This is a genomic window from Rhodococcus sp. 06-1474-1B, assembly GCF_002258885.1.
Lineage (GTDB): Bacteria > Actinomycetota > Actinomycetes > Mycobacteriales > Mycobacteriaceae > Rhodococcoides > Rhodococcoides fascians.
In genome coordinates, this window is record NZ_NOYR01000023.1 from 57,672 (window position 1) to 115,342 (window position 57,671).

Annotated in this window: 54 protein-coding genes, 1 tRNA gene and 1 other RNA gene (2 of these 56 cut by a window edge); 35 read left to right on the plus strand and 21 right to left on the minus strand. The window is 65.5% G+C overall.

What is annotated here, in order from left to right; genetic code table 11:
- Positions 1 to 619 carry the 3' portion of a ferritin-like fold-containing protein gene (locus CH266_RS10485; RefSeq protein ID WP_255175883.1) on the plus strand. Its footprint begins 116 nt before the window's first position, so only the last 619 of its 735 coding nucleotides appear in the window; its start codon lies beyond the left edge, outside the window; it ends in the stop codon at positions 617 to 619.
- Positions 620 to 756: 137 nt separating this feature from the next.
- Positions 757 to 984, plus strand: a complete 228-nt coding sequence (locus CH266_RS10490) for a DUF3107 domain-containing protein (protein ID WP_027496533.1) — start codon at positions 757 to 759, stop codon at positions 982 to 984.
- Between the two features lie 83 nt (positions 985 to 1,067).
- Here CH266_RS10490 and CH266_RS10495 read toward each other — a convergent pair whose 3' ends face one another.
- A complete protein-coding gene (locus CH266_RS10495; protein ID WP_027496534.1) occupies positions 1,068 to 1,721 on the minus strand; it encodes a TetR/AcrR family transcriptional regulator in 654 nt (217 codons plus the stop codon).
- A gap of 336 nt (positions 1,722 to 2,057) precedes the next feature.
- Here CH266_RS10495 and CH266_RS10500 point away from each other — a divergent pair, with 336 nt between their 5' ends.
- From CH266_RS10500 to CH266_RS10510, 3 genes are all read left to right on the plus strand, one after another.
- Positions 2,058 to 3,086, plus strand: coding sequence for a DUF3152 domain-containing protein (locus CH266_RS10500; protein ID WP_370878773.1), 1,029 nt, complete (start codon positions 2,058 to 2,060; stop codon positions 3,084 to 3,086).
- Between the two features lie 76 nt (positions 3,087 to 3,162).
- The gene (gene moeZ / locus CH266_RS10505) at positions 3,163 to 4,329 is read left to right on the plus strand and encodes an adenylyltransferase/sulfurtransferase MoeZ (RefSeq protein WP_027496536.1); all 1,167 of its coding nucleotides are present in this window, start codon (positions 3,163 to 3,165) and stop codon (positions 4,327 to 4,329) included.
- Between the two features lie 68 nt (positions 4,330 to 4,397).
- Entirely contained in the window at positions 4,398 to 5,252 is an 855-nt protein-coding gene (locus CH266_RS10510; protein WP_027496537.1) for a TIGR02569 family protein, read from the plus strand.
- Here CH266_RS10510 and CH266_RS10515 read toward each other — a convergent pair.
- The gene (locus tag CH266_RS10515) at positions 5,242 to 5,934 is read right to left on the minus strand and encodes a FadR/GntR family transcriptional regulator (RefSeq protein WP_032372686.1); all 693 of its coding nucleotides are present in this window, start codon (positions 5,932 to 5,934) and stop codon (positions 5,242 to 5,244) included. The genes CH266_RS10510 and CH266_RS10515 overlap by 11 nt on opposite strands.
- A 98-nt stretch (positions 5,935 to 6,032) precedes the next feature.
- Between CH266_RS10515 and CH266_RS10520 the strand changes: the two genes are divergently transcribed.
- The 6 genes from CH266_RS10520 (at position 6,033) to CH266_RS10545 (ending at position 13,896) form a co-directional block, all read left to right on the plus strand.
- On the plus strand, positions 6,033 to 7,274 hold the full coding sequence (locus tag CH266_RS10520) for an MFS transporter (RefSeq protein ID WP_027496539.1): 1,242 nt from the start codon (positions 6,033 to 6,035) through the stop codon (positions 7,272 to 7,274).
- Positions 7,275 to 7,498: 224 nt separating this feature from the next.
- Positions 7,499 to 8,902, plus strand: a complete 1,404-nt coding sequence (locus CH266_RS10525; protein ID WP_094715492.1) for a nitrate/nitrite transporter — start codon at positions 7,499 to 7,501, stop codon at positions 8,900 to 8,902.
- 59 nt (positions 8,903 to 8,961) lie between these two features.
- Complete coding sequence (nirB, locus tag CH266_RS10530) at positions 8,962 to 11,457, plus strand: nitrite reductase large subunit NirB (RefSeq protein ID WP_094715267.1); 2,496 nt, start codon at positions 8,962 to 8,964, stop codon at positions 11,455 to 11,457.
- A 128-nt stretch (positions 11,458 to 11,585) separates the two neighbouring features.
- Positions 11,586 to 11,963, plus strand: a complete 378-nt coding sequence (gene nirD, locus CH266_RS10535; protein ID WP_027496542.1) for a nitrite reductase small subunit NirD — start codon at positions 11,586 to 11,588, stop codon at positions 11,961 to 11,963.
- Positions 11,964 to 11,983: 20 nt separating this feature from the next.
- On the plus strand, positions 11,984 to 13,165 hold the full coding sequence (locus tag CH266_RS10540) for a uroporphyrinogen-III synthase (protein WP_052073814.1): 1,182 nt from the start codon (positions 11,984 to 11,986) through the stop codon (positions 13,163 to 13,165).
- A complete protein-coding gene (locus CH266_RS10545; RefSeq protein ID WP_052067022.1) occupies positions 13,162 to 13,896 on the plus strand; it encodes a sirohydrochlorin chelatase in 735 nt (244 codons plus the stop codon). The genes CH266_RS10540 and CH266_RS10545 overlap by 4 nt, the downstream gene beginning before the upstream one ends.
- On the opposite strand, the gene CH266_RS10550 is transcribed toward CH266_RS10545, so the two are convergent.
- Genes CH266_RS10550 through CH266_RS10565 form a run of 4 tightly spaced genes read right to left on the minus strand, consistent with a single transcriptional unit; the run spans position 13,853 to position 17,209 of the window.
- Positions 13,853 to 15,634: an NTP transferase domain-containing protein gene (locus CH266_RS10550; protein WP_255175884.1), complete on the minus strand. Its 1,782-nt coding sequence runs from the start codon at positions 15,632 to 15,634 to the stop codon at positions 13,853 to 13,855. The two genes, CH266_RS10545 and CH266_RS10550, sit on opposite strands and share 44 nt — an antisense overlap.
- A 13-nt stretch (positions 15,635 to 15,647) precedes the next feature.
- A complete protein-coding gene (locus CH266_RS10555) occupies positions 15,648 to 16,094 on the minus strand; it encodes a PaaI family thioesterase (protein ID WP_228139195.1) in 447 nt (148 codons plus the stop codon).
- Entirely contained in the window at positions 16,091 to 16,432 is a 342-nt protein-coding gene (locus tag CH266_RS10560) for an MGMT family protein (protein WP_027496546.1), read from the minus strand. The genes CH266_RS10555 and CH266_RS10560 overlap by 4 nt, the downstream gene beginning before the upstream one ends.
- Positions 16,433 to 17,209 (minus strand): alpha/beta hydrolase, encoded by a 777-nt coding sequence (locus CH266_RS10565; RefSeq protein WP_032372875.1) that lies wholly within the window; start codon positions 17,207 to 17,209, stop codon positions 16,433 to 16,435. It lies immediately after the preceding gene.
- Positions 17,210 to 17,330: 121 nt separating this feature from the next.
- Between CH266_RS10565 and CH266_RS10570 the strand changes: the two genes are divergently transcribed.
- Positions 17,331 to 20,648 carry an ATP-dependent helicase gene (locus CH266_RS10570; protein ID WP_255175885.1) on the plus strand — a complete coding sequence of 1,106 codons (3,318 nt, stop codon included), beginning with the start codon at positions 17,331 to 17,333 and terminating at the stop codon, positions 20,646 to 20,648.
- Positions 20,645 to 24,046, plus strand: coding sequence for an ATP-dependent helicase (locus tag CH266_RS10575; protein WP_094715269.1), 3,402 nt, complete (start codon positions 20,645 to 20,647; stop codon positions 24,044 to 24,046). The genes CH266_RS10570 and CH266_RS10575 overlap by 4 nt, the downstream gene beginning before the upstream one ends.
- On the opposite strand, the gene CH266_RS10580 is transcribed toward CH266_RS10575, so the two are convergent.
- Positions 24,009 to 24,395, minus strand: a complete 387-nt coding sequence (locus CH266_RS10580) for a DoxX family protein (RefSeq protein ID WP_032370928.1) — start codon at positions 24,393 to 24,395, stop codon at positions 24,009 to 24,011. The two genes, CH266_RS10575 and CH266_RS10580, sit on opposite strands and share 38 nt — an antisense overlap.
- A 139-nt stretch (positions 24,396 to 24,534) precedes the next feature.
- Here CH266_RS10580 and CH266_RS10585 point away from each other — a divergent pair, with 139 nt between their 5' ends.
- Entirely contained in the window at positions 24,535 to 25,602 is a 1,068-nt protein-coding gene (locus CH266_RS10585; protein WP_027496550.1) for a potassium channel family protein, read from the plus strand.
- A 23-nt stretch (positions 25,603 to 25,625) separates the two neighbouring features.
- The gene (gene nudC / locus CH266_RS10590) at positions 25,626 to 26,528 is read left to right on the plus strand and encodes an NAD(+) diphosphatase (protein ID WP_094715494.1); all 903 of its coding nucleotides are present in this window, start codon (positions 25,626 to 25,628) and stop codon (positions 26,526 to 26,528) included.
- Between the two features lie 7 nt (positions 26,529 to 26,535).
- Here the strand turns inward: nudC and CH266_RS10595 are convergent, their stop codons facing one another.
- Positions 26,536 to 26,805 (minus strand): mycoredoxin, encoded by a 270-nt coding sequence (locus CH266_RS10595; RefSeq protein ID WP_032372681.1) that lies wholly within the window; start codon positions 26,803 to 26,805, stop codon positions 26,536 to 26,538.
- Between the two features lie 122 nt (positions 26,806 to 26,927).
- Here CH266_RS10595 and CH266_RS10600 point away from each other — a divergent pair, with 122 nt between their 5' ends.
- The 3 genes from CH266_RS10600 (at position 26,928) to CH266_RS25370 (ending at position 29,971) form a co-directional block, all read left to right on the plus strand.
- Positions 26,928 to 29,042, plus strand: a complete 2,115-nt coding sequence (locus CH266_RS10600) for an ATP-dependent DNA helicase UvrD2 (protein ID WP_032366325.1) — start codon at positions 26,928 to 26,930, stop codon at positions 29,040 to 29,042.
- A gap of 143 nt (positions 29,043 to 29,185) precedes the next feature.
- A complete protein-coding gene (locus CH266_RS10605) occupies positions 29,186 to 29,497 on the plus strand; it encodes a hypothetical protein (protein ID WP_032366326.1) in 312 nt (103 codons plus the stop codon).
- 153 nt (positions 29,498 to 29,650) lie between these two features.
- Entirely contained in the window at positions 29,651 to 29,971 is a 321-nt protein-coding gene (locus tag CH266_RS25370) for a WhiB family transcriptional regulator (protein ID WP_027496555.1), read from the plus strand.
- A 34-nt stretch (positions 29,972 to 30,005) separates the two neighbouring features.
- On the opposite strand, the gene CH266_RS10615 is transcribed toward CH266_RS25370, so the two are convergent.
- The 3 genes from CH266_RS10615 to CH266_RS10625 form a co-directional block, all read right to left on the minus strand.
- Positions 30,006 to 31,316 carry an ABC1 kinase family protein gene (locus CH266_RS10615; RefSeq protein WP_027496556.1) on the minus strand — a complete coding sequence of 437 codons (1,311 nt, stop codon included), beginning with the start codon at positions 31,314 to 31,316 and terminating at the stop codon, positions 30,006 to 30,008.
- A gap of 95 nt (positions 31,317 to 31,411) precedes the next feature.
- Positions 31,412 to 32,299 (minus strand): hypothetical protein, encoded by an 888-nt coding sequence (locus CH266_RS10620; RefSeq protein ID WP_094663232.1) that lies wholly within the window; start codon positions 32,297 to 32,299, stop codon positions 31,412 to 31,414.
- 123 nt (positions 32,300 to 32,422) lie between these two features.
- Positions 32,423 to 33,826 carry a zinc-dependent metalloprotease gene (locus CH266_RS10625; RefSeq protein WP_094715270.1) on the minus strand — a complete coding sequence of 468 codons (1,404 nt, stop codon included), beginning with the start codon at positions 33,824 to 33,826 and terminating at the stop codon, positions 32,423 to 32,425.
- 144 nt (positions 33,827 to 33,970) lie between these two features.
- Here CH266_RS10625 and CH266_RS10630 point away from each other — a divergent pair, with 144 nt between their 5' ends.
- Entirely contained in the window at positions 33,971 to 34,996 is a 1,026-nt protein-coding gene (locus CH266_RS10630; RefSeq protein ID WP_032387460.1) for a YlbL family protein, read from the plus strand.
- Between the two features lie 15 nt (positions 34,997 to 35,011).
- On the opposite strand, the gene CH266_RS10635 is transcribed toward CH266_RS10630, so the two are convergent.
- Positions 35,012 to 35,578 carry a PPA1309 family protein gene (locus tag CH266_RS10635; protein ID WP_094622505.1) on the minus strand — a complete coding sequence of 189 codons (567 nt, stop codon included), beginning with the start codon at positions 35,576 to 35,578 and terminating at the stop codon, positions 35,012 to 35,014.
- Between the two features lie 288 nt (positions 35,579 to 35,866).
- Between CH266_RS10635 and CH266_RS10640 the strand changes: the two genes are divergently transcribed.
- Complete coding sequence (locus CH266_RS10640) at positions 35,867 to 38,827, plus strand: UPF0182 family protein (RefSeq protein WP_027496560.1); 2,961 nt, start codon at positions 35,867 to 35,869, stop codon at positions 38,825 to 38,827.
- A 143-nt stretch (positions 38,828 to 38,970) separates the two neighbouring features.
- Here the strand turns inward: CH266_RS10640 and CH266_RS10645 are convergent, their stop codons facing one another.
- Positions 38,971 to 39,534 carry a transglycosylase family protein gene (locus CH266_RS10645; protein ID WP_094715271.1) on the minus strand — a complete coding sequence of 188 codons (564 nt, stop codon included), beginning with the start codon at positions 39,532 to 39,534 and terminating at the stop codon, positions 38,971 to 38,973.
- Between the two features lie 501 nt (positions 39,535 to 40,035).
- Here CH266_RS10645 and CH266_RS10650 point away from each other — a divergent pair.
- A tRNA-Met gene (locus tag CH266_RS10650) sits at positions 40,036 to 40,112 on the plus strand.
- Positions 40,113 to 40,217: 105 nt separating this feature from the next.
- Complete coding sequence (locus CH266_RS10655) at positions 40,218 to 40,730, plus strand: putative immunity protein (RefSeq protein ID WP_032391566.1); 513 nt, start codon at positions 40,218 to 40,220, stop codon at positions 40,728 to 40,730.
- A 2-nt stretch (positions 40,731 to 40,732) separates the two neighbouring features.
- Here the strand turns inward: CH266_RS10655 and CH266_RS10660 are convergent, their stop codons facing one another.
- Together CH266_RS10660 and CH266_RS10665 are read right to left on the minus strand one after the other, a co-directional pair.
- Positions 40,733 to 41,293, minus strand: a complete 561-nt coding sequence (locus CH266_RS10660) for a hypothetical protein (protein ID WP_094735034.1) — start codon at positions 41,291 to 41,293, stop codon at positions 40,733 to 40,735.
- Between the two features lie 65 nt (positions 41,294 to 41,358).
- Entirely contained in the window at positions 41,359 to 41,547 is a 189-nt protein-coding gene (locus CH266_RS10665; protein ID WP_032366331.1) for a hypothetical protein, read from the minus strand.
- A gap of 192 nt (positions 41,548 to 41,739) precedes the next feature.
- Between CH266_RS10665 and CH266_RS25375 the strand changes: the two genes are divergently transcribed.
- Positions 41,740 to 41,913: a hypothetical protein gene (locus tag CH266_RS25375; RefSeq protein ID WP_155288460.1), complete on the plus strand. Its 174-nt coding sequence runs from the start codon at positions 41,740 to 41,742 to the stop codon at positions 41,911 to 41,913.
- On the opposite strand, the gene CH266_RS10675 is transcribed toward CH266_RS25375, so the two are convergent.
- The 4 genes from CH266_RS10675 to CH266_RS10690 form a co-directional block, all read right to left on the minus strand.
- The gene (locus CH266_RS10675; protein ID WP_255175886.1) at positions 41,886 to 43,166 is read right to left on the minus strand and encodes an RNA polymerase sigma factor; all 1,281 of its coding nucleotides are present in this window, start codon (positions 43,164 to 43,166) and stop codon (positions 41,886 to 41,888) included. The genes CH266_RS25375 and CH266_RS10675 overlap by 28 nt on opposite strands.
- A 16-nt stretch (positions 43,167 to 43,182) precedes the next feature.
- Positions 43,183 to 43,527, minus strand: coding sequence for a YciI family protein (locus CH266_RS10680; RefSeq protein ID WP_094715495.1), 345 nt, complete (start codon positions 43,525 to 43,527; stop codon positions 43,183 to 43,185).
- Between the two features lie 184 nt (positions 43,528 to 43,711).
- Positions 43,712 to 44,932, minus strand: a complete 1,221-nt coding sequence (locus CH266_RS10685) for an acyl-CoA dehydrogenase family protein (protein WP_032366333.1) — start codon at positions 44,930 to 44,932, stop codon at positions 43,712 to 43,714.
- A gap of 44 nt (positions 44,933 to 44,976) precedes the next feature.
- Complete coding sequence (locus CH266_RS10690; protein ID WP_032366564.1) at positions 44,977 to 46,386, minus strand: acyl-CoA dehydrogenase family protein; 1,410 nt, start codon at positions 46,384 to 46,386, stop codon at positions 44,977 to 44,979.
- 144 nt (positions 46,387 to 46,530) lie between these two features.
- Here CH266_RS10690 and CH266_RS10695 point away from each other — a divergent pair, with 144 nt between their 5' ends.
- Positions 46,531 to 46,899: a DUF1304 domain-containing protein gene (locus tag CH266_RS10695; protein WP_094695466.1), complete on the plus strand. Its 369-nt coding sequence runs from the start codon at positions 46,531 to 46,533 to the stop codon at positions 46,897 to 46,899.
- 45 nt (positions 46,900 to 46,944) lie between these two features.
- Here CH266_RS10695 and CH266_RS10700 read toward each other — a convergent pair whose 3' ends face one another.
- Together CH266_RS10700 and CH266_RS10705 are read right to left on the minus strand one after the other, a co-directional pair.
- Positions 46,945 to 47,736: an inositol monophosphatase family protein gene (locus tag CH266_RS10700; RefSeq protein WP_094715274.1), complete on the minus strand. Its 792-nt coding sequence runs from the start codon at positions 47,734 to 47,736 to the stop codon at positions 46,945 to 46,947.
- Positions 47,737 to 47,795: 59 nt separating this feature from the next.
- On the minus strand, positions 47,796 to 48,287 hold the full coding sequence (locus CH266_RS10705; RefSeq protein WP_094715496.1) for a beta-class carbonic anhydrase: 492 nt from the start codon (positions 48,285 to 48,287) through the stop codon (positions 47,796 to 47,798).
- A 202-nt stretch (positions 48,288 to 48,489) separates the two neighbouring features.
- On the opposite strand from CH266_RS10705, the gene prfB reads away from it, so the two are divergent.
- The 11 genes from prfB to CH266_RS10760 form a co-directional block, all read left to right on the plus strand.
- The gene (gene prfB / locus CH266_RS10710; protein WP_027496571.1) at positions 48,490 to 49,602 is read left to right on the plus strand and encodes a peptide chain release factor 2; all 1,113 of its coding nucleotides are present in this window, start codon (positions 48,490 to 48,492) and stop codon (positions 49,600 to 49,602) included.
- A 3-nt stretch (positions 49,603 to 49,605) separates the two neighbouring features.
- Positions 49,606 to 50,505 carry a mechanosensitive ion channel family protein gene (locus CH266_RS10715; RefSeq protein WP_027496572.1) on the plus strand — a complete coding sequence of 300 codons (900 nt, stop codon included), beginning with the start codon at positions 49,606 to 49,608 and terminating at the stop codon, positions 50,503 to 50,505.
- A complete protein-coding gene (locus CH266_RS10720) occupies positions 50,502 to 50,951 on the plus strand; it encodes a hypothetical protein (RefSeq protein WP_094715275.1) in 450 nt (149 codons plus the stop codon). The genes CH266_RS10715 and CH266_RS10720 overlap by 4 nt, the downstream gene beginning before the upstream one ends.
- An 86-nt stretch (positions 50,952 to 51,037) precedes the next feature.
- A complete protein-coding gene (gene ftsE / locus CH266_RS10725) occupies positions 51,038 to 51,727 on the plus strand; it encodes a cell division ATP-binding protein FtsE (protein WP_027496574.1) in 690 nt (229 codons plus the stop codon).
- Between the two features lie 66 nt (positions 51,728 to 51,793).
- Complete coding sequence (gene ftsX, locus CH266_RS10730) at positions 51,794 to 52,699, plus strand: permease-like cell division protein FtsX (RefSeq protein WP_057474129.1); 906 nt, start codon at positions 51,794 to 51,796, stop codon at positions 52,697 to 52,699.
- A gap of 83 nt (positions 52,700 to 52,782) precedes the next feature.
- On the plus strand, positions 52,783 to 53,256 hold the full coding sequence (gene smpB / locus CH266_RS10735; protein WP_027496576.1) for an SsrA-binding protein SmpB: 474 nt from the start codon (positions 52,783 to 52,785) through the stop codon (positions 53,254 to 53,256).
- Between the two features lie 8 nt (positions 53,257 to 53,264).
- Positions 53,265 to 54,119: a DMT family transporter gene (locus CH266_RS10740; RefSeq protein ID WP_072692108.1), complete on the plus strand. Its 855-nt coding sequence runs from the start codon at positions 53,265 to 53,267 to the stop codon at positions 54,117 to 54,119.
- A 31-nt stretch (positions 54,120 to 54,150) separates the two neighbouring features.
- Positions 54,151 to 55,611 carry an SDR family NAD(P)-dependent oxidoreductase gene (locus CH266_RS10745; RefSeq protein ID WP_255175887.1) on the plus strand — a complete coding sequence of 487 codons (1,461 nt, stop codon included), beginning with the start codon at positions 54,151 to 54,153 and terminating at the stop codon, positions 55,609 to 55,611.
- A 65-nt stretch (positions 55,612 to 55,676) separates the two neighbouring features.
- Positions 55,677 to 56,047, plus strand: a transfer-messenger RNA (tmRNA) gene (ssrA, locus tag CH266_RS10750).
- Positions 56,048 to 56,163: 116 nt separating this feature from the next.
- Positions 56,164 to 56,856, plus strand: a complete 693-nt coding sequence (locus CH266_RS10755) for an alpha/beta fold hydrolase (protein WP_094715277.1) — start codon at positions 56,164 to 56,166, stop codon at positions 56,854 to 56,856.
- On the plus strand, positions 56,835 to 57,671 hold the 5' portion of the coding sequence (locus CH266_RS10760; protein ID WP_201010647.1) for an NAD(P)/FAD-dependent oxidoreductase. It continues 450 nt past the right edge of the window; the window shows 837 of its 1,287 coding nt (coding positions 1-837); it begins with the start codon at positions 56,835 to 56,837; its stop codon lies beyond the right edge, outside the window. Before CH266_RS10755 ends, CH266_RS10760 begins: the two co-directional genes overlap by 22 nt.

The window sequence follows — 57,671 nt, forward strand, 5'->3', positions numbered from 1 at the left end:
CGACTTGTTCGCCGTGCTCGCCTACGGCGAGATCTCTGCGTTCTACCGGTTGGCGGAGGACGCTCGAATGGCTCCGTCCATGGAAGGCCGGGTGGCGCTGGCGAGTATGGCCGCCGCCGAGATGAGTCACTTCGAGACTTTGGAACAGGCTTTGTTGAACCGTGGCCTCGACGTGTATTCGTCGATGGATCCGTTCGTGCGGGCTCTGGACGAGTACCACGCCTCCACCACGCCGTCGACCTGGTTGGAGTCGTTGGTCAAGGCATACGTGGGTGACGGAATCGCCGCTGATTTCTACCGGCAGATCGCGCACAGCCTCGCCCCCGACGTCGCGGAGATCGTCCGCGACGTGTTGGCCGAGACCGGGCATTCGGAGTTCGTCGTCCACGAGGTGTCCGAACGGGTCCGGGCGAGCTCCCAGGACAAGGCACGCCTGATGTTGTGGGGGCGTCGACTGCTCGGCGAGGCGATCACGCAGGCCCAGTTCGTGCTCGCGCAGCGCGAGTCGCTGACCGATCTCGTCATCACCGCGTCGGGCGACCTCAACGGGGTCGTCGCTCTGTTCGATCGCATGCAGGAGCAGCATGCCGAACGGATGTCCTCGCTCGGGTTGGACTGATCGGCTCGATCGAGCACCGGGCGGGGCCGGTCCCCGCCGGTGTTCGCTGACAGCACAGGCCTGGAAGCGGCTGCGGCACGCGGGCTGCACTAGCCTGGCGAGAACAGCGTCAGTTGTCGAGAGTTCGGAGGTTGACCGTGGAGGTCAAGATCGGTGTGTCGGAGAGTTCCCGTGAGCTCGTCGTGAACAGTGCGCAGTCCCCGGCCGAGGTCGAAGCGCTCGTATCGACCGCCTTCGCAGGTAAGGACGGAGTGCTGTCGTTGGAGGACGAGAAGGGACGCAAGTTCTTGATCCAGACCGCCAAGGTGTCGTACGTCGAGATCGGCCCGTCCGATCCTCGCAAGGTCGGGTTCGCAACCACCTGACACGGCCGGTAACACCACACGCCCCTCGTTCTACTCGAACGAGGGGCGTGTGGCGTATGTGGGCGGGATCCCCGACCGGCTGGTTACGGAGACTGCAGCGGAACGTGCGACAGGCCGCCCCAGGCCAGTGAAACCGTGGTGTCGACGGCGTCTTCCTTGGAGATCGGCCGATCTGCTTCGAGCCAGTAGCGTGCGGTGAACTGGCTGGCACCGACGAGGCCGACGGCCAGCACTCGTGCCCGGTACGGATCGAGTCCGGAATCGTGGGCAACCAGGTCGAAGACGGCGTCGACGCATGCTTCGGTCGCCTGCTCCACGCGGGCGTTGACCTGAGGGTCACCCATCAGATCCGACTCGAAGACCAGACGGAAGCCCTGGGTGTCGGTGTCGACGAAATCGTAGAACGCCAGAACCGCGGCGCGGACGCGTTGCTTGTTGTCCGTCGTCGAACGCAGAGCCTGACGAACCCCGGCGATGAGGGTGTCGACGTAGCTCTGCAGTACCGCCAGGTACAGCTCGAGTTTGCCGGGGAAGTGCTGGTAGAGAACCGGTTTGCTGACTCCGGCGCATTCGGCGATCTCGTCCATTCCCGACGCGTGATAGCCGCGGGTCACGAAGATTTCGCTCGCAGCAGCCAGCAGTTGCGCCCGACGGGCATCACGCGGCAGCCTGGCGCTGCGGCGGTTGCCGGTGGTGGCCGGACGGTCGGAGGACCTCCGGTCGTCGAGATCTGTCATCAAATATGTTCCCATCGCGTCGACAGCTGCGCTCGTCTTGGTTCGACAACGTGCGGTCCGGCGTGAACTTCCGGCGGGTGGCCTTCGGTTCGGACCGCTCGTAGCGCAGATCACGGGCAACGATACTCGTGGCCGTCGGCACCGCTGGGATCCTGGGGGATCCTTGTCGGAAACGGGCGATCTCGAATCACATCGGATGGTTTGTTTGTACGATGTTTGTCGTACCGAGAGCCCGATAGATCCGTCCCCGGTATCGGCGTGCCGAGCGGCGAGCGAGCAGGATTGTGAGATCGTGAGCGAGTGACTGACCGAGGCGAGCCGCGAATTCGCGGCGGTGTGCAGTCCGGCGGGTTCGACGAGCGGTCGGACGATCTTCCACGAGGCGTGGGTGGTCGTGGGTCGCATCAGCCCTTGCGCGCGCAGTGGGACCCGACGCAGCGCGAGGTCAAGGACCGCAGTCGCCGCCCCGAGCGTGACGTGCGTAAACAGACCAAGTTGGGAAAGTTCGCCGCCACCTACGGCTGGCGGGCGTACGCGGTACCGATTCTGATCGCCGTCACCGCGCTCGTGGTCGTCGATGCCGTTCGGGCCGGTGACCCGGTTGTCGGCACCGCCTCTCAGGGCACCTCGCAGGACCCAGGGTTCGGCACGCTGAGTTCCGATACGTCCGGAACCGGAATCATCGGGGTCCCGCCGCAGGCCGACGGCAATTTCGCGGAAACGATCTCGTCCGGTGAGCTGCCCGACGGTGGACCGTTCGCGGTGCAGGGGGCAGGCACCTGGCACACCGTCGCCGGGAGCACCGAGCAGGTCGGCCAGGGAACCGAGCGGGTGTTCACCTATACCGTCGAGGTCGAGGACGGTGTGGACACCGTCGGTTTCGGCGGCGACGAGTCGTTCGGCCGTCTGGTGGATCAGACGTTGGCCAACCCCAAGAGCTGGACCAACGACCCGCGTTTCGCGTTCCGGCGTATCGATCAGGGTGACCCGGATTTTCGGATTTCCCTGACGTCGCAGATGTCCATTCGGCAGGCGTGTGGATACGACATCCAACTCGAGGTGTCCTGCTACAACCCCGGCATCGAACGGGTCGTGCTCAACGAACCCAGATGGGTGCGCGGAGCGATCTCCTTCCAGGGAGACATCGGTTCGTACCGTCAGTATCAGATCAACCACGAGGTCGGACACGCCATCGGCTACCAGCAGCATCAGCCGTGCGAAACCGACGGCGGGCTGGCACCGGTGATGATGCAGCAGACGTTCGGAACGGCCAACGACGACATCGCGCGGCTCGACCCCGAGGGCGTCGTGCCCATGGACGGCAAGACCTGCCGGTTCAACCCGTGGCCCTATCCGCGCGGGTGAGCGATCGCGGATTAGATTCGAAGGCGGCGGACGCAATTGTGCGGTCGCCCCGTCGAGTCGAGGAGAGTCGCTGAGCGTGGTCCACCTACCGCCACTGGTCGAAGCCACCGGTGAACTGACCTCCGAGGAGGTTGCCAGGTACAGCCGTCACCTGATCATTCCGGACGTCGGAACGGACGGCCAGAAGCGGTTGCGGAACGCCCGCGTGCTCGTGGTCGGAGCCGGCGGACTGGGTTCGCCTGCGCTGCTGTACCTCGCGGCCGCCGGCATCGGAACGCTGGGCATCGTGGAATTCGACGACGTCGAGCTGTCCAACCTCCAGCGACAAGTCATCCATGGGCGGTCCGACGTCGGACGACCGAAGGCCGACAGCGCACGGGACTCGATCCTCGAACTCAACGACGGCGTCTCGGTGGTGCTGCACAGGGTCCGCCTCGACTCGTCCAACGCGATCGACCTCTTCGGCAATTACGATCTCGTTCTCGACGGCACCGACAACTTCGCCACCCGATACCTCGTCAACGACGCGGCCGCACTGGTCGGTATCCCGTACGTGTGGGGTTCGATCTACCGGTTCGAGGGGCAGGTCTCGGTGTTCTGGGATGCAGCTCCGGGCGGCGTCGGGATCAACTATCGAGATCTGTACCCCGAGGCTCCGCCGCCGGGAATGGTGCCCTCCTGCGCCGAGGGTGGCGTCCTGGGCGTGCTCTGCGCCTCGATCGGGTCGGTCATGGTGACCGAAGCCATCAAGTTGATCACCGGAATAGGCGAGACGCTGCTGGGACGGCTGATGATCTACGACGCGTTGGCCATGAGCTACCGAACCGTCGGACTGGCCCGTGATCCGCACCGAACCCCGATCACGGAACTGATCGACTACGACGCCTTCTGCGGGGTGGTGCCGGCCGTCGAATCCGACGACGCCTCGATCAGCCCCGAGCAGCTACGGGCGATGTTGGATTCCGGACGCGAGGTCGCCTTGATCGACGTGCGTGAGCCGGTGGAGTGGGACATCGTGCGGATCGAGGGCGCTCGGCTGATACCGCGCGGGCGAATTCTGTCCGGGGCGGCGTTGGCCGAACTGCCACAGCAGGTACCGATCGTTCTGTACTGCAAAACCGGCATCAGGTCCGCGGAGGTTCTCGACGCTCTCGTCGGTGCCGGTTTCACCGACGCAACCCATCTCGACGGCGGAATCGTGGAGTGGGCCAAGCAGATCGAGCCCGGCCTGCCCATCTACTGACGTGGCGGCTGGGCCGCATGCGCGCGTCGTCCGCAGAGCTCTGCCCGATCGGCGGTACCGTGGCGTTCGTGAGCTCTGTCGAACCTCCTCAGCACGTGATCTCTACGTTCGGGCTGCGCGATGTCGAGCCTGCGCCACTGGGTGCGGACTGGGACGGAGGGTGGCGTCTGGGTGACGTCGTGCTCTCGCCCGTCGCCGATCACGCTCGCGCAGCCTGGTCTGCGAAGGTGCGAGAAACACTGACTGTGGACGGTGTGCGCCTCGCTCGACCGGTGCGCTCGACCGATGGTCGATACGTCGTGTCCGGTTGGCGTGCAGATACGTTCGTCGCAGGCGAACCCGAGCCTCGCCACGACGAAGTGGTCTCGTTGTCCATGCGGTTGCACGCAGCGACCGCGCAGTTGGAACGTCCCCGCTTCTTGGTGCAGCCACCCGTCGCCCCGTGGGCCGACGTCGACGTGTTCGTCGCGGCCGACCGGGCCGCCTGGGAGGCCGTTCCGCTACGGACCGCTCGCGGTGCGGGTGCGCCGGAGCCGTCGTCGAGTGACGGCAAGAGCAGCCTCGAATTGGTCAAACAGCTTGCGACACTGCGTAAGCCCGTCGAATCGCCGGACCAATTGGTACACGGCGACCTGTTCGGGACGGTGTTGTTCTCCGGCAGCGATGCTCCGGGGATCAGCGATATCACCCCGTACTGGCGTCCGGCGTCGTGGGCCGCCGGCGTCGCCGTGGTGGACGCGCTCTCGTGGGGAGACGCCGACGACGGTCTGGTGGGCCGGTGGGACGATCTACCGGAATGGCCGCAGATGCTGTTGCGCGCGTTGATGTTTCGTCTGGCTGTGCACGCACTTCATCCGCGGTCGACGTCGGAGGCATTTCCCGGCCTCGCGCGTACGGCAGATCTGGTGCGTCTCATTCTGTAGGTTCGGGCGCGTGGCCCGGAGCGGCGGAGAGTTCGCGGAACAGCGACCGGGCGGAGGCGATTGCCCGGGCCGAATCACCGTCCACGATCGCGTCGACGAGGGCTGTGTGCTCGGCGACGTAGTCGTCGTCGTGAGCAGTGGCGTGTTCTCTGATCGTCTCGTGGATCACCGGTAGCAACGAGTCGTAGAACTCCAGGTAGATCGCGTTGTGGCTGGCGGCGACGATGCTCCGATGCAGGCGCGCGTCGATTCGTACGGCGTCGGCCAACGGCACGTCGCCGCTCGACCAGGCGACATTGCGGTTCTCGAGGGCGTCGTTCATCTCTCGGATGTCGTGCTCGTCGCGTCGATCCGCAGCCAATGCTGCTGCGGTCACCTCGAGAGTTTCCCGGAGCTCGGTGACGTCGCGATAACGGGCGTCCGAGAAGTACTTGCCCAGGGTGCCGCCGAGGTCCGAGCAGGTCATGACGAACGTTCCCGACCCCTGCCGTCGCTCGACCATGCCGGCGTGGACGAGTGCCTGAACGGCCTCACGAACCGTGTTTCGCCCGGTGCCGGTCATCTCGCACAGCTCCGGTTCGGTGGGAATTCTGCTGCCGACCGGCCATCGTTTCGACGTGATCTCGTCGCGCAGGGCTGCAGTGACCTGGGTGATCAGGCTCGATCGGTGGACCTGGCGCACGGAGGCTCCTCGTTCTGGGGGCGGTGCAGTGCTCGGGGTGCTGCGCCGACGATGATACTGCGTTGCACCCGATGATCCGGTCATCCTATGATTACGCGGTGAGTGCGCCTACCGTTTCCGAGACCACCCAGACCGGTACATCACTCGTTCGCGGCCGACTGCTGGTGTTCGCCGCCATCGTTCTTTCTGCGCTGACGCTGCGCGCCGCCGTGACGTCCATCAGCCCTCTGTTCGGCAGGATCGCAACGGATCTGCAGTTCGGGGATGCCGTCATCGGCGTCGTCGGGATGCTGCCACCGGCGATGTTCGCCGTGTTCGGGTTGGCGACACCGCTTCTCGCCAAGCGCACCGGTCTCGAGCGCGCCGCCCTGCTCGCCATGGCGTTGACCACGATCGGGATGGCCACCCGGGCATTCGCGCCGAACACGGCGTCGTTGCTGGCGCTGTCCGCGATCGCCCTCGCCGGCATGGGTATCGGAAACGTCGTCATCCCACCTCTGGTCAAGCGGTACTTCTCGGATCGACTCGCAGTGGTCAGCACCATCTACATCTGTGCACTCCAGATCAGCACCATGATTCCGCCCCTGCTCGCGGTTCCGGTCGCCGATGCCCACGGGTGGCGGCTCTCCATCGGGGTCTGGGCGATCGTCGGTGTTGCCGCAGCATTGCCGTGGCTCGGTGTCGTGATCGCCCGACGCGGTCGCGACGAGAAGGACGTCTCTGCCGAGGCCGGTTCGGCGGCCGTGCACACCCGATCCGGCGGCCGCATCCATCGATCCTCGCTCGCGTGGGGAATGGTGATGATGTTCGCGATGACGTCGCTGATCACGTATTCGATGTTGACGTGGCTGCCGACGCTGTTGATCGACTCGGGTATCGGCGAGGGGTTGGCCGGAGCCTCGGTCGCCGCGTTCGGAGCGATGGGCCTGGTCACGTCGCTGGCCACGCCGACCCTCTGCGCAAAATTGCGTAATCCGTTCGGGCTCGTCCTGGTCGCCGCGGTGTGTTACCTCTGTGGGTTCTCCGGCTTGCACTTCTCGCCTGCCGCCGGAACGGTGATCTGGGTGTGCCTGATCGGTCTCGGCACGATGACGTTCCCGATGTCGCTGACGCTGATCAATCTCAGGACCCGCACCGCGGTGGGCTCATCCTCGCTCTCGGGGTTCACCCAGGGGTTGGGCTATGTGGTGTCGGCCACCGGCCCGATTCTGTTCGGCTTCCTGCACACCGTGTCCGGCGGTTGGGGACTGCCGCTGACACTGCTCACCGGATGCGTTGTGATTCTGCTGGTCGGCGGCTATCTGTGCTGTCGACCTCGGATGCTCGAAGACTCCTGGTGACCCGGCTCGTCGACGCGTTCGATCTCACGTACGCATCGACGAGCGGGTGAGAACGAGTTAATCAGCGGGTCACCGCACGCAGCGCCGCTGCAACATGGCTTTCCTATCTTGGTGTCACTCACCGAACCAGGAGGCCATACGTGACCAGCCTTTCTCGCAGCGCTTCAGCCGAAACCGGCTCTGCTGCCACCGCACCCGTTCCGCCCGGAACCGTTCCCGTCTCGGTGAATCATCGGATCGCGCATTGGAATTCCGAGGACGTGCAGGCGTGGGAAGGCGGCGGTAAGCAGATCGCCAAACGAAACCTGATCTGGTCGGTCGTCGCCGAACACGTCGGCTTCTCGATCTGGTCGATCTGGTCGGTGATGGTGCTGTTCATGCCGTTGTCGGTTTACGGCATCGATGCCGCGGGCAAATTCTTCCTGGTGGCAGTCCCCACTCTCGTCGGTGCTGTCCTGCGCATTCCGTACACGTTCGCCACGGCGAAATTCGGCGGGCGCAACTGGACCATCTTCAGCGCTCTGGTGTTGTTGATTCCCACGCTGTTGACGATGTACTTCATGTTGAACCCGGCCTCGTACACCACGTACATCATCGTGGCGGCGTTCGCCGGAGTCGGCGGCGGTAACTTCGCCTCGTCGATGACGAACATCAACGCCTTCTATCCGCAGCGCGAAAAGGGTTGGGCCCTCGGACTGAACGCCGGCGGAGGCAACATCGGCGTACCCGTCATCCAGCTCATCGGTCTGCTGGTCATCGCTACCATCGGCAACACCGCACCCGAGATCGTCTGCGCCGTGTACCTGGTGTTCATCGCGATCGCCGCCGTCGGTGCCGCGCTGTACATGGACAACCTCGACAACCAGAAGACCAACGGCCGCTCCATGATCGACGTGTTGAAGTTCTCCGACGCATGGTGGATCGCCTTCCTCTACATCGGCACGTTCGGATCGTTCATCGGCTTCAGCTTCGCATTCGGGCAGGTACTCCAGATCAACTTCCTGGCCGGATTGACCGACGGGGCACCCGCCACGGCGGCTCAGCAGGCCCAGGCCTCGCTGCACGCTGCACAGATCGCGTTCCTCGGGCCACTGCTGGGGTCGCTGTCGCGTCCGTTCGGCGGCAAGCTCGCCGACAAGATCGGCGGCGGAAAGATCACCCTGTACACGTTCGTGGCCATGACCTTCTCCACCGGAATTCTGGTAGCGGCCAGCACCTGGGACGACTCGACGCCCGGGGCGGCCAGCGGCACAGTGATGGTCCTCTTCGTCATCGGATTCATCGCACTCTTCTTGCTCTCGGGCCTCGGCAACGGGTCGGTGTACAAGATGATTCCCGCGATCTTCGCTGCGAAATCTGCTGCACTGCACGGCATGACGGTCGAGGAACAGCAGCACTGGTCCCGCAAGATGTCCGGCGCACTGATCGGGATCGCCGGTGCCATCGGCGCACTCGGCGGTGTCGCCATCAACTTGGTGCTGCGGGCGTCGTACTCCGGTAGTGCGAAGTCGGCAACCACAGCGTTCTGGGTGTTTCTCGGCTTCTACGTGGTCTGCGCGATCGTCACGTGGGCGATCTATTTGCGCAGGACCGACTCCGCCGATGCCGACGCTCCGGTAGCCGTCTGACGCTCGGTGCAGGCGCGCTCGAAACATTCTGCACGGCAACGAAATCGGAAGGACCCGCAATGAAGAACGCGGTAGTGGTAGGGCACGGAATGGTAGGGCACAGGTTCGTCGAGGCGCTGCGGGCGCGCGACGAGGGTGCCGAGTGGAAGATCACGATCCTGTGCGAGGAAGCTCTGCCGGCGTACGACCGGGTAGGTCTGTCGTCCTACGTCGGTGCCTGGGACCACAAGGAACTTGCGTTGGCGGGCAACGACTATCCGGGCGACTCCCTCGTCGAGATGCGTACCGGGGTACGGGCCGAACGCGTCGACCGTGACCACCGAACCGTCGTCACCTCGGCCGGCGACACCGTGGACTACGACGCGCTGGTCCTCGCCACCGGCTCCTACCCGTTCGTCCCGCCGATCGCCGGACACGACCTGCCCGCGTGCTTCGTCTACCGCACCCTCGACGACCTGGACAGGATCCGTGCACGCGCCGACGCCGCTGGACCGGGAGCCGTGGGCGTGGTCGTCGGTGGCGGCCTGCTCGGCCTCGAAGCGGCGAACGCGTTGAAGAAGATGGGCATGACGCCGCACGTCATCGAGTTCGCGCCGCGATTGATGCCGCTTCAGGTGGACGAAGGCGGCGGTGCGCTACTGGCCCGCCTCGTCACCGATCTGGGGTTGAACGTGCATGTGGGAGTGGGCACGTCGTCGATCACCGAGAACGACAGCGCCGGATTGACGGTCGAGCTGAGCAACGGCGATACGATCGACGCGGCGCTGCTGGTGTTCTCCGCGGGGGTACGACCGCAGGACCGGCTGGCTCGCGAAAGCGGCCTCGACGTCGGCGAGCGCGGCGGTATTCTGGTCGACATCGGCTGCACCACATCCGATCCCGACGTCTACGCCATCGGCGAATGTGCTGCGGTCGAAGGCCGATGCTACGGACTCGTCGCGCCCGGATATTCGACGGCCGAGGTGGTGGCCGACCGATTGCTCGGCGGCGCAGCGGAATTCCCCGGAGCGGACATGTCGACCAAGCTCAAGCTCATGGGCGTCGATGTGGCGAGCTTCGGTGACGCGATGGCCGCAACTCCGGGTGCGCTCGAGGTGGTCTTCAGTGACGCACCCAAGGGCACCTACGCCAAGCTCGTCGTCACCGACGACGCCAAGACGTTGCTCGGCGGCATCCTCGTCGGCGACGCATCGGCGTACTCGTTGCTCCGGCCGCTCGTCGGACGCGAATTGCCGGGCGATCCGGGTTCGCTGATCTCTCCGGCGGCCGAGCAGGTCGGCATCGGAGCGCTTCCCGACGACGCCGAGATCTGCTCGTGCAACGGTGTGACGAAGGGTGCGATCTGCTCGGCCATCTCCGACGGTGCGTGCGATCTGGCCGCGGTGAAGAGCTGCACCACGGCAGGCACCACCTGTGGAGGATGCTTGCCGTCGATCAAATCGCTGCTGGCGGCATCGGGAGTGGTGCTGTCGAAGTCGTTGTGCGAGCACTTCTCTCAGTCGAGGGCCGAGTTGTTCGAGATCGTGCGGGCGACGAACACCCGAACTTTCTCGTCGTTGATCGCCAAGTACGGATCGGGTGCCGGCTGCGACATCTGCAAGCCCGTCGTGGCCTCGATTCTCGCGTCCACCTCGTCGGATCACATTCTCGACGGTGAACTGGCGTCGTTGCAGGACACCAACGATCACTTCCTGGCCAACATCCAGAAGAACGGCACCTATTCGGTGGTGCCTCGGATGCCAGGAGGGGAGTGCACGCCCGAGCAGTTGATCGTCATCGGTGAGGTCGCCCGGGACTTCGGGCTGTACACCAAGGTGACCGGCGGGCAACGCATCGACATGTTCGGTGCCCGCGTCGAACAGCTTCCCGAAATCTGGAAGCGGCTCGTCGACGCAGGCATGGAATCGGGTCAGGCGTACGGAAAGTCGCTGCGTACGGTCAAGAGCTGCGTCGGGTCCAGCTGGTGCCGCTACGGTGTTCAGGACTCGGTGGGAATGGCCGTCGACCTCGAGAACCGGTACCGCGGACTGCGCTCGCCGCACAAGATCAAGTTCGGAGTGTCGGGCTGCGCACGTGAGTGCGCCGAAGCCCGCGGCAAGGACGTCGGCATCATCGCCACCGAAGGTGGCTGGAATCTCTACGTGGGCGGCAACGGTGGCCAGTCGCCCAAGCACGCCCAGTTGCTCGCGTCCAACCTCGACGACGCCACACTCGTCAGCTACATCGACCGCTATCTGATGTTCTACGTCCGCACCGCGGACCGCCTGCAACGCACCGCACCGTGGCTGGAATCGCTCGATGGGGGATTGGACCACCTCAAAGCCGTCGTCTGCGAGGACAGCCTGGGCATCGGCGCAGAACTCGAGGCAGACATGGCACGCCACGTCGCCGGCTACAAGGACGAATGGGCAGGGGTGCTCGAAGACGAGGAGAAGCTCGGCCGGTTCGTGTCCTTCGTCAACGCTCCGGCCGAGGCCGATCCGACCATCGCGTTCGACGAGTCCGGCGCACGCAAGGTGCCCGTGCTGATGGGGATGCCGCGCATCGGAGCGTGACGTGCTCGAGTGACGGGTTCCTGACAACCGACAGGTCACGAACCTGAGCGCATGTGCACAGGTGGGTAATCGCCGCTTAACGGCCAAGAAACACGGGCAGCGTCAAATAGCTGACCAGGAGGTACGCCATGACTGTCATCGATTCACATACTTCGGTACCGAACGATCTTTCGCGAGACTGGACCCCGGCCTGCACCCTCGACGCTCTCATCCCGGGTCGCGGGGTGGCGGTGTTGCTGCGCGGCGGCACCCAAGCGGCACTGTTCCTGCTCGACGACGGACGACTGTTCGCCGTGGGCAACATAGATCCCTACGGCCGGGCCGCAGTGATGTCGCGTGGTCTGGTCGGCGACCGCGGCGGCGAGCCCACGGTCGCGTCTCCGCTGCTCAAGCAGGTCTTCTCTCTCGTCGACGGACGGTGCCTCGACGATGCGGAGGTCTCGCTCGGCTCGTTCGAGGTCGCCACGGTCGAGGGTGTCGTGCTCGTCCGCGGCGGATCTACGTGACCGAAAATGTCGGGGCGGACATGCCTCTGGCCGGGTTCACCGTCGGGGTGACGGCGTCGCGTCGCGCCGAGGAGTTCGCGACTTTGCTCGAGCGGCGTGGGGCCAGTGTGATGCACGCGCCTGCGATCAGGATCATCCCGCTCGCCGACGACGCAGAGTTGGAACGCGTCACCGCGGCGATCATCGCTGCACCACCCGAGATCACCGTCGCCACCACCGGAATCGGTTTTCGCGGCTGGATCGAGGCCGCCGACGGCTGGGGGCGAGCCGAGGAACTCGGTCGTGCCCTGGGTGCGTCGCGACTGTTGGCGCGTGGTCCCAAGGCCACCGGTGCCATTCGAGCGGCGGATCTACGTGAAGAATGGTCGCCTGCCTCCGAGTCGTCCGCCGAAGTGCTCGAACATCTGCTCGCCGAGGGTGTCGAGGGCAAGCGCATAGCGGTCCAACTGCACGGCGCGACCACCGAATGGGAGCCGGTTCCGGATTTCTGCGAGGTATTGCGCTGCGCCGGAGCCGAAGTGGTGCCGGTGCCCGTGTATCGCTGGACGGCGCCCGACGATCAGAGTCCGATGGATCGCATGATCGAATCGGTCGTCGTCGGTGATCTCGACGCCATCAGCTTCACCTCGGCACCGGCGGTCGCGTCGATGCTGATGCGTGCCGACGAGAACGGCGTACTCGAGCCTCTGCTGCAGTCGATGCGTACGCGGGTGCTTCCGGTGTGCGTGGGGCCGGTCACCGCAGCCCCGCTCGAACAGCTGTCGGTTGCCACCACTGCGCCTGCGCGTGCGCGCCTCGGCGCGCTCGCCCGTCACATCGCCGAGGAGCTGCCCAGGAGAACCGGTCGCCTGCACGCAGGGGGGCATGTGGTCAGTGTTCGGGGACGGTGTGTGGTGGTCGACGGGGAGGTGCGGCCCGTGTCCCCGGCCGGGATGGCGCTGATGAAGACGTTGAGTCGCAATCCGGGGCGCGTGGTCTCCCGTGAAGACCTGTTGGCCTCGTTGCCCGGAGGGGGTGGCGATACCCACGCGGTGGAGACCGCCATGACCCGACTCCGTTCCTCACTGGGGGCACCCAAGGCGATCCAGACCGTGGTCAAACGCGGCTACCGTATCGCGTTGGACTATATAGAGACCGAATCCGACTGCGATACACACGAACCCACGGGGGCTGTTGCCGTGAGCGAGGGGAGTAAGTACTGATGGAACCCACCTTGGTGTTGGTCGCACACGGCACTCGAAACCCGCGCGGTGTGGAGATGGTCGCCGCGCTCGCCGACGCCGTCTCGAAGCAGATCGGTACCACGCGTGTCGCCTTCGTCGACGTGCTGGGACCGTCCCCGTCCGAGGTACTGCGCGACACTCCGGAATCGGCGGTCGTCGTTCCGGCATTTCTGGCATCGGGGTATCACGTCCACACCGACGTGCCGCGCGAGATCACGGACAGTGCGCACTCGTCGGTCGCCGTCACCCGTGCCCTCGGGCCGGACCCGGTGCTCGCGCGAGTGATGGTCGATCGGCTCCGGGACGCCGGCTGGCGAGCCGGCCAGAGCATCGTGCTCGCGGCCGCAGGATCGTCCGATCCTCGTGCGTTGCAGGAACATCGGATCGCGGCAGCCATGCTCGCGGACGCGGCTCGGACACCGGTGAAGATCGGATACGTGGCCACCAGTACGCCGACCGTCGCGCAGGCGGTGTCCGGGCTGCGGCAAGCCGGGCACGATCGTGTGTTCGTGGCGAGTTATCTGCTGGCTCGTGGGCTCTTCCACAATCGGTTGGCCGACGTGGGAGCCGACGGCGTCGGTGCGCCGCTCGGGGTGCATCCGGCCATCGTCGATCTCGTCGTCGAGCGGTACCACGAGGGTGTTCGGCTGCTGGCCGGTTCGGAATTCAGTACGGCAACGGAAGAATTGTCACCGGCTCGTCGTCGCTGACGTCGGCGGGTATCACGGCGAGCGCATCACGGCCGACGAGGTGCGCCAGATGAGCTGTCCGGACCTTGACGTCGGCTCGCCAGCGGGTACCGTCGGCCACCACGGGAACGATTCGAGGGATCGGGGCTCGAACCTCGGATGCATTGGACAACAACCCCGTTCGCGGTGAACGCGGAATGCGAGCGGTGAGCGCGTCGACGATCGCCGGTGCGGTCAGCAGCGCCGTGCTCACTGCCGCGAGCGGATTGCCGGGGAGGCCGAGGACAACCGTACCGTCGGGCAGGGTCGCGGTGATCTGGGATCCGCCCGGACGCACGCGCACTCGCCCGACCACGGTTTCGGCACCGAGGGCGGCGAGCGTGGAGCGTAGCTGATCGGCGGCGCCTCCTCCGGTGGCTCCGACCACGACCACGAGGTCGATGTTCTCGGTACTTCCCAAAAGGTCGGCGAACGCGGTCGCCGTGTCGTCGAGCAGCAGTGCGTCCACGACGGCGATTCCACAGTGCGCCAGATACTCCGGCAGCGCCGATCCGAGTACATCCCTGGTCTCCCCGGGTGCCAGCGGACCCGATACCCGAATCTCGTTTCCGCTGATGACAATTCGAGCGCGAACCGGCCCCCGCACATCGAGTTCGGTCACCTCCGCGCTCGCGGCGAGTGACCGAACAGCAGTGTCGATCGCGGTACCCGAGGCAACCAACTCCGTTCCGGGAAACCAGTCCTCGCCGCGGCGACGCGTGTCGTCTCCCGACGTCGCCGTCGGTGCGCGTTCTACGACGCCGGCCGGTGTCGTGACCGCGTGTTCGTCGCGAACGACCGCAGTGGCACCGGGAGGAAGCGCTGCGCCGGTCGCGATGCGTACTGCGCTGCCGTCGGCGAGTCGGGCGATGCCGGACGTTCCGGCGTAGGCGATATCGGGTCTCAGCGTCCACGGAGGGGGGCCGCTCACGGCAAATCCGTCCATCGCGGAGATGTCGACCGCAGGCAGTGCTGTTGCTGCCACCAACGGTTGCGCGAGCACGGTCCCAGCCGTGTCCTGCAACGGAATTCGATGAACCGGGAGGGCGGCTACTCGCTGTCGAATTCGTTCGTGCGCGGCGTCGATGTCGAGTACGTCCTCCGGTCTCGACGCGGCTGCGGCGCGCGCGGCTACCAGATCGGCAGGGGTATCGCAGTCCTCGATATCGGCAACAGTGACGACGCGGTGCTCGTTCGGTACGAGTGCGCGCATCGGGGCGCCCTCGACGGTATCGAGCGCCGCCACCGCCGAGCGCAGCGCGCTGTAGCGCCAGACTCCGAGCAGGAACTGGGTGCGGCCTGTGGCGTCGGCCGCGAACACTGCGTCGGTCTCGACTCGGTGGAAGTGATCGATCAGAGACTGCACCGCAGAAGCATTCAGCAGCGGTATGTCCGACGCTACGACTGCCACCAGATCGGCTGTCCCGTCCAGTGTTTCGAGTCCGGCGGCCAGAGCTGCCACCGGGCCGCCGCCGGCGGGGGACTCTCGGGTCTGCACAACCGAACCCGGTACTGCGTCGCGTGTGGGGCCCACCAGTACCGTTCGGCGACAGTCCGAGACGGCCGCCACTGCAATGTCGACCAGTCGTCGTCCGCCGACCGTGAGCGCGGGCTTGTCGACCTCTGCCGATGGCGAGCCGGCAAGGCCCGCCATTCGCGATCCACGACCACCCGCGAGCACGATGGCGTCGCAGATCGGCTCGGTCGACGAGCCGCTCACCGGTGCGATCCCATCACGTCGGCAGCGGCACGTTCTGCAGTCGAACCTGGCCGCGCGCGATGGTCTTACCGCTGTCGGTCGCGGTGATCGTAACCAGCCAGAGTTGCTGAACGCGGCCCTGCTGCAACGGTTCCGCGAGAACATCCACCCGTCCGCCTTTGCTGGCGCGCAGGAAATCGGTTCCGTTGTGCACTCCGACCGCGAACTCGCCGCGATCCTTGACCGCCTCACTCGCGCCGATGCTCGCGGCGCTTTCCACAGCGCTGGTATAGACCCCACCGTGTACGACGCCCCAGGGCGTGAAATGTTCCTCGGTCAACTCGATGTGCCCCGCTACCCGCGTGCCCGAGACCTCGTCGATCACCAGGCCGGCCGCGGCGACGAAAGTGCTCGCCTTGGACAGGGCGAACTTCGCCGTAGGGCGTGGATCGAACTGCCCGAGCCGATCTCCGATGTTCATCCTTCGAGATTAGTGGTCGACGTCGGAGGCTGGGGGAGCGCCCCGAAGTCGAAGCGAACGGACTTCAGCGACACTCGCCCGTCGCGGATCTCGACACCTTCACCGCGCAGCGTCTCGAGTTGTCTCGTCGCCAGATGCGCCGCAGGCTTTCCGCTTGCACCCAGGACACGGTGCCACGGCAGATCGGCGGAGTCGGTCCGCATGATCCACCCGACGATGCGGGGGCTGGACAGGTCGGCCGCCGCCGCGATGTCCCCGTAGGTGGCAACGGAACCGACGGGAATCGACGCGACCAACGCGCGTACCCGCTCCACCTGCGCCTCGGTGATCGGAGCCATCTACAGCAGGGATCGCACCAGCTCGGCCACGTCGGCCGGCTTGGCCTGGCCGACCATGTGATCGCAGTCGAGTTCGACGGTGCGCAGGTTCTCGCCGAGCTTGTCTCGGAGCGCGGACACGAATTCTTCGGTCACATAAGGAGGTTCGACGCGCATGGCCCGCACCACGATGGTCGGGACGCTCTCGGCGGGCACCACGATCGGACGAGCGAGCTCGCCCCACGTCGCAACGATGGCCGGAATCGACATTCGCCACGCGACCTTCCCGCCGTCGGCAGGGACCAGGTGATCGGCGACCTCGCGGTCGAGCAACTCGGTGGGCACGTCCGCCCAAGCCCCGTGGATCTTCTCCGAACGCGCCTCGTCGGCGTCGGTGTAATCGGGGGACTTCGCAGTGGCCTCGGCGACCTCGAGCAGCTCCTCCGGCGGCAAGGCAATCGCAGGATCGAGCAGCACCAGCGCGCGCACCACCTCCGGGAACCGCTGTGCGAGATGCACGGCCAACGCGCCGCCGTACGAATGTCCGAGCACCACGACCGGACCGCGCGCATGGGCGTCGAGCACGGCCTTCAGTGCGGTGACCTGAGCGTCGATGTCCCACGGTGGAACGGACGGAGAACGGCCGTGGCCGATCAGATCGGGAGCCAGAACGCGGGCCTCGGGCAGGTGATTCTCGGCGAGGTCCCACCAACGGGCACCGTGGCCGGTCACACCGTGAACAGCGAGGATTTCGGGACCGTCTGCGGGTCCGAACGTATGCAGATTCAACTCGGGCACGTGAACCACTATGCCGCATCGAAGGCCCCGGTTTCGAAAGGGACGGGTCGGCTGCCGCCCCCGGGCTTGCGGGATCGGGGCACGGCCCTTCGTGTCGGTGGGTCGTGATTGCATGTCCCGCATGAGCACGGACGGCAGACACGGCGCGACGGTCACCCTCGTCCGTGCACCCAGGGTGGCGCAGCCGGCCCGCCGGTGGACCGATTCCGCTGCCCGGTTGCTGGCGTGGACTCCCGATTCGGCGGCGGAGGCGGCTCAGGGCGCCCCCCGATGGAACCCCTGGCAGGTGCTCGGCGGGCCCGGCTCGGGAAAGACAGCGCTCGTGGCCGACTACGCAGTCTCCCGAATCGTGTCCGGCGATCCGGAATCGGTCCTGGTGCTCACTCAGTCGAAGCGCGCGTCCATCACGCTCCGCGAGCAGATCACCGCCGGTCTGTTCAGCGGCGATCACGCGCTGCGCGCCACGCGCGAACCGCTGGTACGTACGGTGCACTCGTATGCGTTCGCGGTACTGAGGTTGCAGGCCTCCCTCTACGGCAATCCGCCTCCTCGACTGCTGACCGGTGCCGAGCAGGACGCGGTGGTCCGCGAGATGCTGCGGGGCGACATCGAGGACGGCGCAACCGACTGGCCGGATCGATTGCGCCCGGCTCTCGGTACCGCAGGATTCGTCACCGCGGTGCGAGACATGATGCTCCGATCCGCAGAACGCGGAATCGGGCCCGAGGATCTGGTCAAGCTGGGCCGCACGCACGGCAGACCCGAATGGATCGCCGTCGGCAAGTTCGCGGCTCGATACGAACAAGCCATGTTGCTGCGCGGCGCAGTCGGCGTCGAAGCCGCAGGGGCCACGGCACCGGGCCTCGACGCGGCCGAGCTCATCGGCAGCGCACTGATGGCGTTCGCCACCGACCCGGATCTGCTGCGCAGTGAGCGTGCCCGCATCCGGCATCTCGTCGTCGACGATGCGCAGCACCTCGATCCGCAAGCTGCGCAGCTGATTCGGTTGATCGGCACCGATACCGAATCGACCGTGATCGCCGGGGACCCCGATCAATCCGTCTTCACGTTCCGTGGAGCGGATCCCACGTTCGTGGCCGATCTGCTCGATGCGGACTCGCCTCGACGGGTGGTCCTGACGCGGAACTTTCGATCGGTGCCTGCAGTGGCGGAACTGACCGACATCGTGGCGGGGCGACTGCCCGGGCTCGGTCGGCACCGCAGTCCCGAGCCGGTGGCCACGGCTCGGTTCGGCGAGCCGGAGGCCCGGGTACACGTCGTGTCTTCGCCTGCCAAGGAAGCCGCGATCATCTCCGACGCCATGCGACGCGCGCACCTGATCGACGGAATGCCCTGGTCCGAGATGGCGATCGTCGTGCGGTCGGTCCCGCGTACCGTCGCGCCGCTGCGTCGCGCTCTGCACGCGGCCGGTGTCCCCATGATCACCCCGGCTTCGGAGTTGCCGTTGCATCGCCAGCACGGAGCGGTGGGCTTGCTGCTGGTGCTGCGGGCGATCTCCGACCCGTCGTTCGACGGAGAAGATGCGCTGGCTCTGCTGTCCGGCCCGATCGGGGGTGCCGATCCGGTAGGTCTGCGGCGGCTGCGCCGAGGTGTCCGCAGACTCGAACTGGCCTCGGGCGGCGAGCGCGATTCGGCCGAACTGCTCAGAGTCGTTCTCACCGGCGAGACGCGAGAGAAGTTCGGGTGGATCACTGGGCTGTCGGACGTGGAAGCGGCACCGCTGCGACGAGCACTGAGCGTCGTTCGTAAGGCGCGAGCGGTGGCTCGGGAGGGCCGCGGAGTCGAGGACGTGCTGTGGGCTGCGTGGCAGGCGTCCGGACTCGAGCGGCGTTGGGCCGCCGCGTCCGCGTGGGGTGGGTCCGCGGGTGCTCAGGCCGATCGAGACCTCGACGCGGTGGTCGCACTCTTCGACGCCGCGGCGGCCTACGTCGACAGGCTGCCGCGCGCGCAGCTGGGCGGATTCCTCGATTACATTGCGCAGCAACAGATTCCTACCTCGAGCTCGAATCGTTCGACTGCGCAGGCCGATGCGGTGACGCTGCTCAGCGCGCACTCGGCAGCCGGTCGCGAATGGGAACTGGTGGCGGTCGCCGGGGTTCAGGAGGGGCTGTGGCCGGGTCTGCGAGCGCGCGGCAGCCTCCTCGGAACCGACACGCTCGTCGATCTGGTGTCCGGCAAGGTCGACGCGGCTGCGGCCCTCGACGGACGACTGTCGAAAGCTGCACCGCTACTCGCCGAGGAACGCAAGCTCTTCCTCGTGGCGTGCAGTCGCGCGCGCTCCACTCTGCTCGTCACCGCCGTGGACTCGAGCACGGGCGATACCGATCTGGTCCGCTCCCGATTCGTCGACGAACTCCGGGGAGTCGACGGCGACGCAGATCCCGTCCCGCTGCCCGAAGGTTCCGAGCCGCCGACCCCGCACCGGGTGTTGGCATTACCGATGTTGGTCGCCGAGCTTCGCGGGGTCGTCTGTGATCCCGTTGTCGCCGAACATGATCCGGACAAGCGAGCGCGCGCCGCGCGGCACCTGGCCACACTCGCCGAGGCCGGCGTCCGAGGCGCACATCCCGACGAGTGGTTCGGAATTGCGGGCCTCAGCACCAGCGAGCCCCTGTGGCACCTCGGCGATGGGCCGGTCCCGCTCTCGCCATCGACGGTGGAACAGCTCACCACGTGCCCGCTGCGCTGGATGCTCGAACGTCACGGAGGAAACGACGGCACCAACACTCACGCCGTCACCGGAACCCTCGTGCACACTCTGGTGCAGGCGGTGGCAGGCCGGATTCCACCGGACCAGCTCAGGCGGGCACTCGAGACGGCGTGGGATGCAGTCGATCTCGGATCACAGTGGTTCTCGCGTCACGAGCTCGATCGAACCGGGGCGATGCTCGACACGTTCGAGAATTGGCTGCAGGGCACCCGAGGCGAGCTCACCGAGGCGGGCGTCGAGGTACAGGTCGACGGCATTCTGGCCGCCCGATCCGAGGACGAGCCTGCGGTCGCCCTGCGCGGCCGGATCGATCGGCTCGAACACGATCCGGACGGCCGCCCGGTCGTCATCGACGTCAAGACGGCCAAAACGGTGATGTCCAAGGAAGACGCGCGCAATCACCATCAATTGGCTACGTATCAGGTCGCCGCTGCCGCGGGCGCAATCGAGGGAGAGCCCGCGGGCGAACCCGGGGGTGCCCGGTTGGTGTTCGTGGCCAAACCGCACAACAAGGACGGCGCAACGCAGCGGATCCAGGAGGTGCCGACACCGGAGAAACTCGAGGAATGGCGAGACACCGTCCACCGGGCGGCCTCGGCGACGCAGGGTCCCGTCTTCGAAGCCAGAGTCAACGACGGGTGCAGACATTGCCCCGTTAAATCCAGTTGCCCGGCCCACGAGACAGGACGGCAGGTGACCGAGCAGTGACCGCCTCGGCGACGCGCAGCGCAACCGTGCGGGTCTCACCCGTCGAACTGTCCCGCGCCCTCGGGCAGAAGCACCCACCCACCGACGAGCAGGCGGCGGTGATCGCCGCCCCACCCGGTCCGACGCTCGTCGTGGCAGGCGCAGGGGCTGGGAAGACCGAGACGATGGCCGCGCGAGTGGTGTGGATGGTGGCCAACGGGTTCGTCGATCCGGATCAGGTACTCGGACTGACCTTCACCCGCAAGGCTGCGCAGCAACTGACGTCCCGAATCCGCGCTCGGCTGGCGCGGCTCGCCGGGTCGGATCTGGTGCGCGCGCTGGATCCGAGTCTGGCACTGCGCGAACGGATTCTCGCCGCGGAGCCGGAGGTGAGCACCTACCACTCGTATGCCGGGCGACTGCTCACCGAGCACGGCCTGTTGCTGCCCATCGAGCCCTCCGCGACGCTGCTGTCGGAGACCGAACTGTGGCAGCTCGCGCATCGTGTGGTCAGCACGTGGGACGGCGATCTCGACACCGACCGAAATCCCACGTCGGTGACGGAGGCGGTACTCGCCCTCTCCGGTCAGCTGGCCGAACATCTGGTGGACCCCGACCAGCTGCGCGAGGCGCACGTGGAACTGGAGAAACTGGTGCACACACTCGGCCCCGGTCCACGTCAACGTGGCGGGCCGACCAAGGAGCTGCTCAACATCCTCGATGCCCAACATCAACGAATCACGTTGTTGCCCTTGGTGGAACGACTCGCGCAGACGCTTCGGCACGAAGGGGCACTGGATTTCGGTTCGCAGATGTCGATGGCGGCGCGGGTCGCGGCCGAACATCGCGAAGTGGGAATCGCAGAGCGGCAACGCTTTCGGCTCGTTCTGCTCGACGAATACCAGGACACCGGTCATGCCCAGCGGGTGCTGCTGTCCTCACTGTTCGGATCCGGTAGCGATGCCACCCTGGCGCTGACAGCCGTGGGCGATCCGATGCAGTCGATCTACGGGTGGCGAGGGGCGTCGGCGGCGAACCTGCCGCGGTTCGCCACCGATTTCCCGCAGGCGGACGGCAGTCCCGCACCGCGGCTCGAACTCCTCACCAGCTGGCGCAACCCGCCCGAGGCACTCGCTCTCGCCAATCTGATCACCGACCCCCTGCGCCGCGTCGGTGTACCGGTGCCGACCCTGCGGGCCCGGCCGGGCGCGGTGCCCGGCGATGTACGGCTGGCCGTCACCGACACCGTCCTCGACGAACGGGAATGGATCGCCGACCGAATAGCCGAGCGCTACCGCGACGCCCTCGAACTGGACCGGCCTCCGCCCAGTGCCGCGGTACTCGTGCGGCGCAACGCCGATGCCGAGCCGATCGCCGAGGTGCTGCGTAGCCGTGGCCTACCCGTCGAGGTGGTCGGGCTCGGCGGATTGCTGCATGTGCCGGAGGTCGCCGACATCATCGCGATGCTGCGTCTGGTGGCCGATCCGACTGCGGGCAGCTCGGCCATGCGCATCCTCACGGGCTCCCGATGGCAGATCGGGGCCGCCGATCTGCGGGCGCTCGCTCAGCGCGCCAGGGAGCTCGAGATTCGGGGCGGCTACGGCACCGCGGGCCGTGTCGACGACCCACAGGCGCTCGACGCCGCGCTCGGAAGTGCCCTGCCGGGGGAACAGTCGGAGCAGGCCGGTCTGGCCGACGCCATCGCCGATCCAGGTTCGGCCGAACGATATTCGGAGGCCGGGCACCGACGCATCACTGCGCTCGCCGGAGAACTACATCTGTTGCGCGACCGTATCGGGCAGCCGCTGACGGAACTGGTCGCCGACATCGAACGCATCATGGGCATCGGCGTCGAAGCGCAGGCGCGGACACCGTTCGGTGTCGATGGTGCAGTCGGGCGCGAGCATCTCGACGAATTGGCCCATGTGGTGGCCGATTACGCCGACAATCCAACGGCCACGGTCACCGGATTCCTGTCGTTCCTCGCGGCGGCAGAGACTGTCGAGGACGGGTTGGCTCCGGGGGAGGTCGATGTCGCCCCGCATCGAGTACAGGTGTTGACGGTGCATTCGGCGAAGGGCCTCGAATGGGAGGTCGTGGCCGTACCGCACGTGGCGACCGGAGTGTTCCCGTCCTCGAACGCCTCGTCGACCTGGCTCGGGGCGATGGCCGAACTGCCGCCGTCCCTGCGCGGCGACCGCGCTCTCGACGGTGAAGGTTCCGAGGGGGTACCGGTACTCGAGCTCGAGGACCTCTACAACCGAAAGGACCTCGAGGACGCCGTCAAACGGCACAAGGATGCGCTCGCTCGGCGTCGGCTCGCGGAGGATCGTCGACTGTTCTACGTTGCACTCACCAGAACCGAACGGGTGCTGCTGGTCTCGGCGCATCAGTGGGACGAGACGTCCACGAAGCCTCGCGGCCCGTCCGAGTTTCTCGACGAGCTCCACCGGTACACCGCGACGGCCGAGGACGCCGTCGCGGTGGTCGAGCAGTGGGCACCGGCCCCCGAAGCCGGAGCCGTCAACCCGTTGGGGGCCGAGCCGCATACGGCATCCTGGCCGCGAGATCCGCTCGGGCCGCGGCGAGGCGCGATCGAGAGTGGTGCGGCCGACGTTCTGTGGGCCCTGGCCGACAGGGCCGGCTCCCAACATGATTCGGACGAAGACGAGGACGACCCGGAGAAGTGGGGCTTCGACGTCCGGACCTTGCTGGCCGAGCGCTCGGCGCGGGCCGTTGCCGGGGTCGATGTCGCACTACCCGAAAACCTGTCGGTGACTCAGCTGGTCGACTTGGCGGCAGATCCGGATGCGCTCGCCTCGCGACTGCGCCGGCCACTTCCGTTTCCCCCGAATCCGTTGGCGCGCCGTGGAACAGCGTTTCACGCGTGGATCGAGCGACGGTTCGGCGCGACCCGCCTGCTCGATCTCGACGAACTACCGGGCTCCGCCGATACCGGTGCTTCTGCCGATGTGGACCTGGACACTCTTCAGCGGGCGTTCGAGGCCTCCGATTGGGCTCTGCGCAGTCCGGTGGAGGTAGAGGTGCCGTTCGAGACGTCGGTGGCAGGAACAGTGCTGCGCGGTCGGATCGACGCGGTGTTCGCCGACCCGGACGGCGGCTGGACCGTTGTCGACTGGAAGACCGGAGCCGAACCGTCGGCGTCCGAGCAGCAGGCGGTGGCGATGCAGCTGGCGGCGTACCGGCTGGCGTGGGCGGAGTTGATGTCCGTCGGTCGTGCCGAGCCGGTACCGCTCGATCGCGTCCGTGCGGCGTTCCACTACGTCCGCAGCGGTCGTACTATCTCGCCCGAAAAGCTGCCTGACGCAACAGCTTTGGCGGCGCTGCTCGAAGGTCGATCCGTCGTGGACGACGTCGACACTACGGTGCCAGTCGACGAGCTTTCAGAGCCTCGGTGACCAGTGGGATCTGCAGGGGGAGACGAGCGATCATGGCGGCCTTCAAGGCCGGTGACGTCTTGGAGCTGCGTACGTACTTCCATGCGAGGTTGATGTTGGCGGGGAAGACCGCGACGAACAGGCCCGCTGCCAACGCACCGCCCACTCGACGGGTGCGGGGTGCGGCCAACGTGGCAGCCACAGCGAGCTCGGCTACTCCCGATACCTGGGTGTACGTCCGCGCCGAACCTGGCAGGGCGGTCGGTACCTGCGCATCGAAGAATTGGGGAGTGACGAAATGGAGTACTCCGGCGCCGGCGAGCAATCCCGCGAGACGCAGCGCTGCGGCCTGACTCGGTCTCTGTGTCATGCACACACCGTGCCACACGGTGCTGCATCCGCCCATCCGGTCCGCTCGAAGCGGTCGGTTGTCGACGCAGAAGCGCGGCATGGGGTTACGCTGCGTGCCGTGAATGATCTCGACTTCGGTGAGCACCTCGGTGGGCGACGTGGGAGGTAGGTTGCGCACGCGCCTGGGGGACAGCGGCGCGTTGACCGACAAGCCCGATTTCGCGCTGGTAGGTGTGCTGCGGGTTCCGGAAATCGAATCCAGCCCGTGGAGCGCGATCTACAAGCGGGTTCTGATGGCGTTGGGAATTCTCTTTCTCGCGGCGTTCGTCGTCTACCTCGATCGCGACGGCTACAGCGACAATCAGAACGGCGAGCTGTCGTTCCTCGACGCGTTCTATTACGCGACGGTGTCGTTGTCGACCACCGGATACGGTGACATCGCGCCGATGAGTCCGTCTGCGCGTCTGGTCAACATTCTGGTCATCACCCCCTTACGAGTCCTGTTCCTCATTCTGTTGGTCGGCACCACGCTGTCGGTTCTCACCGAGCGGTCTCGACAGGCATTCAAAATTCAGCGATGGAGACGCAGCGTGCGCAATCACACCGTGGTCATCGGTTTCGGTACCAAGGGCCGAACCGCAGTCGACGCGATGCTCGGCGACGGAGTGTCGGCCTCGGACATCGTCGTGGTCGACACCGATCAGACCGTGCTCGACGCGGCCTCGGCGATGGGTCTGGTCACCGTCCACGGCTCGGCTACCAAGTCCGATGTGCTTCGGCTCACGGGCGCTCAACATGCCGCGGCCATCATCGTGGCGACCAATCGCGACGACACGGCGGTCCTGGTGACGCTGACGGCCAGGGAAATCGCTCCGAAGGCCAAGATCGTCGCCGCGATCCGAGAGGCCGAGAACACGCACCTGGTGCGCCAATCCGGCGCGGACTCGGTGGTCGTCTCGTCCGAGACGGCCGGTCGGCTGCTCGGAATTGCCACGTCCACACCGTCCGTCGTGGAGATGATCGAGGATCTTCTCACCCCGGAGGCAGGCTTCGCCGTCGCAGAGCGAGAGGTGGAGCGGGACGAGGTGGGCGGTTCACCGCGTCACCTGGCCGACATCGTGTTGGGAGTGGTTCGGGGCGGCAAGCTGTTCCGTGTGGGATCACCCGAGGTCGACGCGATCGAGGCAACCGACCGACTGCTGTACATCCGTCGCGTGGCCGACTGAGCAGGCCCAGTAGGGTCGTGAGCGTGCCGAATTTTCAGCTCGTCCATCCACCTCGACTGTCTCGATCACCGCTCGACCGGGCCGAGGAATTGCGCCGCGACACAGCGGCACTGGCCGCCGGTTGGTCCACGGCTCGCATACTCGACGTGGACGGTCGCGGCAGATTCGCAGTGGACGACGGTGGTCTGGTCTTCGTCGACGCCGCAGACGTGGCCACGGAACCGACCGAGGACGCGGTCTTCCTCGGAATTCATGGCGACCGGCACCTGTGGACCCGACGCGTCGAACTACTTCAAGGCACGCTGGGAGACCTGCGAACCGACGGCGAGCGCCTCGACAGTGTGTCGCTGTCGATGGTCACCGGGGCTCTGGCCATCCTCAATTGGCACGCCAGTGCGCGGTTCAGCTCGCTCGACGGCGCTCCGTCCGTTCCGTCGGCTGCAGGCTGGTCGCGGACCAGCACGTCCTCGGGTCACGAAGAGTTTCCGCGCACCGATCCTGCGGTGATCTGCCTGGTTCACGACGGCGCGAATCGAGTGCTGTTGGCGCGCGCACCGATGTGGCCCGAACGTCGGTTCTCGGTGTTGGCCGGATTCGTCGAGGCCGGCGAATCGCTGGAGACCTGTGTCGCGCGGGAGATCAAGGAAGAAGTGGGGCTGGACGTATCCGGCATCGAATATCTCGGCAGTCAGCCGTGGCCGTTTCCGCGTTCGGTGATGATCGGCTTCTCGGCCGTCGCCGACCCGGATCAGCCGCTCACATTTCAGGACGGCGAGATCGCCGAGGCGCACTGGTTCGAGCGGACCGAGGTCGTCGCCGCCCTCGAACTGGGCGACTGGGGATCGGACTCGACGTCTCGATTGCTGCTTCCCGGGTCCATCTCTATCGCCCGCGGAATGCTGGAGGCGTGGGCAGCGACGACCTGACGCTCGATCAGAGCGAGAGAGCGCGCTTGACCTCGGCGAGGCTGGGATTGGTTGCCGTCGATCCGTCCGCGAACTGCACGGTGGGCACGATGTGGTTTCCGTTGTTGACGCTGCCGACGAACTCGGCGGACTCGGGGTTCTGCTCGATGTCGATCTCGGAGTAGGCGATTCCCGCCTCGTCGAGCTGAGTCTTGAGCCGGCGGCAGTACCCGCACCAGGTGGTGGAGTAGACGGTCAGAACGGCCGGGGTCTGTGGGGTGTTCTCGGTAGTGGTCACGGAGACAGTCAACAGCAGGGCGCAGGTGATTGTTCCGTGACGGCCGCCTCGGCGAGTCTCGGCGAGTCTCGGCGGCGTCGGGCCCGGACATCGCTGTCGGTAGGCACTGACACAATGGACCCATGGCTGACGACGCGATGACTGCCGGTCTCGATCCGGAGCAATCCGCGGCAGTGCTGGCTCCTCGCGGTCCGGTCTGTGTGCTCGCCGGGGCCGGAACGGGCAAGACTCGCACGATCACTCGACGCATCGCGCATCTCGTGTCCGCGGGGCACGTGTCCTCCGGCCAGGTGTTGGCGGTCACCTTCACCGCGCGGGCGGCCGGTGAGATGCGCGGCCGTCTTCGAGAACTCGGCGTCGGGGGAGAGGGACCTCCGGTGCAGGCTCGTACCTTCCACGCTGCCGCGATGCGCCAGCTCAAATATTTCTGGCCACAGGTCGTCGGCGACACCGGGTGGCAGTTGCTCGATCGCAAATTCACCGTGGTCTCGCAGGCGGCGAACCGGGCCGGAGTGTCCACCTCCACCGACGCCATCCGCGACCTTGCGGGCGAGATCGAGTGGGCGAAAGGCTCGTTGATCGCTCCCGAGGACTACCCGCGCATAGCGGCGAGCAACCGACGCGACGTGCCCATGGACGCAGCCAAGGTCGCTGCGGTGTACGCGGGATACGAAGAACTCAAATCTCGCGGCGGCGACGGCATGTTGCTCGACTTCGACGATCTGCTGCTGCACACCGCCGCGGCGCTCGAAGAGCACTCCTCGGTGGCCGACGAATTCCGCGAACGCTATCGCTGCTTCGTCGTCGACGAGTATCAGGACGTGACGCCGCTCCAACAGCGGGTTCTCGACGCCTGGGTGGGCGATCGTGACGACCTCACCGTCGTCGGGGATGCGAATCAGACGATCTACTCGTTCACCGGAGCGTCCCCTCGCTACCTGCTCGACTTCTCTCGCAAGTATCCCGAGGCCACGGTTGTCCGTCTCGAACGTGACTACCGATCGACACCGGAGGTCGTGTCGTTGGCCAATCGCGTGATCGGTGCCGCGCGGGGTCGCATTGCGGGCACTCGGCTGCAGCTGATCGGTCAGCGTGATTCCGGTCCGGAGCCGGAGTTCTTCGAGTACGACGATGAGCCCGCCGAAGCGGACGGAGTGGCACGCGCGGTGAAGAGGTTGATCTCGAAAGGCGTCGAGCCTGCCGAGATCGCAATTCTGTACCGCATCAATGCACAGTCCGAGGCGCACGAGCAGGCCCTGACCGAGCTGAAGATTCCCTATCAGGTTCGCGGCGGCGAGGGTTTCTTCACTCGACCCGAAGTGCGGCAGGGAGTCAATGCACTGCGTCAGGCTGCTGGCCGAGACGATCTACCCGACGGTTCTCGTGCCGGGGACGGCCTGACCGGTCTGGTTCGGGCCGTGCTGGCTCCACTGGGGTTGACCGCTACCGAGCCGACCGGTGCGCAGGCGCGGGAGAAGTGGGCCTCCCTGGGAGGTCTCGTGCAACTCACCGAGGAATTGCTGGTGCACGACCCCGAACTGACCCTCGACTCACTTCTCGGTGAACTCGCGGCTCGCGCCGAGGCGCGACATCCACCGACGGTGCAGGGCGTGACGCTGGCCTCGCTGCATGCGGCGAAGGGGCTCGAGTGGGATGCAGTGTTCATCGTCGGGCTTGCCGACGGAACGCTGCCGATATCTCACGCGATCGGCAACGATCCCAGTGCGAACAACGAGGCCGCCGTCGAGGAGGAGCGTCGCCTTCTCTACGTGGGTGTCACCCGGGCGCGGGTCCACCTGCACCTGTCGTGGGCCCTGGCCCGTAACGAGGGTGGGCGCAAGTCGCGTCGCCGCTCCCGATTCCTCGTCGGATTGGTGCCCGAGGATTCGCCCGCGTCGCGCATCGCGGCACCCGCGGCCAAGAGGTCCGGGCCCAAGTGCAGAATCTGCGGTAAGCCGCTGATCGGCACGTCGGCCACGATGCTCGGACGATGCGATAGCTGCCCGTCCAACGTGGACATCGCCCTGCTCGACGCGTTGAAGTCGTGGCGCCTGGACAAGTCTCGTGAACTCAAGGTGCCCGCATACGTCGTGTTCAGTGACAACACGTTGACTGCTATCGCGGAACAGCAACCGCAGGACGAGCGTGGACTCGTTGCGATACCGGGAATCGGGGCCAAGAAGCTCGAGCGCTTCGGCGAGGACGTGCTCACGGTGGTGCGGTCCTCCGACCGGTAACCGTCCGTCGAACAGCTGCCGTAAAACTGCTGGTCAAAAATAACTTGTGCAGATCTCGGCGGGGGGCTTAGTCTGTTTCTCGTGTCGCGGGAGACCGCACACTGCCCAGTCCGCCCACGAGACCAGAACAGGAGCTGAAGAACATGATCGACACATTCGACATCGCCGGTGCAAGAGCAACCGTCGTGCTCAGCCCTGTCTGCGGTGCAACGCCCTTCGGCGATGCGCTGGTCGGTACGCCCGCTGCTGCGGCCGTAGCCGCCGGCTCGGTTGCGCAGACGTGGATTCGTCCCACCGCTTTCGGCCCGATGCACCAGTCCGCATCGGAAGCCCTCGGGTCGAATTCCGCCCCCGGCGTCCTGGCGTTGGCAGCACCCGCTGTGTACACCCATCGACGTCACCGCGCACCACGCGCGTCCGTGTTCGACAGCAGATACCGACTTCACTGTAGGTAGACGCTTCGATTTGCCCACCAGGCCACGGACCCGCACTCGCGGACCGTGGCCTTTGTCGTTCAGGTAGATCCTCTACCCGAGCGTGAGGCCGACATGGTTCGCATTACCCCTCGAACCGATAACGACGCCGCACGAAAAGTAGAGGAGACCGACGTGTCAACCGCCACGATCCGGACGACATGCCGACCAGAGTCCGAAAGCACCTACGCAGCAACAAGTTTCGCCGAATCGGCGGAGCTCGAGCTGTCGGTGCCCTGCCGAGCGGCGAACCCCGACATGTGGTTCGCCGACACCCCTGCCGAATTGGAGCAGGCCAAGGCGCTGTGCGCCGAATGCCCCATCCGCCGAACCTGTCTCAGCGCCGCATTGGATCGCGCCGAGCCATGGGGCGTATGGGGTGGCGAGATCCTGGAACAGGGTGTTGTCATCGCACGCAAGCGTCCTCGCGGACGGCCACGTAAGAACGCGGCATGACGCTCGATCCGGAGGTCCGGCTTCACCGAGTGATTCACTCGGTGAAGCCGGGCAACCATTCCGTCAGAATTGCCATGTACGGCGCATAGGCGTCGAGCTGCGCGCAGATTCCCACCAGGCCGCCCAGTACCCGGAAGATCATCACGTACTCCGGCGGCATGTTCAGCGAGCGAACGGTGCGGAACTGTGCGCTGTTGAAATCGGCTGCGGTGCCTGCCGCTTTCTGCAGCCACGCCCGAGTGAAGTGAAACGACTCGGTGTGAATCGGGTCTGTGAACGGGCGAAGGTAATCGGCAATCTCCTTCTCCGTCACCGTGCGACCCGGCACCACGAAGCCACTTTCGGTGCACAGTTCGACCAGTTCGTCGAACTTGTCGTCACGAGCGAGTGCGACCATCCGGCCGAGGACCGGAGGCAGGCCGTCGGGCATCGGAGCACATGCCCCGAAATCGATGACGCCCATTCGGCCGTCGTCGAGCATCATGAAGTTTCCCGGATGTGGGTCCGCGTGCAACAACTTCGCGCGCGCAGGAGACTCGAACGCGAACCGCGCGAGTAGTTCGCCGGCTCGATTACGCTCGTCCGCAGTTCCGTGCGCGATCACATCGGCCAGGGGCCTGCCCGTCATCCATTCGCTCACAACCACTTTCGGGGCGCTGGCAACGATCTTGGGTACCGCGAACCGAGGATCGCCCGCGAATTCCTTGCTGAAGGCGCGCTGATTGGTTGCCTCGATACGGTAGTCGAGCTCGTCCTCGGTGCGAGCCGTCAGCTCTTCGAGCACGGGCTTGACGTCCGTACCGGCGAGCACCGTGCTGAACAGATTCGCGAAACGAGACAGAGTCTTGAGGTCCGACCGCAGGGCGTCGTCCGCACCCGGATACTGGATCTTGACCGCGACGTCGCGCCCGTCCGCCCACGTGGCTCGGTGGACCTGGCCGATGCTGGCCGAGGCGATAGCGGTGTCGTCGAAACTCTCGAACCGTGATCGCCACGCCGTACCCAGTTGTTGATCGAGTACGCGGTGCACTGTCTTGGCCGGCATGGGCGGGCCCTGAGCCTGCAGCTTCGTCAGTGCCTCACGGTAGGGCTCCGAATACTCCTCGGGAACGGCGGCTTCCATCACCGACAGCATCTGACCGAGCTTCATGGCCCCGCCTTTGAGCTCTCCGAGGACGGAGAAGAGTTGCTCGGCTGCTTTGGCGGCCATGTCCGCGTCGATCTCGTCGCGGTTTCCGCCGGCGAGCTTCTTTCCGAAGCCCATCGCGGCACGTCCGGCCATTCCCAGGGGAATGCTGGCTAGTTTCGCGGTACGAGTGGATCCACGGCGCGGTATGTCTGACACAGCTCCATCATGGCTGAACCTTCCGACAAATGCTCGGACCGGTGAAACCGTGGCCTCGACTGCCGAGTTGGGCGGGTGGTCGAGTGACCGTGTCGTCAGTACCAGCAATCGCAATGCGGATGTCGCGTCCACTGCCGTTTGTGCACGGACGTACCGGTTGCCGCGAAACTCAGCTCCATCGTGCAGTCGGTGGTTTCGGGCATCGTTCCGTCCGTGCGATCGATGAGGGTCTCGAGTTGCGCGAACGCGAACGCCGCCGTGGCCAACACCGTGGCGGTACTCGCCTGGCCCACCGTGCCGAGCAGATGTGCGGACAGGTGCGGCCACTCCGGATCGAGATCACAGCGGGTGAGATCGGCGCAGCGCAGGCAACTCGTCTGTCCGGGCACCACGAACGGGCCGACGATTCCTTTCCCGTCCCGCAGTCGCACCTGCAGGTGCGGGATCCTTTTCCGCACCAGATCGGTCACCAGGCGGGGCTCGGCGACGAGGTCGTCGGTGAGCACGACCACGTCGTACTGCCACGAGTTCACGGCGAGGTGCGGATAGCGTGTCGGGGTCAGGCTCGTTCTGGTCACCGCGACACCGGTGCGCCGCAACCCGGCGGTCAGCGCATCCGAGAGCGGCCCACGGCCCACGAGATGCACGGAACGAATGTCGCGCAGTTCACTCGACGAAGCGTCCGCGTTGCTCGACGCCGGGCCACTCGTGCCGTGCACGAGCAGGCCGGAATCGTCCAATTCGGCGAGCATCGACGACACTCGGTTCGCGGACAAACCCAACGTCATTGCGTGACAGACGATGTGAGGCCTGGAACGTCCTGCCGCGAGAAGCCGCAGGATCTCGAGTATCGAGCCCGGTTCCGCACCGGGAGGGGGAGTAACGACGACGCTGGTCTCGGGGCTCCACCCCAGTTGAACGGTTCCGTCCCGTCGCGGCAGGATGGCCACCGCGGGATCGAGTCGAACGGTCGATGTGATCATGAACCACACTGTGACACTCGGTCGAACGGCAAACGCCCGCTCGAAGCACGTTATCCACAGGGGAAAATGGGCTTCGAGCAGGCGTTCGACGGGGCCGACGGCATTGGTGTGCGCCGTCCGGGTTCAGGGTGTGGAAGAGCCTTTGTCCGGATGGTCGTCGCCGTCCTCCGAGGCGTCGTCCGTGCCGTGTTCCGCTCGTTCGGCGGCCTCTTTTGCCTCCATCGCCTCGAGTTGCGCGATGGGGTCGTCGAAGCTGGAGGTGCCGCCGCCCACGACTCGGTCGATGAACGCCGCCGGATTGTCCAGGTCGGATGCGTCGGGCAGGAGATCCGGGTGTGCCCACACCCCGTCGCGGCCCTCCACGTCCGCGGCGGCCAGTAGTTGGCGCCACAGATCCGCGGCCTCGCGCACCTTGCGGGGACGCAACTCGAGACCGACCAACGTCGCGAACGTCTGCTCTGCCGGGCCGCCGGAGGCGCGGCGACGGCGAATGGTCTCGGCGAGGGCAACCGCGCCGGGGAGACGGTCGCCGAGTGCGGCCGTGACCACGGTCTCCACCCAGCCCTCCACCAGCGCCAGCAACGTTTCGAGACGTTCGAGAGCGTGCTTCTGCTCGGGTGTGGTCTGCGGCTCGAACGAACCCTGCTGCAGCAGCGCTTCGATCTTCGACGGATCCGTCAGTGCCGACGGGTCGAGCCCGGCTGCGGCTTCCTCGATTGCCGAGAAATCCATGCGAATGCCGCGAGCGTATTCCTCGACAGTGGCGAGAACACGCTGGCGCAGCCACGGAACATGGCTGTACAGCCGCTGGTGTGCGGCCTCGCGGGCGGCCAGGAACACCAGCACCTCACGCTCGGGCTGTTCGAGACCTTCGCTGAACGACGCGATCGCCGACGGTAGCAACGCGGCGGTGCCCGACGGGCCGAGCGGGAGACCGATGTCGGTGGAGGTCAGGACTTCCTTCGACAGTTGGCCCAGTGCCTGACCGAGTTGCGAGCCGAACGCCATTCCGCCCATCTGGGTCAGCATGCCCATCATCGGTCCGGCCATCTGCTGAGCCTCCGGCGGCAGCCCCGAGGTCCACATGCCCGAAATCTGCTCGGCGACCGGATCGCACAGCCGCTTCCAGGTGTCGATGGTGTTGTCCAGCCAGTCGACCGGCGTCCACGCTGCAGTCTTGGTGGCACCGGCAGGCAATGTGGTGGCACCGTCCAGCCAGAGCTCGGCGAGGTGCGCGGCCTCGGTGATGGCCTCACGCTCCCCGGTCGACACCGGGCTGAAATCGCCCATCTGCTGTCGGGCCAATTGCTTGGCGAGGTCGTAATTGACCGGTCCGGCCGATGATCCGCCCGACCCCGCGGCACCCATGCCGCTGAGCATCTGGCCGAACTGGGTGAGCATCTGGCCCAGTTGTGCAGGGTCGAAGCCCTCGGCCCCGAACCCGAAACCGGCGGGGTTACCCGACCCGTCCGGATCCTTCTTCTTGTCCGGGTCGTCGTCGGAAGCACCGAAACCAAAATTGCTCATGGCTCAACGGTACAAGCCATGAGCACTCGGAGCGCGAAAGATCGTCACGCTGACGGCGAACAGAACGGCTTCGTCGCATCGTGCGTCGGGCTCCGGCAGGGGCGGTATCCACGCCGCCGCACGTTCGGATCTAGTGTCTACCGAGTGAACCGAAGGATCGCCACACTCGTCGCAGCGCTGGTACCGGTCGTGGTGCTGGGCGTCACCGGCTCGGTCGTCACCGTTCCGTTCGCGGCACTCGGCCCCGGGCCGACCTACAACACTCTCGGTGACGTCGACGGCGTGCCCGTAGTCCAGATCGATGGCACCGACGTCGACCCCACCGCAGGCCATCTGAACATGACGACGGTGGCCGTGCGGGATCAGCTCAATCTTTTCGAGGCTCTCGGGTTCTGGGCCAGTGGGCGTCAGGGACTGGTCCCTCGTGAGGAGGTATACCCACCGGACAAGTCGAAAGAGGAAGTGCAGGAAGGTAATCAGGCCGATTTCGAGCAATCGGAATCCAGTGCCGAACTCGCCGCTCTGCATCACCTCGACCTCCCTGTGTCACTGTCGGTGACGAGCGTGGCCCAGGACGGCCCCGCCGCAGGCGTGCTGAACATCGGAGACACTCTGGTTGCGGTGGGCGGCACCCCCGTCTCGACGGCAGGCGCGGTTCGCGAGGCCGTCAGCGCCAAGGCACCCGGCGATTCGCTCGACATCGACTACGTGCGTGATGGTGCCCCTCGTACGGGTTCCGTTGTGCTCGGGGCCAGGCCGGACGACCCGTCCAAGGGATATCTCGGTGTGACGCCCGAGGAGCAGCCCGACGTTCCGTTCGACGTGAAGTTCAATCTCGCCGACGTCGGTGGTCCGTCCGCCGGCTTGATGTTCAGCCTCGCGGTGGTGGACAAACTGAGTCCCGGCGAGCTGAGCAACGGCGAATTCGTGGCGGGAACCGGCACGATCGACGCAGCGGGAACGGTCGGCCCCATCGGCGGTATTCCCTACAAGCTGATAGCAGCTCGCGAGGCAGGGGCCACCACGTTCCTGGTGCCCGACGCCAATTGTGGTGAGGCGCAACAGAATGTGCCCGACGGTCTGCGTTTGGTGCGAGTCGAATCGCTGGACAACGCGATCGACTCGCTCCGAGCGATCGGGTCGGGCGAAGACGTTCCGACGTGTAGCTGACCCGCTCGGTCGTATTTACTCGTCGTCGACCACATCGAACGTCGAGTACAGACCGTGGACGACGTTGGGTGCCAGGTCCTCGGCGATGCGAAGGTCGATGGGAGCGAACGGATCGGCGTCCTCGTCCGGATGCAGTTGCAACAACGTCAACGACGGCCCGTCCTTGAGCACTGCCACGATCAGCCGCGCGTCACGCTTCTCGGGATGGTTCTCGGCGGCCGATCGCGCCGCGTTGTCGGCCGCGTCGGGATCTGCGAGACGCGGCATCAGCGCATCGTCGAGTGCCGACTCCGCCGCCGGGGGGAGTACGACGATCTCCTGGACGAGTGCGCATCCCACGACGCCCTCGGGCCACGTCGACGTGGCGAGGAATTCGTCGAGGGCGGGGGAGCCGCCGGTGATGTCCTCGGGCAACGAATGCTGCTGGATCGGTGTGAGTGCAGCACCGTCGGCCAGATCGTCGAGCAGGCCGGGTTCTGCCGCGGCGAGGGCAGCGGTGGGCACCAGCGCGAACATCTGGGGCGACTGGCCCCACCCGCCCGCGTCGACGAAGTCCGCCACCTCACGCGCGCACCGAGCCAATGCCTCGGCGACGCCGGGTCCGCCCGACTCGGGGTCGAAGTCGTCTCCGAAATGTTCCTGGCCGGGCAGTCCGTCACTGTCGTTGCTCACCGCACTATCCTCGCATCCGAATGGTTCCACGAATGTCGATGCTCCTGACCTGCGGTCCGGCGGGGCCGCAGTACGGGCGTCACAGCCGTAGGATCAACGTACGTACAGTAGGGCGAAACGGACATGCGGCGCACGCGAGGTGCGCCGTGACAGTCATCTGCGGCGCCATCGGCGTCGCCCGAAGTTGGAGTGTGGCACGTGGGCATGAGGCCCCCCACCGGTATGCCGTCGTTGTCGCGGCGAAGCCGGATCTTGCTCGTATTGGCCTTGGTAGTAGCAGCTTTGCTGCTCATCGGTCCGCGGTTGATCGATATCTACACGAACTGGTTGTGGTTCGGAGAAGTCGACTTCCGCGGCGTCTACACCACCACTCTGTTGACCCGGTTGGTGATCTTCCTCGTCGTCTCGGTCGTCGTCGGGCTCATCGTCTTCGGCGCGCTGGTCGTCGCGTACCGCAATCGCCCGGTGTTCGTTCCAGTGGCCGGACCCAACGATCCGATCGCTCGATACCGCACCACGGTGATGAGCCGATTGCGGTTGTTCGGCATCGGAATCCCGGTCGTGTTCGGTTTCCTGTCCGGCATGATCGCGCAGACGAACTGGGTCACCGTGCAGCTGTTCCTGCATGGCGGCGACTTCGGCCAGACCGACCCGCAGTTCGGCCTGGACGTCGGGTTCTACTCGTTCGATCTGCCGTTCTACCGCTTCATCCTGAACTGGCTGTTCGTTGCCATCCTGGTTGCATTCTTCGCAAATCTGGTGACGCAGTACGTCTTCGGCGGCATTCGTCTCGCTGGCCGAGAAGGAGCGCTCACTCGCGCGGCGCGGATTCAGCTCGCTGTGCTGGCCGGCACCTTCGTCCTGCTCAAGGCAATCGCCTACTGGTTCGATCGATACACGTTGTTGTCGAGTAGTCGCAAGGAGCCGACGTTCACCGGTGCCAGCTTCACCGACATCAACGCGGTGCTGCCCGCGAAGCTGATTCTGTTGGCCATCGCAGTCATCTGCGCGATTGCCTTCTTTGCGGCCATCTTCCTTCGTGACCTCAGAATCCCCGCCTTGGCCACAGCGCTGTTGGTGTTGTCGTCGATCCTGATCGGTGCCGTCTGGCCGCTGGTGATGGAGCAGTTCTCGGTTCGTCCGAACGCGGCCGACAAGGAGAGCACGTACATCGAGCGCAACATCGCGGCAACGAGGTCTGCGTACGGCTTGACCGATGACGTGGTCTCGTACCGCGACTATTCGGGTGAAGCGTCGTTGAGCCCGAGCGAAGTGGCATCGGAGTCGGCCACGATGTCGAACATCCGGTTGCTCGATCCGAACATCCTTGCGCCGACGTTCACTCAGCAGCGTCAGATCCGTAACTTCTACGGATTCCCCGACACACTGGCCGTCGACCGCTACCCGGACGCGGACGGCAACCTCCGCGACTACGTCGTCGCCGCGCGTGAGATCTCACCGCAGACTCTCGACGCGAACCAGCGTGACTGGATCAATCGCCACACCGTGTTCACTCACGGAAACGGCTTCGTTGCTGCTCCTGCCAACTCCGTCGACGAGGCTGTCGCTGACGAATCCAGTGGCGGGCGTGGCGGTTATCCCAACTACCAGGTGAACTGGATCGAGAACAACGCCGAGGGAACCGTGCGTAAGGACGGCCCAGGTGACCTCGATCAGCCGCGCATCTACTTCGGCCCGGTCATCGCGAATTCCGACGCCGACTACTCCATCGTCGGCTCGGCCGGCGAACCCCGTGAGTACGACACGGACAGCAAGAGCTACTCCTACACCGGTGCAGCGGGTGTCGACGTCGGCAACTTCTTCAACCGACTCGTGTTCGCGAGCAAGTACGCCGAGCGCAACATCCTGTTCTCGAGTGTGATCGGTGACGAATCGAAGATTCTGTTCAACCGTGATCCCCGAGACCGCGTGCAGAAGGTCGCGCCCTGGCTCACCACCGACGGTTCGACGTACCCGGCGATCGTCGACGGCAAGCTCGTCTGGATCATCGACGGCTACACAACGCTGGACAACTTCCCGTATGCCCAGCGGATGTCGCTCGAGGATGCCACTGCCGACAGCATCGAGTCGACGACGACGCGCGCACTGCCGAGCCGGGAAGTCTCGTACATCCGGAACTCGGTCAAGGCCACCGTCGATGCTTACGACGGCACCGTCAAGCTGTACGAGCAGGACGAGAACGATCCGGTGCTCAAGGCATGGGAAGGCGTGTTCCCCGGAACGGTCATTCCGAAGAGCGAGGTGTCTCCGGAATTGCGGGATCACTTCCGGTACCCGGAGGACCTGTTCAAGGTTCAGCGTGAACTGCTGACGAAATACCACGTCAACGATCCGCGAGAGTTCTTCACCAACAACGCGTTCTGGGAGGTTCCGACCGACCCGACCGCGGAGAACACGGCCGCCAAGCAGCCTCCGTACTACGTCGTCGCGTCCGATATCTCCAACGAGGAGAACCAGGCCTCGTTCCAGCTGACCAGTGCGCTGGTGGGGTATCGCCGAGAAGTGCTGGGCGCGTATGTCAGCGCGGATTCGGATCCGGAGAACTACGGCAAGATCACCGTGCTGAGGCTGCCGACCGATACGTCCACTCAGGGCCCGAATCAGGTACAGAACCAGATGACGACCACGACGGACGTCTCCGAAAGCCTCGGCATCGTGCGCCGGGAGAACACTGTCGAGTTCGGCAATCTTCTGACCCTGCCCGTGGGCAACGGCGGTCTGATCTATGTGGAGCCGGTCTACGCCTCGCGCACCAACGAGGCGTCGGCGTACCCGCAGTTGATCCGGGTGTTGGTCTCGTACGAGGGTCGTGTCGGTTACGCCGCCACGCTGCCCGAGGCCATCGAGCAGGTATTCGGGGCCGGTGCCGGACGGACCGTCACGGCGCCGGGGGAGACCGACGGCAGTACCCAGCCGGGTGCCGTACCCGAGACGACCCCGTCCGAGGGCGGTTCGACGCCGGCGAATCCGGCTCCGTCCACCGGTGGGTCGACCACCAGGGACGCCGCTGTCACCGGGTTGAACGACGCACTCTCCGCCGTGCGCACTGCACAGCAGAGCGGCAACCTGGCGCAGCTCGGCACCGCGCTGGAGAACCTGCAGAAGGCGGTCGACGCGTACAACGGGGCCGGTAGCTGATCGGCACGGTTTCACCGGGTTGACTGCAACGACAGAGCCGCCTCACCGAATCGGTGAGGCGGCTCTGTCGTTGTTCGCTACATCGGATGCGCTGGGCATCCACTGCGAGCGGAACGAGGCAGTTCTAGCGAACTGCCGGTGAATCAGCGTCCGATGGGCGCGAGCACTGGAGCGTTCGCAGCAGCGAAGTGCTGGAACTGGGTGCTCAGGCCGTACTGGTCGGCGAGCTTGGATGCTGCATCGAATGCGCCCTGAGCGGCCTGTGTAGCTGCTGCGACCTCGGGTGCGACGGCAGGCGCGGGGGCCGGTGCCGGTGCTGCCTGAGGAGCCGGTGCCGGTGCTGCTTCGGGCTCGGCTGCCGAGGTGCCGGTGGTCAGCTGCTGACCGCAGACGGGCCACGCGCCCGGTCCCTGGCTCTGCAGGGTGTTCTCCGCGACGCGGATCTGCTCGGCCTTGGAGGCGTTGGCCGGGGAGCCGGTTCCGCCGTTGGCCGTCCAGGTGCTCTGCGAGAACTGCAGGCCGCCGTAGTAGCCGTTTCCGGTGTTGATGCTCCAGTTGCCACCGCTCTCGCACTGTGCGACGCCGTCCCAGTTGTGGGGGGCTGCGTTGGCGGTTCCGGCAGAAACGCCGAGCGGAATGGCGACGGCTGCGCCGGCGATGGCGGCCAATCCGAGTGCGCGCTTACCGAAGTTGTTCTGAGTGGTCATGCGGGGTGAATCCTCTCCGCGCTCGACTGGCGCGACTGGCCTGCGAATCGTTACGCCGGTGGTGATGGCGATGACGACCAGGCACTTCGTATCGTCGCGGCTCTGCCCCCGTACGTATTGGGGACCACACCCGCGGGGCAGAGCGAAAGAAGCGGCGGGGTGGTGCAAGCCCAGCGGTTTAGGGCCGTCCGTGAAGGTAGTCGAGGATTCACTCACCGTCACTGAGCGGATATGGGATGCGACCCGTCCACATAGTGGGATCGGCCCCCTTGTTCGTGCAGCTCGAGCCGCATTGTGGCGGGAATGTTTCACCTTCGTGACCCGACCGTTATGTGACTCGAAACACGCAAGAAAAGAGACCCGGAGCACTATTTCGAGGGGCTGCGAACGTGCTGTTCGGGTCGGCTCGGCCGTGCGTCGAGCCTGATCGGCTGGACCGAGCACCCCGTGGTCACGTGATTTGCATTCGTCGTACACGCAGGGGTAACTTCGTAGATGCAACGCGGGGTGGAGCAGCTCGGTAGCTCGCTGGGCTCATAACCCAGAGGTCGCAGGTTCAAATCCTGTCCCCGCTACCACTCGAAAAGCCCGAGGCCACACGGTCTCGGGCTTTTTTGTGCTCTGATAGCCATCGTGCAATCACATTGGACTGCCCGATGCCAGTGCGAAGAGGGCGACCGAGGATGATCCTGCCCGCTGTTCGAGATCCCCGGCTCGTCACGGCCCGGCGCGGGGGACTGCTGTCCGACGACGATCATCGGGCCCTGGCGCTCTGGGCTGCTGCCTGTGCCGAACACGTGCTGCCCCTGTTCGAGAGCTCGGTTCCGTCGGACGCCAGACCGCGGGAAGCCATCGACGGGATCGGCGCGTGGGTACGCGGTGAGCTGCCGATGATGGAGACCCGCGCCCTCGGCGGACACGCGATGGGCGCAGCGCGTCCCCTTCGCGGAGCGGCTCGATTCGCCGCCTACGCCGCAGGCCAGGCCGCATGCGTGGCGCACGTGGCCGAACACGACCTCGGAGCAGCGGCATACGCCATCAAGGCAGTTCGAGCTGCGGCACCGTCGTCGAGCGCAACCGCCGCGGCGTATGCGGAAAATGAGTGGCAGAGGGAACAGCTGCCGGACAGCGTGCGGGCTCTGGTGTTGGAGGACCAGCACAGGAGAAACAGCATCTGCTGGTACGTGTTCGAGTAGATCTACAGAACCGTGACCGTGAAGGACTGGGTGTCGACGACCAGAGCGCGAAGATCGTGCGGCCTCAGCTGATCTGCGGCAAACAGTGACGTATCGGGACGAAACCGGATCGTGGTACCGGTCCGATCCGTAGGGGCAGTCGACACCAATTCGGTGGCGGGCAACCCGTGCTGGTATCGACGGGTCCACGAGCCCTCACTGCGACGGTTGGTGTGCTCGAGCACGTCCGACAGCGCTGCAACAGTCGACATTCCGCGGCGGGCATGTCCGTCCGCCAACAGCACGGGCTCCAGCCGGTCGAAGAATCGAACATCTGCAGTGCTCACAACGGGCTTGCGAATTGCGAGTCCGCGGTCGAACTGTGTGTCGGTACCTCGTCCGAGGTCCGTTACATCGATCGTGCCGTCCGAGTCGAACGTGATGGTCGCGTGACCGCCTCCCTGATCCTCGGCTTCGTCCACCGCATACGCGAGGACTTCGAGAACCAGGTGCAGCACTCCACCCGGCGCGTACTCACCGGGGCGGCTTCTGATTTGCGAGAGGTGATCTCGATCGACGTCCATCGACCAGTCGTGCGTCGTGGTGGACCAAGTGCTTCGGCCGGACACGGAGGGGTCGGGCACCGACGTCAGTCCGAGACCTGCTCCCGTGCATCGTCGCTGGTGACGATGTCATCGTCGTCGGTGGTCGCAGCATCCTCCGGCTCGTCTGCGGTGAGGTCGACGGTGTCCGCGCCCTCGAGAGCCGTCAGTTCCTGTTCTGCCTCTGCGATGAGGCCCTTTGCATTCTCTTCGACCTTCTTGATCCACTCGGCCATGACTGTCACCCTTCGCTCGATCGTCTACCACCGGTCTACCAGACTCGAGCCCTCTAGGATCATCGGTGTGCGAATGAAGACCCCACGACTGGTTCTCGACGAGCCTGCAGATGCAGATCTCGACGCGCTGTACGAGATCTGCAGTGATCCGCAGTCGAGTGCGCGTACCGAACTCGGCCCGAAATGCCGGTCGTGGCATATCTTCTCGAACACAACCTCTCCTCCGCTCGCGTGGCAGAGCGCGCCGGCCTGAAGCTGGTATCCCGTGGACCCGATATCGGCAACCCCGATCCCGAGGCCATCCGACTGGTGTACGCAGAGCGACCGCTGACGGCCGATCAGGTGGATGCTGTGCTGTCCGCCTGATCCCGTGCGTCGGCAACCTCGGCCAGTCGTCTTCTCAGCAAACGCTTCTCCGGTGCCGTTCGCGCGAAATCCAGTGCTCTCCGGTAGTGCACGGCGGCCTCGTCCATCCGGCCCAGTCGGTGCAGCAGATCGGCCTTCGCCATCGCGAACGGGTGGTACCGGCGCAGGACCGGCTCAGCGGCGATGGCGTCCAACAACTCGAGCCCGGCCTCGGGCCCTTCGGTCATTGCGACGCCGACGGCCCGGTTGAGCGCGACCACCGGTGATGGTGTGAGTGCCATCAACACGTCGTACAGGGCCACGATCTGAGGCCAGTCCGTGCCCGCGGCGTCAGCAGCCTCGTCGTGTAATGCCGCGATGGCGGCCTGAACGGAGTACGGGCCGGCCGGCCCGCGGGTCAGGGCCTCGCTCACGAGTTCCGTTCCCTCAGAGACGAACGCGGCATTCCATACGCGCCGGTCCTGATCGGCCAACAGCACGATCTCGCCGTGTTCGTCGATCCGGGCGCGGCGTCTGGCGTCGGTCAGCAACATCAGCGCCAGCAAGCCGGTCACCTCGGACGTGCCCGGCAGAGCCGCGTGCAGAACTCTGCCCATACCGATCGCTTCGTTCGAAAGATCGACGCGTCCGACTCCATCGCCGGATGTCGCCGAGTACCCCTCGGTGAAGATGGAGTAGACGACCTCGAGCACCATCGGCACTCTTTCCGCCAGCTCGTCCGGTCCTGGAACGCGAAACGGAATGCGACCAGTGCGAATCTTGTTCTTGGCCCGCACTATTCGCTGTGCAGCCGTGGCAGGAGGGATGAGCAGTGCGCGCGCCACCTCTGCTGTGGACAGACCCGCGAGACACCTCAGCGTCAGGGCGAGTCGGTCCTGGGCAGCAAGAGCCGGGTGGGAGCACGTGAAGAACAACTGGAGGCGATCGTCGGGCACACGATCGTCGAGCGCATTCGAGCCGGACGGGTTGTCGCGGTCCGAGTCGATCTGCAGTACGGCCATTTTCGCAGCCAGTGTCTCATCGCGTCGGAGGCGGTCGACTGCCTTGCGCCGGGCTGTGGTGAGCAACCAGGCCCCTGGCTTGGTCGGTATGCCATCGATCGGCCAATGCTTCAGAGCGGCCTCGATGGCATCCGACGTCACCTCCTCGGCGAGGTCGAGGTCACGGTAGCGCTGCACCAACGACGCGAGCAGCATCGAGCGCTCGGCACGGAAGACCGATGCGATCGTTCGACTGACCTCGACCTCGCTCACCCAACGATCCCGCGCGTCAGAATTCTGCGAGCGGGCGCACGACGACGGTGCCGCCGTCCTTGGAGCCGGGGCAGCGGGCCGCCCACTCGAGCGCTGCATCGAGGTCGGGAACGTCGATGACGTCGTAACCCCCGAGTACCTCGTGCGACTCGGCATACGGGCCGTCCGTAACGGTACGTTCGCCCGTGCTCGGATCGACGCGTACCGCGGTAGCAGTGGTCAAGTCGGCCAGCGCGTGCCCGGCAACGTAGACCCCGGCCTCCTTCAGTTCCTTCTCGTACGTCATCCAGTCCTCCATACTGCTGCAGCCGGGTGCAGCACCGGGGGAGGTGTCGGCGTTGATCAACAGGATGTACTTCATGGTGCGCTCCTTGGCTCGGTACCTCGGTGTCGCGGCGCGATTCGCCGTACACGAAGACGACGATCGAGACATCACGATATCGACACCGACCCTCGACATTTCTTTCAAGCGCACGAAAGCGGCACCGGACGCACAGTCCGGTGCCGCTTGTCGATCACGTGCCGACTCGATGACGAGCCACTGCTTACTTCAGCTCGGCCGAGGACTTTCCGAGTACGCGACGGGCAACGATCAGCTGCTGGATCTGCTGCGTGCCCTCGAAGATGTCGAGAATCTTGGAGTCACGGCTCCACTTCTCGAGCAGCGGGCGCTCGGAGTAGCCGTAGGTACCGGCCAACTCGACTGCTTTGAGGGTGATGTCCACTGCGGAGCGTCCGGCCTTCGCCTTCGACATCGACGCCTGCAGCGAGTTGGGCTCCTTGTTGTCGGCCATCCATGCCGCGCGCAACGCGAGCAGGTGCGCGGCTTCCCAGTCTGCTTCGAGTCGCAGGAACTCTGCGGCCGCCGCGTGCTGGTTGTAGGCGGGAGTCTCGTACGAGATGTCGACTCCGGCATCGACCAGGATCGACCGCAACTCTTCCAGTGCGGCACGGGCGACGCCGATCGCCATACCCGCAACCAGAGGGCGAGTGTTGTCGAACGTCTGCATGACGCCCGCGAAGCCCTTTTCGACGTTGACCTCGGCGGTGCCGAGCAGGTTGTCCTTCGGGATGCGGCAATCCTCGAGCAGCAGGGCTGCGGTGTCGGACGCCTTGATGCCCAGCTTGTGCTCGAGGCGGGCAACCGACAGGCCCGGAGCGTCACGCGGGACGACGAACGACTTGATGGCCGCGCGGCCGAGAGACTTGTCGACCGTTGCCCACACCACGATGTGGGTGGAACGCTCACCGGCGGTGACGTAGATCTTCTCGCCGTTGAGCACCCACTCGTCGCCGTCGAGGACAGCGGTGGTGGTAACTGCTGCGGAGTCCGAGCCGAAGCTGGGCTCGGTGATGGCCATCGAAGCCCACACCTTGCCGAAGCGCTCGAGCTGCTCGTCGGTGGAAACCGCGGCGATAGCGGAGTTGCCGAGTCCCTGGTACGGGATCGACAGCGTGAGGCCGACGTCGCCCCAGCAGGTCTCGATGACGTTCACCAGAGCGGACATGTTGCCGCCGTTGGAGTTCGCGGTCTTGCTGGGCTTGGCCGACTCGCTGTCCTTCTCACGGCCACCGGCCGCTCCGCCGATTTCGCCACCGGCGTCGGACATGCCTTCGACCATGGACGCCATGGTGTCGAGCTCCACCGGGTACTCGTGCTCGGCGAGGTCGTACTTGCGGGAGATGGGGCGGAAGATCTCGGCAGCGACCTGGTGAGCCTGATTCGCCTGCGCCCGAAGCTTCTTGGGAAGTTCAAGATTGATCATCGTGTGTGTCCTTGGGTGAGTGCCATGGAATTCGGGGCGGCGAGCTAGATGAGAACGATGCCTTCGGCGACGCCGACGGACCGTAGATCGCGGTACCAGCGCTCGACCGGATGTTCCTTGGTGAAGCCGTGTCCACCGAGCAACTGCACACCGTCGGAGCCGATCTGCATTCCCTTCTCGGACGCCAGGCGGCGTGCGAGGGCCGATTCACGAGTGAACGACAGGCCTTGCTCGGCTCGCGACGCGCCACGCAGCGTGACCAACCGCATGCCGTCGAGCTCGATCGCGATGTTGGCAACCATGAAGGCCACGGCCTGGCGATTACTGATCGGCTCGCCGAACGCGACGCGCTCGTTGACGTAGGGAACGACGTAGTCGAGTACGGCCTGGCTCGTACCGACGGCCAAGGAGGCCCAGCCCAGACGGGCCAAACCGATGGCGGCGCTGTACTCGGCGGCGCGCTGGTCGGCGTCACCATCACCGAGCAGAGCCGACTCGGGCACTGCCACGTCGGTGAGGATCAGGCGACCCAGGCCCGCGGCGCGCAGACCCATGCTCGGATCCGCTTCGACGACGAGGCCCTTGGAGTCGGACTCGACGATGAAGAAAGTCGGGCGACCTTCGAGTTCCGCCGCGATGACGAACAGCTCCGAGCTGCCGGCCGCGGGTACGAGGCTCTTGACTCCGTTGAGCTTGTATCCGCTGGGCGAGCGCACTGCCTTGGTCTGCAGCGCGTACGGATCGAACAGTGCGCGGGGCTCGTTGACGACCACTGCTGCGTTCGGCACCTTCTCGCCGACGAATGCCGGAAGGTACGTCTTCTGCTGCGCATCCGTTCCCCACTGAGTGAGGGCGACAGCGACACCGCTGGGCGCGAGGATCGGCAGGGCCAGGCCCATATCGCCGTGGGCGAGCGCCTCGGCGACGAGGGAATTGGTGACCGCACCGCGCTCGCTGGCGGCACCGTCGAGCTCCTCGGGGACGTTGATGAGCGTGATGCCGAGTTCGGCGGATCGGCGGACCAGGTCCTCGGGCGAGGAGGCGTTGTGATCGGCCTCGAAGGCGGCCGGCCGGAGGATTTCCTCGGCGAACTCCTTGACCGTTTCGACGATCATGCGCTGCTCGTCGTCGGGGGTCAGGTCGAAGTAGCTCAGGTTCTTCGCGGCACCGTCGTCGAGACGCTTGGGCTTGCCGCCTCCGGTGACCTTGGCGAACGTACGGTTGGCAGCGCCGAGGGTCTTGAACCCGGTCTTGGTGCTCTCGTACGTAACGCGGTCGATCGTCTGTCGAAGGTTGTACTTCTCCGCCAGTTCGGACCCGGTGATGGCCGTCAGAACGCGCATGGCGGTTCCGATCGCATCTCTCTTGAACGGGTTGAGGCCAACCGCAGAAGTATCGCGGGGCACCTTGGGGGCCTTCGCGTCGACCACACTGTCTTGCTTGCTCATGATCACCAGTTCCTCGGCGTCGGGCACGGACTTCACAGATCTTACTCCCGAGTAAGTTAGCTGTCTACTGTCGAGTAAGTACTGGTGGCGCACGACACCGTGGCGGGTCTTTCGTATCCTGCGTCGTACCGATGTGACAGGCTGTTTCCTGTGCATCCGATAGCTCAGGTCTTCGCCGCCCTCGCCGCGGTACTCCATGTCGTCATCTTCGTCATGGAAAGCGTGCTCTGGTCCAAGCCGGCCGTGTGGGCGAAGTTCGGTGTCGCCAGTCAGAACGACGCAGACATCACCAAACCGATGGCCTTCAATCAGGGGTTCTACAACCTGTTTCTCGGCATCGGCATCGTGGTCGGCCTCATCGTGGGCGGTTCGGCCGGCGACGCGATCGTCTACTTCGCATGCGCCAGCATCGTCGGCGCGGCTCTGGTACTCGCCACCGGCGGAGCGAAGTACTTCCGGCCCGCGTTCGTGCAGGGAATCACTCCGCTCCTGGCCCTGGTCCTGGCCGCAGTCCTCTGACTCCGCGCTGCTCTCACGGTCCGTCTCCGGTGAGTGCCGACCGAATCACACAGCGGGGGAGAGGCGGCCGAGGATGTCCTGGTGCAGCAGCCCGTTCGTGGCTACCGCGCTCCCGCCGTGCGGCCCGACGCGTCCATCGAGCGAGGTGAACGTCCCGCCCGCCTCGCGCACCAGAACATCGAGTGCCGCCAGATCCCACAGGGAGACCTCCGGCTCGGCGGCGATGTCGAGGGCTCCTTCGGCGAGCAGGCAGTAGGAGAAGAAGTCGCCGTAGGCGCGGACTCGCCACACGTCATCGGTCAGTCCGACAAAGCGGTCTCTGGTTCCGAGGTCGGCCCAGCCGGACAGGCTGGAGAAACTCAGACTGGACGCGGCCAGTGAATCGACTTTCGACACGTTGATTCGACGGGCGGCTTCGTCGCCGACGCTCGTCCACGATCCCAGCTGCTCGGCGGCCCACCATCGGCGATGCAGCGCCGGGGCGCTGACCACTCCGACTGCGGGGACGCCGTCCTCGAGCAGCGCGATCAGCGTTGCCCACACGGGTACGCCGCGCACGAAGTTCTTGGTGCCGTCGATCGGATCGACGACCCATTGGCGGCCGCTGAACGTAGCCGTGCCACCGAACTCCTCGCCGAGCAGAGCATCGTCGGGACGCTCCGAACCGAGCTCCGCCCGAATCATCGTTTCCACGGCCAGGTCTGCGTCGCTGACCGGTGTGAGATCCGGCTTCGAGTCCACCGTCAGGTCCATGGCGAGGAATCGTCCACGGGTGATGACGTCGGCTTCGTCGGCGAGCCGGAGGGCGAGATGCAGATCGGCAGAGTAGTCGGTCACCGCAGAAGACTATCGCCGCGCACGGGCCTATTCGTACGCGGCAATATGGGTGGCCGGGCCTATCCGGTGACTTCGTTCAACTTTCCGGTGGCAACATCGAAGACGAACCCGCGAAGCGACTCGTGCTTCGTGACGAACGGGCTGAGCTCGATGCGCGCCAAGGACTGCCGAACGTCGCGGTTCAGATCGGGGAACGATTCGGCAGCCCAGTTGGGCTTCAGACCCGTTTCTTCCTGGAGGTCGTTCTTGAACTCGTCGTCGGTGAACGTGAGCATGCCGCAATCGGTGTGGTGGATCAGAATGATCTCCTTGGTGCCGAGTAGACGCTGGCTGATGGCCAGAGAACGAATCTCGTCGTCGGTGATCACCCCACCCGCATTGCGGATCACGTGTGCTTCCCCGTCGGCCAGGCCGAGAATCCGGTAGACGTCGAGCCGGGCGTCCATGCACGCGACCACCGCGATGTGCTTCGACGGCGGCAGCGGTAGGGGACCGTCGAATTGGGCGGCGTATGCTTTGTTGTTCTCGAGGTACTGGTCGGTGGCGGTCATACGAGACTCCTCTGTCCATCGAATGTCGCTGGCACCGTGCGGCGGCAGGGATGTCGACGTGCGCATATGCCGACTCGTCGAAAGCTAACAGCGGACGAGGTGCCCGAACAGGGTTCGAATCAGCACGGTTCGAACCCCTGGATGACCATGCGTCTTCGGGGGCGGTCGGGGACGGGTTCGTGTGCCGGTAACCTTGACTCTCGTGCATCCCGACGTTTCTGCAGACCTCGCCGAGCTCGACACCACTCTGTCCACAGTCGAGTCCGTTCTCGACGTCGAGGAGCTGCGGCGACGCATCGACGAGCTGGAACATCAGGCCGCCTCACCCGACCTGTGGAACGACCAGGAACACGCTCAGCAGGTGACCAGTCAGCTCTCCCATGCGCAGGCCGAACTGCGCCGCGTCGAGGAGCTCCGGCAGCGGCTCGAGGACATGCCGGTTCTGTACGAGTTGGCCGAGGGCGAAGAGGGCGAGGCCGCCGCATCCGCCACCGCTGACGCCGACGCCGAACGCGCCTCGCTCCGAGAGGACATCGCTGCCATGGAAGTTCGAACGCTGCTGTCCGGTGAGTACGACGCCCGCGACGCCCTCGTGAACATTCGCTCCGGTGCCGGCGGAATCGACGCCGCCGACTGGGCGGAAATGCTCATGCGCATGTACATCCGCTGGGCCGAGAAGCACGGGTACGGCGTCGAGGTCTACGACACGTCCTACGCCGAAGAGGCCGGAATCAAGAGCGCGACGTTCGCCGTCAAGGCGCCGTACACCTACGGAACGCTGTCGGTCGAGCAAGGTACGCACCGGCTCGTCCGGATCAGCCCGTTCGACAACCAAGGTCGACGCCAGACGTCGTTCGCGGAGGTCGAGGTGCTTCCGGTCGTCGAGACCACCGACCACATCGAAATCCCCGAGAACGACATTCGGGTCGACGTCTATCGCTCGTCCGGGCCAGGTGGGCAGTCGGTCAACACCACCGACTCCGCCGTCCGGTTGACGCATATTCCTACCGGAATCGTCGTGACCTGCCAGAACGAGAAGTCGCAGCTGCAGAACAAGGTGTCGGCCATGCGCGTGCTGCAGGCCAAGCTGCTCGAGGTCAAGCGCAAGGAAGAGCGGGCCGAGATGGACGCGCTCAAGGGTGACGGCGGCAGCTCCTGGGGTAATCAGATGCGCTCGTACGTGCTGCACCCGTACCAGATGGTCAAAGATTTGCGTACCGAGTACGAGGTCAACAATCCGTCTACTGTTCTCGATGGAGACATCGACGGCTTCCTGGAATCGGGAATTCGCTGGCGAATGCGAGGGGAGCAGTAACCGATGACGGCCTGGCTCAACGTGACGCCCGAGGTCAAGCTCAACGGCCTCGGAATCGTGCTGTACATCCTCGGCGGGCTACTGGCCGCGCGGTTCGTCACGTGGACCGGATCTCGAATCACTGCCCGCATCGACCAGAACTACCAGCACAGCGACGCGCTCGTCCGGTCGGAGGCCGCCAAACACCGTCATGCCCTGGCTCAGGTCATCACCTGGGTGCTGGTCACGCTCATCTACATCCTGGTCACCATCGAGGTGCTGCGCCGGTTCGGCTTCGGGGTCGGTGGACTCGTGGCACCCGCAACTGTCATCGGTGCAGCCCTCGGCTTCGGTGCTCAGCGCGTGGTGCAAGACATCCTGGCCGGCTTCTTCATCATCACCGAGCGCCAGTACGGCTTCGGTGACGTGGTGCAGATCGCCGTCAACGGCTCCGCCGAGGATGCCGAGGGCACCGTCGAGGACGTCACGCTCCGAGTGACGCGGGTCCGTAGCGTCGACGGCGAGGTCATCACCGTGCCGAACGGGCAGATCGTCAAGGCGATCAACCTGTCCAAGGATTGGGCTCGCGCCGTCGTCGACGTTCCGGTCCCCAGTACCGCCGATCTGACTCAGGTGAATGCGCTGCTGCGCGCGGTCGGCCGCGATGCGTTCGCAGATTCACACTTGCGTCCGCTCCTACTCGACGAACCGACCGTGATGGGCGTGGAGAGCATCGAGGTGGGGCAGGTCAACGTGCGCTTGGTCGCGCGGACGTTGCCGGGCAAGCAATTCCAGGTGGGACGAGAGCTGCGTGTGAGAGTTGCCGCTGCGCTGCAGCCCGAGGGCATCAACGTTGCCCCCGACGTCAGCACGGCCGGAGTTGCACCGGAATCATCGGGACGAGATCGAACGGAAGACCAGTGAGTACACCCGATACCGGAACCGAACGCTCGCAACGAAACTGGCGGCAGTGGCGCATTCCGGCCAAGATCTACGGCCGCGTCCGAACCTCCACCGTGGCGTTCGGAATCTGCTTCGTGCTCACCGCTCTGCTGTACGGGCAGGTCAGCGCAGATATCGCCGAGAGGAACGGGGAAGCGGTTCAGGGGCCGGTTGCGGTGAGCCCGGACGAGCTCACGCAACCGAGCGAATCGCAGACGTACGTACCGACCCCTTCCCGTCTGTCGACCACTACTACACCCAGCACGACCACCGAGCCGGAGTCGTCGACGAGCGCCGACGACACCGGTACCCAGTCGACGACGACCACCGCCCCGCCGACCACGACGACTGCCCCGTTCGGCGTGCCCATCCCGCCGGCGATTCAGTCGCTCATCCCGTCCCGGCCTGCACCGACGTCGTCGCGCTGACGCACTCTTTACCGGCTCTCGGGACTCGCCGCGGCACCCGCTCGCTTCCGGCGGTTACCGGCGGGTAAGGACTACACTGGCGACCCGTGATCAGCACCTCGAATGTGTCCAAGTCCTACAAGACCTCGACCAGGCCCGCTCTGGACAAGGTGACGGTCTCCATCGACAAAGGCGAGTTCGTGTTTCTGATCGGGCCCTCGGGTTCGGGTAAGTCGACATTCATGCGCTTACTGCTCAAGGAAGAGACGCCGACGTCCGGCGATATCCACGTAGCGGATTTTCACGTCAACCGGCTCGCTGCTCGTCGCGTCCCGCGGCTACGACAGAGCATGGGGTGCGTGTTCCAGGACTTCCGACTGCTGCAGCAGAAGACCGTGGTGGAAAACGTCGCGTTCGCGCTCGAGGTGATCGGCAAGCCTCGATCGATGATCAAGCGCACTGTTCCCGAGGTGCTGGATCTGGTGGGACTCGGCGGCAAGTCCGACCGTCTGCCCAACGAGTTGTCCGGTGGTGAGCAGCAGCGTGTGGCGATCGCCAGGGCGTTCGTCAATCGACCGCTGGTGCTGCTCGCCGACGAGCCGACCGGAAACCTCGATCCGGACACCAGCCAGGACATCATGCTGCTGCTCGAGCGCATCAATCGCACCGGAACCACCGTGCTGATGGCGACCCACGACAACCACATCGTCGATTCCATGCGTCGACGCGTCGTGGAACTGGACAACGGACGAGTCGTTCGTGACGAGGCCCGAGGGGTCTACGGCGTCGGCCGCTGACGCCGACCACCGAACTCGACCGCTCAGACTTCTCGACCGAACGAATCGAAGGGCTCGGATTCCGCGATGCGCGCAAGTTTCATCTTCAGTGAGGTCTTCACCGGGCTTCGCCGCAACATCACCATGACGATCGCCATGATCTTGACGACCGCTATTTCCCTCGGTCTGTTCGGCGGCGGATTGCTCGTGGTGCAGATGGCAGGAAAGACCCAGCAGATCTTCCTCGACCGGGTGGAGGTGCAGATCTTCCTCACCGACGACATCTCTGCCACCGACGCAGACTGTGCCCAGGAGACGTGCGCTACGTTGCGCTCGGATCTCGAGAACACACCCTCCGTGGTCTCGGTGCAGTACCTCAACCGCGAGGACGCGGTGAAGGATGCGACCGAGCGAGTGTTCAAGGACCAACCCGAACTGGCCGAGTTGGTCAGTGCCGACAGTTTCCCGGCCTCGTTCAAGGTGCGTCTGAGCGACCCGGAGCGATTCGGAGTGATCAACGACAACTTCGAGAACCGTCCGGGTGTGCAGAGCGTGCTCAACCAGCGAGACCTGGTGGAGCGGTTGTTCAGCGTCCTGAACGGAGTACGCAACGCAGCGTTCGCGATTGCCACCGTGCAGGCGATCGCTGCGATCCTCCTGATCGCCAACATGGTCCAGATCGCTGCGTTCACCAGACGAACCGAGGTCGGAATCATGCGGCTGGTCGGTGCCACCCGGTGGTACACCCAGCTGCCGTTCCTCCTCGAAGCCGTGGTCGCAGCTCTGATCGGTTCGGCGCTGGCGATTGCCGGGCTGTTCACCGCGAAGAACATGTTCATCGACGACGTCCTCTCCGACGTCTATCAAGCCAATATTCTGGCCCGGATATCGAACAGTGACGTGCTGTTGGTCTCGCCGTTCCTGGCACTCGTCGGAGTGGGAATGGCGGCGGTCACCGCCTACATCACATTGCGCCTCTACGTGCGCGAATAAATTCGGTTGCCGATCGGTTCTATGCTGGAGCGGTTGCCGATGAGGCGGCGTCACGCATCGAACGCTCGAGAAAGGGCCCTGCAGTGAGAGAGAAGGGCCGCAAGGCCATTGCGACCAATCGCAAGGCACGGCACAACTACTCCATACTCGACGTCGTCGAGGCCGGAGTCGCGCTCGTCGGCACCGAGGTCAAGAGCCTGCGCGACGGCAAGGCCTCCCTCGTCGACGCCTTCGCGACCGTCGACGACGGCGAGATCTGGCTGCGCGGGCTGCACATCGCGGAATACACACTCGGAAGCTGGACCAACCACGCGCCGCGTCGAAACCGCAAACTTCTTCTCCATCGTCGCGAGATCGACCGCCTGGCCGGGAAGGTCAAGGAGGGAAACCTGACGTTGGTGCCGCTGTCGATGTACTTCTCGGACGGCAAGGTCAAGGTCGAACTGGCGTTGGCCAAGGGCAAGCAGGACTACGACAAGAGGCAGTCGTTGGCCAAGCGCACCGCCGAACGCGAAGTCACTCGTGAGCTCGGGCGTCGAGTGAAGGGCATGCGCTGACCGCTGTCCTGCTCGCTCTGGTAGCTGCCGTGGGCTACGGGGTGAGCGATTTCGTCGGCGGTGTCGCGTCCCGTCGAGTCGCAGCCCTGCGGGTGGTCATCGTGTCCTACCCGCTGTCGCTCGTCATCGTGTTGCTCGTCGCTCCGTTCGTCGGCGGGACCATCGAACTCCCCGCGATGCTGTGGGGCCTGGCGTCGGGTGTAGCGGGCGGCGTCGCCGTGTGGTGGTTCTATCTGGCGCTCGCGGCCGGGCCGATGGCTGTGGTGTCCCCGGTGACGGCTGTGTTGGTCGCCGGGATCCCGGTTCTGGTCGGGTTGTCGATGGGTGAGCGTCCCGGCGTCATCGCCTTCGTGGGCATCGCCGTTGCCCTGGTGGCCGTCGTGCTGGTCAGCAAGGAGTCACCGGACGAGGTGACCGGCGAGGTCGCGGGCGGCCGCGACATGAAGTTCACCCGCACCGTGGCCTGGCTTACGGTCGGGTCGGGTGTGACGTTCGCCTTCGCCTTCATCTTCCTGCATCAGATCGGTGACGGCAGTGGGCTGTGGCCCCTCGCGGCGTCCCGCGCATCGGCCACCGCGGTGGTCTGGGCCGTGGCGTTGGCGTCGGGGCATTTCGCACCGCCCCACGGCAGCGTGCTCAAACTTGCCGCGTTCGTCAGCGTGCTCGACGTGGTCGCCAACGCCGCGATGATCTACGCGTACGAGGGCGGTCTGCTGTCGTTGGTGAGCGTCATCGCCTCGCTGTATCCGGCTGCGACGGTGTTGCTGGCGATGGTGATGCTCGGCGAACGGGTCGGCGCACTACAGAAGGTGGGAATGGCGTTGGCGCTCGGGGCAATCGCGATGATCGCGCTCGCGGGTTGAACTTGCCCGCGCACGGGTAATGAACCCGTTTATGACTGCTTCCGGTTCTACCTCCGATGTCCCCACATCCGAGAACGCGTCGTCTCGGCCGCGTGTGCTGGTCACCGGTGCCACGGGATACCTGGGCGGTCGTCTGGCACCGCGTCTGCTGGAAGAGGGCTACCGGGTTCGCGTATTGGCCCGGACCCCGAGCAAGCTCGACAACGTTCCGTGGGCGGCGGACGTCGAGATCGTCCAGGGTGACCTGAGTGATCGGGAGTCGCTGAAGGAGGCGCTCAGCGACGTCGACGTCATGTACTACCTGGTGCACTCGATGGGCACCGCGGGCCATTCCGATTTTGCCGACACCGAACGCGACAGCGCCGAGAACGTAGCCACCGTCGCTGCGGATTGCGGCGTCGGTCGCATCGTGTACCTCGGTGGCCTGCATCCGCCGACGGGAGAGCTGTCGCCACACCTGAAGTCACGCGCCGAGGTCGGGCGTATTCTGATCGAGTCGGGTGTCCCGACGATCGTGCTGCAGGCGGGCGTCGTCATCGGGTCCGGTTCGGCCTCGTTCGAGATGATTCGCCACCTGACCAATCGGTTGCCGGTGATGACCACCCCACGGTGGGTGCACAACCGTATTCAGCCGATTGCCGTACGCGACGTGCTGCACTATCTCATCGGGGCCGCGAGCGCTCCGGTCACCGAGTCCCGCACGTACGACATCGGCGGGCCGGACGTCATGCAGTACGGCGAGATGATGAACATCTACGCCGACGTGGCCGGTCTGCGCCAGCGTCGCATCATCGTGCTGCCGGTGTTGACGCCTCGCCTGGCCGGTCACTGGATCGGGTTGGTGACGCCGATTCCGCGCGGATTGGCGATGCCGCTCATCGAATCGTTGCAGTACGACGCCGTCGGTCACGAAATGGATATCGACGCCGTCGTTCCACGTCCGGCCGAAGGCTTGACGGGCTACCGAGATTCGGTGCGGCTGGCTCTACGCAAGATCGACGACGGCGAAGTCGAGACACGGTGGACCGACGCCACCGGAACTGCGGCCCCGTCGGATCCGCTTCCCTCCGACCCTGATTGGGCTGGAGAGGTCGTCTACACCGATACCCGGGTGGCCCGAAGCGGCGCGCGTTCGAGCACCATTCGGCCCGCGCTCGAACGATTGGCCGACGCCGAGGTGCTCGCCGATTGGCACCGTGACGCCACGGGGCCGGATGCGTCCGCCTCGGGAACCGAACACACCACCCGGCTGAAGTCGTCGCGACGGCTGCCAGGAGAGGCGTGGTTGGATCTCACGGTCGGTGGCACCGCCAAGCAGCCGACGATCGAACAGCGACTCGTGTTCTTTCCTCGCGGATTGGCCGGGCGAGCCGTGTGGTACGCGTCGTTGCCCGTACGCAGGGCCGTTGCTCGTCGAATGCTGCGGACAGTAGTGGATCGAGTCGAGTCCGACGCCGGTGCAGCCGCGGCGCAGGGACCTGCCGGCCGTTAACGGGATGAATATGGCCGATCGACGCGTTACACTGAACAGCCCGGACACGGTGTTCGGGAACATACGGGGCTGAACGGTTTCGACTTTGTATGTTGAGTCAGGGGAAGCGTGTCGGTGCAGGCGAGAGACCACCGTAAGCGTCATCGCAACCTTATAAGCGCCGATTCCAATCAGCGCGACTACGCACTCGCTGCCTAAGTAGCGACTGCGTGTCTGTCAGTCCGGGTTTGCCCTCGGCCCGGGTACTGGCATCAGCTAGAGGGCTCACCGATTCATCCGGCCGCGGGATGATGAGGAACATCAAACAGTGGCTGGGATCGTCATCCTGACTTGTTCGCGAGATCAGGAGATCCAAGTAGAGGCATAGCGGACTGCACACGGAGAAGCCCTGGCAATGCAGCAGAGGACCCGGGTTCGATTCCCGGCAGCTCCACTGTGAAGGCCGGGCCGAGAGACTTTCTCTCGGCCCGGTCTTTTTTTGTGTCGGACACCTCACAAACACTGTTGTCGACCCGGTCCCACCCGGAGGGGGCTCGGTGCCGAATAGAGGGCATGAGAAACCAGCGGACCCCAGTTCTCTACGCGGGGAAGCGGCTGTCGTCGCCGTCGATGGTGGTATTGGTTCTGAGCGGTGGCAAGGACGTGAGTCGCGCGCGCAGCAGGCCGTGGCACCTGGCGGGGTTGAGAATGTGGCCCTTCACCTGGACGCTTCGGCGGGCCGGACAAAGCCGCGATATTTCGGTCCAACAACTGCGATATCGGTTCCGCGGCTGGAACGCCCCCGAACGGACGCCGGTAGAGGACGCGCGGTGGGCGCTGCGCCGCATTCGTGACCGCAATCCCGGAGTTCCTGTGGTCGTGGTGGGGCACTCGATGGGCGGGCGCACAGCTGCTGCGCTGATCGACGACCCGTCGATTGCGGGTGTCGTTGCGCTTGCTCCGTGGTGGCCGCAGGGTACGGAGGCCGACGGATTCGACGAGAATCGCACGCTGCTCGTGGTGCACGGAACTGCCGACCGGTGGACCGACGCGCGAACCTCCCGTCGTGCGACCGAACGCGCGATGGCGAACGGTGCCGACGCCGAATATCTCTCGGTGCCTGGAGGCCATTTCATGCTGCGTGATCCGCGCGTGTGGTCGCGCGTCACTCGTGACTTCGTTCTCCGTATCGCCGACGAGTCAAGGGCGCGAGCCGATTCGAGCGAATCCGGTGCGTCGACGGGCTGCAGGGGAGAATCGTCGTGACCCGCCGTGTCGCCGTCGTGGGCAGCGGGGTGGCCGGCCTCACGGCGGCATACGCGCTGTCCAAGAACTCGTCGGTGACGTTGTACGAGGCCGACTCTCGGCTCGGCGGCCATGCGGACACCCACTTCGTGGACGGCCCCGGTGGTCCGGTGGGCGTCGACACCGGGTTCATCGTGCACAACGACCGCACGTATCCGACGCTGCTCCGTCTGTTCGACGAGCTCGACGTGCCGACGCAGGATTCGGACATGAGCATGTCCGTTCGGTGCGACGGCTGCGGGCTCGAATACTCGGGCGGACAGGGAATGCGGGGCATTCTCGCGCAGCGGACCGCGGTCCTCCGGCCTCGCTTCGTCTCGATGCTGCTCGACGTCAAGCGATTTCATCGTCTGGCGACCGAGCTACTCGAGCGCGAGGACGCCGCGGACACCGAGACGACGCTCGCTCAATTCTTGGAGCAGCACTCGTTCTCCGCATACTTCGAATCCCACTTCATGACACCGTTGGTGTCCGCGGTGTGGTCGTGCGATCCGGACACTGCTCTCGCCTACCCGGCTCGCTACCTGTTCACTTTTCTCCGCCACCACGGAATGCTCACCGTCACAGGATCTCCCACCTGGCGTACCGTCACCGGCGGGTCGATCGAATACGTTCGTCGGGTTGCGGAGCACATCGACGAGGTGTTGCTCGACAATCCGGTACATGCTGTCTACCGGTCCGGGGATTCGGTGCAGATCCGGGACGGCCACGACGACCTGCGCACGTTCGACGCCGCCGTGATCGCAGTCCATCCCGGTGCCGCGCTGAAGATGCTC

Coding starts and splice junctions, on each gene's coding strand:
- CH266_RS10495 (WP_027496534.1), bottom strand. CDS start 1,721: ATGACAGATCTCGACGACCGGAGGTCCTCCGACCGTCCGGCCACCACC.
- nirB (WP_094715267.1), top strand. CDS start 8,962: ATGAAGAACGCGGTAGTGGTAGGGCACGGAATGGTAGGGCACAGGTTC.
- nirD (WP_027496542.1), top strand. CDS start 11,586: ATGACTGTCATCGATTCACATACTTCGGTACCGAACGATCTTTCGCGA.
- CH266_RS10540 (WP_052073814.1), top strand. CDS start 11,984: ATGCCTCTGGCCGGGTTCACCGTCGGGGTGACGGCGTCGCGTCGCGCC.
- CH266_RS10555 (WP_228139195.1), bottom strand. CDS start 16,094: ATGAACATCGGAGATCGGCTCGGGCAGTTCGATCCACGCCCTACGGCG.
- CH266_RS10560 (WP_027496546.1), bottom strand. CDS start 16,432: ATGGCTCCGATCACCGAGGCGCAGGTGGAGCGGGTACGCGCGTTGGTC.
- CH266_RS10570 (WP_255175885.1), top strand. CDS start 17,331: ATGAGCACGGACGGCAGACACGGCGCGACGGTCACCCTCGTCCGTGCA.
- CH266_RS10580 (WP_032370928.1), bottom strand. CDS start 24,395: ATGACACAGAGACCGAGTCAGGCCGCAGCGCTGCGTCTCGCGGGATTG.
- CH266_RS10600 (WP_032366325.1), top strand. CDS start 26,928: ATGGCTGACGACGCGATGACTGCCGGTCTCGATCCGGAGCAATCCGCG.
- CH266_RS10605 (WP_032366326.1), top strand. CDS start 29,186: ATGATCGACACATTCGACATCGCCGGTGCAAGAGCAACCGTCGTGCTC.
- CH266_RS10620 (WP_094663232.1), bottom strand. CDS start 32,299: ATGATCACATCGACCGTTCGACTCGATCCCGCGGTGGCCATCCTGCCG.
- CH266_RS10625 (WP_094715270.1), bottom strand. CDS start 33,826: ATGAGCAATTTTGGTTTCGGTGCTTCCGACGACGACCCGGACAAGAAG.
- CH266_RS10645 (WP_094715271.1), bottom strand. CDS start 39,534: ATGACCACTCAGAACAACTTCGGTAAGCGCGCACTCGGATTGGCCGCC.
- CH266_RS10655 (WP_032391566.1), top strand. CDS start 40,218: ATGATCCTGCCCGCTGTTCGAGATCCCCGGCTCGTCACGGCCCGGCGC.
- CH266_RS10660 (WP_094735034.1), bottom strand. CDS start 41,293: ATGGACGTCGATCGAGATCACCTCTCGCAAATCAGAAGCCGCCCCGGT.
- CH266_RS10665 (WP_032366331.1), bottom strand. CDS start 41,547: ATGGCCGAGTGGATCAAGAAGGTCGAAGAGAATGCAAAGGGCCTCATC.
- CH266_RS10680 (WP_094715495.1), bottom strand. CDS start 43,527: ATGAAGTACATCCTGTTGATCAACGCCGACACCTCCCCCGGTGCTGCA.
- CH266_RS10685 (WP_032366333.1), bottom strand. CDS start 44,932: ATGATCAATCTTGAACTTCCCAAGAAGCTTCGGGCGCAGGCGAATCAG.
- CH266_RS10705 (WP_094715496.1), bottom strand. CDS start 48,287: ATGACCGCCACCGACCAGTACCTCGAGAACAACAAAGCATACGCCGCC.
- CH266_RS10715 (WP_027496572.1), top strand. CDS start 49,606: ATGACGGCCTGGCTCAACGTGACGCCCGAGGTCAAGCTCAACGGCCTC.
- ftsX (WP_057474129.1), top strand. CDS start 51,794: ATGCGCGCAAGTTTCATCTTCAGTGAGGTCTTCACCGGGCTTCGCCGC.
- CH266_RS10745 (WP_255175887.1), top strand. CDS start 54,151: ATGACTGCTTCCGGTTCTACCTCCGATGTCCCCACATCCGAGAACGCG.
- CH266_RS10755 (WP_094715277.1), top strand. CDS start 56,164: ATGAGAAACCAGCGGACCCCAGTTCTCTACGCGGGGAAGCGGCTGTCG.